This window comes from Cupriavidus gilardii (genome assembly GCF_013347325.1).
GTDB classification, from domain to species: domain Bacteria; phylum Pseudomonadota; class Gammaproteobacteria; order Burkholderiales; family Burkholderiaceae; genus Cupriavidus; species Cupriavidus gilardii.
The window spans coordinates 2071010-2128680 of sequence record NZ_CP054626.1 but is presented as its reverse complement, the minus strand read 5'-3'; the positions used below and the strand labels follow the sequence as shown (position 1 = coordinate 2128680).

Annotated in this window: 43 protein-coding genes and 5 tRNA genes; 25 read left to right on the top strand and 23 right to left on the bottom strand. The window is 66.5% G+C overall.

The genetic code is table 11. The annotated features are described in order from the left end of the window. Positions 1 to 80: 80 nt before the first annotated feature. Genes lepB through nagZ form a run of 7 tightly spaced genes read left to right on the top strand, consistent with a single transcriptional unit; the run spans position 81 to position 5932 of the window. A complete protein-coding gene (lepB, locus tag FOB47_RS19780) occupies positions 81 to 980 on the top strand; it encodes a signal peptidase I (RefSeq protein ID WP_053822159.1) in 900 nt (299 codons plus the stop codon). Between the two features lie 59 nt (positions 981 to 1039). Next, complete coding sequence (gene rnc / locus FOB47_RS19775; RefSeq protein ID WP_006578554.1) at positions 1040 to 1810, top strand: ribonuclease III; 771 nt, start codon at positions 1040 to 1042, stop codon at positions 1808 to 1810. Further along, positions 1807 to 2757, top strand: coding sequence for a GTPase Era (era, locus tag FOB47_RS19770; RefSeq protein ID WP_053822158.1), 951 nt, complete (start codon positions 1807 to 1809; stop codon positions 2755 to 2757). The genes rnc and era overlap by 4 nt, the downstream gene beginning before the upstream one ends. After that, on the top strand, positions 2750 to 3637 hold the full coding sequence (gene recO, locus FOB47_RS19765) for a DNA repair protein RecO (RefSeq protein ID WP_053822157.1): 888 nt from the start codon (positions 2750 to 2752) through the stop codon (positions 3635 to 3637). The genes era and recO overlap by 8 nt, the downstream gene beginning before the upstream one ends. 7 nt (positions 3638 to 3644) lie before the next feature. After that, positions 3645 to 4439 (top strand): pyridoxine 5'-phosphate synthase, encoded by a 795-nt coding sequence (gene pdxJ, locus FOB47_RS19760; RefSeq protein WP_174781904.1) that lies wholly within the window; start codon positions 3645 to 3647, stop codon positions 4437 to 4439. Beyond that, positions 4436 to 4864, top strand: a complete 429-nt coding sequence (acpS, locus tag FOB47_RS19755) for a holo-ACP synthase (protein ID WP_053822155.1) — start codon at positions 4436 to 4438, stop codon at positions 4862 to 4864. Before pdxJ ends, acpS begins: the two co-directional genes overlap by 4 nt. A gap of 18 nt (positions 4865 to 4882) precedes the next feature. Then, positions 4883 to 5932 (top strand): beta-N-acetylhexosaminidase, encoded by a 1050-nt coding sequence (gene nagZ / locus FOB47_RS19750; RefSeq protein ID WP_174781903.1) that lies wholly within the window; start codon positions 4883 to 4885, stop codon positions 5930 to 5932. A 114-nt stretch (positions 5933 to 6046) separates the two neighbouring features. Here the strand turns inward: nagZ and efp are convergent, their stop codons facing one another. Both efp and earP read right to left on the bottom strand, forming a co-directional pair. Next, a complete protein-coding gene (efp, locus tag FOB47_RS19745; protein WP_006578548.1) occupies positions 6047 to 6607 on the bottom strand; it encodes an elongation factor P in 561 nt (186 codons plus the stop codon). A 177-nt stretch (positions 6608 to 6784) separates the two neighbouring features. Then, entirely contained in the window at positions 6785 to 7969 is a 1185-nt protein-coding gene (earP, locus tag FOB47_RS19740) for an elongation factor P maturation arginine rhamnosyltransferase EarP (protein WP_174781902.1), read from the bottom strand. Positions 7970 to 8082: 113 nt separating this feature from the next. Here earP and uvrC point away from each other — a divergent pair, with 113 nt between their 5' ends. From uvrC to FOB47_RS19710, 6 genes are all read left to right on the top strand, one after another. After that, the gene (gene uvrC / locus FOB47_RS19735; RefSeq protein WP_174781901.1) at positions 8083 to 10212 is read left to right on the top strand and encodes an excinuclease ABC subunit UvrC; all 2130 of its coding nucleotides are present in this window, start codon (positions 8083 to 8085) and stop codon (positions 10210 to 10212) included. Between the two features lie 169 nt (positions 10213 to 10381). Continuing rightward, positions 10382 to 10981, top strand: a complete 600-nt coding sequence (gene pgsA / locus FOB47_RS19730) for a CDP-diacylglycerol--glycerol-3-phosphate 3-phosphatidyltransferase (protein ID WP_053822153.1) — start codon at positions 10382 to 10384, stop codon at positions 10979 to 10981. 159 nt (positions 10982 to 11140) lie between these two features. Further along, positions 11141 to 11216: transfer RNA gene (locus FOB47_RS19725), tRNA-Gly, on the top strand. 57 nt (positions 11217 to 11273) lie between these two features. After that, positions 11274 to 11349, top strand: a tRNA-Gly gene (locus FOB47_RS19720). 106 nt (positions 11350 to 11455) lie between these two features. Further along, positions 11456 to 11529 (top strand) — tRNA-Cys (locus tag FOB47_RS19715). 352 nt (positions 11530 to 11881) lie between these two features. Then, positions 11882 to 13114, top strand: coding sequence for a cation:proton antiporter domain-containing protein (locus tag FOB47_RS19710; protein ID WP_082371504.1), 1233 nt, complete (start codon positions 11882 to 11884; stop codon positions 13112 to 13114). 36 nt (positions 13115 to 13150) lie between these two features. On the opposite strand, the gene FOB47_RS19705 is transcribed toward FOB47_RS19710, so the two are convergent. Then, positions 13151 to 14080 (bottom strand): LysR family transcriptional regulator, encoded by a 930-nt coding sequence (locus FOB47_RS19705; protein WP_053822152.1) that lies wholly within the window; start codon positions 14078 to 14080, stop codon positions 13151 to 13153. 102 nt (positions 14081 to 14182) lie between these two features. Here FOB47_RS19705 and FOB47_RS19700 point away from each other — a divergent pair, with 102 nt between their 5' ends. After that, positions 14183 to 15283: a YeiH family protein gene (locus FOB47_RS19700; protein WP_174781900.1), complete on the top strand. Its 1101-nt coding sequence runs from the start codon at positions 14183 to 14185 to the stop codon at positions 15281 to 15283. A gap of 40 nt (positions 15284 to 15323) precedes the next feature. Here the strand turns inward: FOB47_RS19700 and FOB47_RS19695 are convergent. Further along, positions 15324 to 15410 (bottom strand) — tRNA-Leu (locus FOB47_RS19695). 180 nt (positions 15411 to 15590) lie between these two features. Here FOB47_RS19695 and FOB47_RS19690 point away from each other — a divergent pair. Next, on the top strand, positions 15591 to 15947 hold the full coding sequence (locus tag FOB47_RS19690; protein ID WP_151022871.1) for a hypothetical protein: 357 nt from the start codon (positions 15591 to 15593) through the stop codon (positions 15945 to 15947). A 159-nt stretch (positions 15948 to 16106) separates the two neighbouring features. Next, complete coding sequence (locus FOB47_RS19685; RefSeq protein WP_053822150.1) at positions 16107 to 16514, top strand: heme-binding protein; 408 nt, start codon at positions 16107 to 16109, stop codon at positions 16512 to 16514. Positions 16515 to 16640: 126 nt separating this feature from the next. Here FOB47_RS19685 and FOB47_RS19680 read toward each other — a convergent pair whose 3' ends face one another. The 4 genes from FOB47_RS19680 to FOB47_RS19665 form a co-directional block, all read right to left on the bottom strand. After that, complete coding sequence (locus FOB47_RS19680) at positions 16641 to 16985, bottom strand: hemin uptake protein HemP (RefSeq protein ID WP_174781899.1); 345 nt, start codon at positions 16983 to 16985, stop codon at positions 16641 to 16643. 239 nt (positions 16986 to 17224) lie between these two features. Then, positions 17225 to 17638 (bottom strand): ExbD/TolR family protein, encoded by a 414-nt coding sequence (locus FOB47_RS19675; RefSeq protein WP_006579474.1) that lies wholly within the window; start codon positions 17636 to 17638, stop codon positions 17225 to 17227. 38 nt (positions 17639 to 17676) lie between these two features. Then, a complete protein-coding gene (locus FOB47_RS19670) occupies positions 17677 to 18405 on the bottom strand; it encodes a MotA/TolQ/ExbB proton channel family protein (protein ID WP_023263789.1) in 729 nt (242 codons plus the stop codon). Between the two features lie 46 nt (positions 18406 to 18451). Continuing rightward, positions 18452 to 19117 (bottom strand): energy transducer TonB, encoded by a 666-nt coding sequence (locus FOB47_RS19665; protein ID WP_174781898.1) that lies wholly within the window; start codon positions 19115 to 19117, stop codon positions 18452 to 18454. A 589-nt stretch (positions 19118 to 19706) separates the two neighbouring features. On the opposite strand from FOB47_RS19665, the gene FOB47_RS19660 reads away from it, so the two are divergent. After that, positions 19707 to 22007, top strand: coding sequence for an AAA family ATPase (locus tag FOB47_RS19660; RefSeq protein WP_174781897.1), 2301 nt, complete (start codon positions 19707 to 19709; stop codon positions 22005 to 22007). A 100-nt stretch (positions 22008 to 22107) separates the two neighbouring features. Here FOB47_RS19660 and murI read toward each other — a convergent pair whose 3' ends face one another. The 4 genes from murI to FOB47_RS19640 all read right to left on the bottom strand — a co-directional run bounded on the left by murI (position 22108) and on the right by FOB47_RS19640 (position 26541). After that, positions 22108 to 22944, bottom strand: coding sequence for a glutamate racemase (murI, locus tag FOB47_RS19655; protein WP_053822146.1), 837 nt, complete (start codon positions 22942 to 22944; stop codon positions 22108 to 22110). 271 nt (positions 22945 to 23215) lie between these two features. After that, complete coding sequence (locus tag FOB47_RS19650; protein WP_174781896.1) at positions 23216 to 24739, bottom strand: fumarate hydratase; 1524 nt, start codon at positions 24737 to 24739, stop codon at positions 23216 to 23218. Between the two features lie 217 nt (positions 24740 to 24956). Then, the gene (locus FOB47_RS19645; protein WP_043441654.1) at positions 24957 to 25505 is read right to left on the bottom strand and encodes a TIGR00645 family protein; all 549 of its coding nucleotides are present in this window, start codon (positions 25503 to 25505) and stop codon (positions 24957 to 24959) included. A 10-nt stretch (positions 25506 to 25515) separates the two neighbouring features. Continuing rightward, positions 25516 to 26541 (bottom strand): DMT family transporter, encoded by a 1026-nt coding sequence (locus FOB47_RS19640; RefSeq protein WP_174782505.1) that lies wholly within the window; start codon positions 26539 to 26541, stop codon positions 25516 to 25518. A gap of 434 nt (positions 26542 to 26975) precedes the next feature. On the opposite strand from FOB47_RS19640, the gene acs reads away from it, so the two are divergent. Both acs and FOB47_RS19630 read left to right on the top strand, forming a co-directional pair. Beyond that, positions 26976 to 28958, top strand: a complete 1983-nt coding sequence (gene acs, locus FOB47_RS19635; protein ID WP_174781895.1) for an acetate--CoA ligase — start codon at positions 26976 to 26978, stop codon at positions 28956 to 28958. Between the two features lie 92 nt (positions 28959 to 29050). Further along, on the top strand, positions 29051 to 31102 hold the full coding sequence (locus FOB47_RS19630) for a sodium:solute symporter family protein (RefSeq protein ID WP_174781894.1): 2052 nt from the start codon (positions 29051 to 29053) through the stop codon (positions 31100 to 31102). On the opposite strand, the gene FOB47_RS19625 is transcribed toward FOB47_RS19630, so the two are convergent. The 9 genes from FOB47_RS19625 to FOB47_RS19585 form a co-directional block, all read right to left on the bottom strand. Next, the gene (locus tag FOB47_RS19625; protein ID WP_053822142.1) at positions 31099 to 32271 is read right to left on the bottom strand and encodes a beta-barrel domain-containing protein; all 1173 of its coding nucleotides are present in this window, start codon (positions 32269 to 32271) and stop codon (positions 31099 to 31101) included. The two genes, FOB47_RS19630 and FOB47_RS19625, sit on opposite strands and share 4 nt — an antisense overlap. 4 nt (positions 32272 to 32275) lie before the next feature. Then, a complete protein-coding gene (locus tag FOB47_RS19620) occupies positions 32276 to 34459 on the bottom strand; it encodes a type I secretion system permease/ATPase (RefSeq protein ID WP_390884861.1) in 2184 nt (727 codons plus the stop codon). A gap of 154 nt (positions 34460 to 34613) precedes the next feature. Beyond that, a complete protein-coding gene (locus FOB47_RS19615) occupies positions 34614 to 36098 on the bottom strand; it encodes a TolC family protein (protein WP_174781892.1) in 1485 nt (494 codons plus the stop codon). Between the two features lie 254 nt (positions 36099 to 36352). Beyond that, complete coding sequence (locus FOB47_RS19610; RefSeq protein ID WP_174781891.1) at positions 36353 to 42229, bottom strand: Ig-like domain-containing protein; 5877 nt, start codon at positions 42227 to 42229, stop codon at positions 36353 to 36355. 294 nt (positions 42230 to 42523) lie between these two features. Further along, the gene (locus FOB47_RS19605) at positions 42524 to 43489 is read right to left on the bottom strand and encodes a helix-turn-helix transcriptional regulator (protein WP_174781890.1); all 966 of its coding nucleotides are present in this window, start codon (positions 43487 to 43489) and stop codon (positions 42524 to 42526) included. A gap of 473 nt (positions 43490 to 43962) precedes the next feature. Then, the gene (locus FOB47_RS19600) at positions 43963 to 44292 is read right to left on the bottom strand and encodes a DMT family transporter (RefSeq protein ID WP_053822137.1); all 330 of its coding nucleotides are present in this window, start codon (positions 44290 to 44292) and stop codon (positions 43963 to 43965) included. A 121-nt stretch (positions 44293 to 44413) separates the two neighbouring features. Then, the gene (locus FOB47_RS19595; protein WP_053822136.1) at positions 44414 to 44902 is read right to left on the bottom strand and encodes a GFA family protein; all 489 of its coding nucleotides are present in this window, start codon (positions 44900 to 44902) and stop codon (positions 44414 to 44416) included. Positions 44903 to 45061: 159 nt separating this feature from the next. Continuing rightward, a complete protein-coding gene (locus tag FOB47_RS19590; protein ID WP_174781889.1) occupies positions 45062 to 46300 on the bottom strand; it encodes an NAD(P)/FAD-dependent oxidoreductase in 1239 nt (412 codons plus the stop codon). 122 nt (positions 46301 to 46422) lie between these two features. Beyond that, positions 46423 to 47343, bottom strand: coding sequence for a LysR family transcriptional regulator (locus tag FOB47_RS19585; protein WP_053822134.1), 921 nt, complete (start codon positions 47341 to 47343; stop codon positions 46423 to 46425). Positions 47344 to 47532: 189 nt separating this feature from the next. Between FOB47_RS19585 and FOB47_RS19580 the strand changes: the two genes are divergently transcribed. The 6 genes from FOB47_RS19580 to FOB47_RS19555 all read left to right on the top strand — a co-directional run bounded on the left by FOB47_RS19580 (position 47533) and on the right by FOB47_RS19555 (position 55812). After that, positions 47533 to 48525: a Bug family tripartite tricarboxylate transporter substrate binding protein gene (locus FOB47_RS19580; RefSeq protein ID WP_174781888.1), complete on the top strand. Its 993-nt coding sequence runs from the start codon at positions 47533 to 47535 to the stop codon at positions 48523 to 48525. A gap of 6 nt (positions 48526 to 48531) precedes the next feature. Further along, positions 48532 to 50055, top strand: a complete 1524-nt coding sequence (locus FOB47_RS19575) for an amidase (protein WP_174781887.1) — start codon at positions 48532 to 48534, stop codon at positions 50053 to 50055. A gap of 132 nt (positions 50056 to 50187) precedes the next feature. Further along, on the top strand, positions 50188 to 51408 hold the full coding sequence (locus FOB47_RS19570) for an ISL3 family transposase (protein WP_174781032.1): 1221 nt from the start codon (positions 50188 to 50190) through the stop codon (positions 51406 to 51408). A 400-nt stretch (positions 51409 to 51808) separates the two neighbouring features. Beyond that, positions 51809 to 53227, top strand: coding sequence for a protein kinase domain-containing protein (locus tag FOB47_RS19565; RefSeq protein ID WP_174781886.1), 1419 nt, complete (start codon positions 51809 to 51811; stop codon positions 53225 to 53227). Positions 53228 to 53245: 18 nt separating this feature from the next. Further along, positions 53246 to 54403, top strand: a complete 1158-nt coding sequence (locus tag FOB47_RS19560; protein ID WP_174781885.1) for an ATP-binding domain-containing protein — start codon at positions 53246 to 53248, stop codon at positions 54401 to 54403. Positions 54404 to 54405: 2 nt separating this feature from the next. Then, positions 54406 to 55812, top strand: coding sequence for a hypothetical protein (locus FOB47_RS19555; RefSeq protein ID WP_174781884.1), 1407 nt, complete (start codon positions 54406 to 54408; stop codon positions 55810 to 55812). A gap of 1151 nt (positions 55813 to 56963) precedes the next feature. On the opposite strand, the gene FOB47_RS19550 is transcribed toward FOB47_RS19555, so the two are convergent. Together FOB47_RS19550 and FOB47_RS19545 are read right to left on the bottom strand one after the other, a co-directional pair. Next, positions 56964 to 57054, bottom strand: a tRNA-Ser gene (locus tag FOB47_RS19550). Positions 57055 to 57145: 91 nt separating this feature from the next. Further along, complete coding sequence (locus FOB47_RS19545; protein WP_174781883.1) at positions 57146 to 57493, bottom strand: hypothetical protein; 348 nt, start codon at positions 57491 to 57493, stop codon at positions 57146 to 57148. Positions 57494 to 57671: the final 178 nt, after the last annotated feature.

Genomic DNA, 57671 nt, shown 5'->3' with positions numbered 1-57671 from the left:
TGGCGAACCGGCGCAACGCCGGCGCAGCCCCGATGCCCTCCGGTCCGCACCAATAAGACTTCGCCAACGATCTAGCCGTCATGAATTTTGCACTGATCCTTTTTGTGCTGGTGGTCATCACCGGTATTGCCTGGGTGGCCGACAAGCTGGTGTTCCAGAAGCAGCGCCGCGTATCGGCGCAGGCCGCCCTGGCCGAGTTCGATGCGCGCCGCGCCGCGATGCCGGGGCATGGCTCCGGCACCGAGTTCGAATCCTCGCGCAGCAGGCTGGCCGAGGAGAAGCTGCGCCAGCCGTGGTGGCTCGAATACTCGGCCAGCTTCTTTCCGGTGATCCTGGCGGTGTTCGTGCTGCGTTCGTTCGTGGTCGAGCCGTTCAAGATCCCGTCCGGCTCGATGATCCCGACGCTGCTGATCGGCGATTTCATCCTGGTCAACAAGTACGAATACGGCCTGCGTCTGCCGGTGGTCAACAAGAAGATTGTCTCGCTGGGCGAGCCGCAGCGCGGCGACGTGATGGTGTTCCGCTATCCGAAGGATCCGTCGCTCGATTACATCAAGCGCGTGATCGGCGTGCCCGGCGATGTGGTGACCTATGAAAACAAGCGGCTGACCGTCAATGGCAAGCCCGCGCAATACGACGCGCTGCCCGACTATCTGGACGAGGAGCGGCTGTCGTATTCCAAGCATTACAAGGAAACCCTGCCGGGCGGCGCGCCGCATGGCATCCTGAACGACGCCGACCGCCCGGCCTTCGTGGCGGGCGCCGACCCAGATTTTCCCTTCCGCGAAAACTGCACTTACAATCAGCAGGGCGTGACCTGCAAGGTGCCTTCGGGCCACTATTTCGTCATGGGGGATAACCGGGACAACAGCCTGGATTCGCGCTATTGGGGCTTCGTGCCGGACGAGAACATCGTCGGCAAGGCATTCCTGATCTGGATGAATCTCGGCAACCTGGGCCGGGTGGGGTCGTTCCAATAAACGGCGGCCACCGGCCGGAGCGCGCCATTCGACTACCTCTTCGGGAACGCAGTACTGACATGAACCTCGACGCCTTGCAGCAACGACTCGGCTACCGTTTCAGCAAGCCCGAATTGCTGCAGCAGGCGCTGACGCACCGCAGCCATAGCGCGCAGCACAACGAGCGGCTGGAATTCCTGGGCGACTCGGTGCTGAACTGCGCCGTCGCCGACATGCTGTACGGCATGTTCGGCAAGCTCGACGAAGGCGATCTGTCGCGCGTGCGGGCCAATCTGGTCAAGCAGCAGGCGCTGTACGAGATCGCGCAGATGCTGCAGCTGTCGGAGTCCCTGCGGCTGGGCGAAGGCGAGCTGAAAAGCGGCGGCTTCCGCCGTCCCTCGATCCTGGCGGACGCCCTCGAAGCCATCGTCGGTGCAGTCTTTCTCGACGCCGGTTTCGAGGCCGCCCGCAGCCTGATCCGCAAGCTCTATATTCCGATCCTCGAACAGGTCGACCCGCGCACGCTCGGCAAGGACGCCAAGACGCTGCTGCAGGAATACCTGCAGGGCCACAAGATCGCGCTGCCCCAGTACAACGTGATCGCGACCCACGGCGCCGCCCATAATCAGCAGTTTGAAGTCGAATGCATCGTGCCTAAACTGGAAGTGCAGGTATTCGGCACCGGGGCCTCGCGCCGTGCCGCCGAACAGGCGGCCGCCAAGCTGGCGCTGGAAGAGGTGCAGCGGCTGGTGCCCCAGCTGCTCAAGCGCAGCCGCGCCGAACGCACCGGCAAGACCCGCAAGCAGCCCGTTCCCCCGGATCCGCAGTTGTCTCTCAGGTTGAAGGAATGACCGAATCGAATCGCCCGCAACCGGAGTCCACGGACTCCGCCGCGGCAAACCCGCCCGCGGCATTCCGGTGCGGCACCGTGGCCATCGTCGGGCGGCCCAACGTCGGCAAGTCGACCCTGGTCAATGCGCTGGTTGGCCAGAAGATCAGCATCACGTCCCGCAAGGCACAGACCACGCGCCACCGGCTGGTCGGCATCCAGACCACCGACGACACGCAATACGTGTTCGTCGATACGCCTGGCTTTCAGACCCGGCATGCCAGCGCGCTCAATCGCTCGCTCAATCGCGCCGTGACCTCGACGCTGTCGTCGGTCGATCTGGTGCTGTTCGTGGTCGAGGCCGGCCAGTACGGCGCCGACGACGAGAAGGTGCTGACGCTGCTGCCGCGCAATACGCCGGTGCTGCTGATCGTCAACAAGATCGACCGGCTGCCGGGCGAGCGGCGCTCGGAAATCATGTTCCCGTTCCTCGAGAAGATGGGGCAGCAGTTTCCGTTCCGCGAGGTGGTGCCGATGTCGGCCAAGACGCGCGACCATATCGAGCGCCTGCTCGGCATCATCCGGCCCTATCTGCCGGAAGGCGAGCCGATGTACGACACCGATGCGCTGACCGACCGCAGCGAGCGCTTCCTCGCCTCCGAGATCATCCGCGAGAAGGTGTTCCGCTGGACCGGCGACGAGCTGCCATACACCAGCACCGTCGTCATCGACAAGTTCGAGACCGAAGGCCGGCTGCGGCGCGTGTTTGCCACGATCCTGGTCGAGCGCGATGCGCACAAGGCGATGGTGATCGGCGCCAAGGGCAGCAAGCTCAAGCAGATCTCGACCGAGGCGCGCCTGGACATGGAGAAGCTGTTCGACGGCAAGGTCTACCTGGAGCTGTGGATCAAGGTCAAGAGCGGCTGGGCCGACAACGAAGCCGGACTGCGTGCCTACGGATATGAGTGACCGCCCGGCGGTCCCGGCGCCTGCGCGGCGCGGGACCGCCTCCGCGCGCCGCGCGGACCCGGTGGCAGAGGAAGCCGCCGAAGTACTCGACAGCGTCGGCGCCGAGCTGGCCGGCGCGCGCGCGATGATGGATCGGGCGATGCGGATCGTGCCGGCGCGCACCGAGCTGCGCGTGGTCAATCAGCCGGGCTTCGTGCTGCATGCGTGGCCGTATCGCGAAACCAGCCTGATCGTCGATGTCTTCACGCGCGACCACGGCCGCATGGCGCTGGTTGCCAAGGGCGCCAAGCGTCCGCATTCGGCGCTGCGCGCGGTGCTGCAGCATTTCCTGCCGATCTCGCTGTCCTGGAGCGGGCGCGGCGAGGTCAAGACGCTGACGAAGGCCGAATGGATCGGCGGCATGCCGCCGCTGGCCGGCGAGGCGCTGCTGTCCGGCTTCTACCTGAACGAACTGCTGCTGCGTTTCTGTCCGCGCGAGGATGCGCACGAGGCGCTGTTCCGCCATTACATGACGACGCTGACGCGGCTGGGGCAGGGCGAGCCGGCCGCCCTGGTGCTGCGCGGCTTCGAGCGCGTGCTGCTGCAGGAAACCGGCTTCGCGGTCGCCTTCGATCGCTGCACGTCGACCGGCGAGGCGGTGCAGCCGGACCTGGATTACGTCTACCAGCCCGAGCGCGGCGTGCGGCGCGCGCATGCCAGCGATCCGTCGTCGTGGCCGGTCGTGTCCGGGCAGACGCTGCTCGACATGTCCCGCGACGACTACAGCCGCGCGCAGACCGTGACGCAGAGCCGCGCGCTGATGCGCTTTCTTCTGCATTATCATCTGCAAGGCGTGCCACTGAAGACGCGCCAGATCCTGATCGACCTGCAAGCCCTGTGATTCCCCTATGATTTTCCACGCTCATCCCGGTGCGAACTCGAGCTTCATCGCGCTCGGCGTCAACATCGACCATGTGGCGACGCTGCGCAACGCGCGCGGCACCGTCTATCCGGATCCGATCCAGGCCGCCTTGCAGGCCGAGGAGGCCGGCGCCGACCTGATCACGCTGCATCTGCGCGAGGACCGCCGCCATATCCGCGACGCCGATGTGCGTGCGCTGCGGCCGCAGCTGGCCACGCGGATGAACCTCGAATGCGCGCTGACGCAGGAGATGCTGGACATCGCCTGCGAGATCCGCCCGCAGGACGTCTGCCTGGTGCCGGAGCGCCGCGAGGAAGTGACCACCGAAGGCGGGCTCGACGTGGCCGGCCGTTTCGAGCAGGTCAAGGCGGCGTGCCGCCAGCTGGCCGACGCGGGCATCCGCGTGTCGCTGTTCATCGATGCGCAGGCCGACCAGATCGAGGCCGCCGCCGCCAGCGGCGCGCCCGTGATCGAACTGCATACCGGCCGCTATGCCGATGCGCAGACGAGCGAGGACCAGGCGCTCGAATTCCGCCGCATCGCCGACGGCGTCGACACCGGTCTGAAGCATGGCCTCGTCGTCAACGCCGGCCACGGCCTGCACTACACCAATGTGCAGCCGATCGCCGCGCTGCCGGGCATCGCCGAACTCAATATCGGCCACGCGATCGTCGCGCACGCGGTATTCGCCGGCTGGCAGAACGCGGTGCGCGAGATGAAGGCGATCATGGTCGCCGCCCGGCTCGGCACGCGTTATCCCGTGCCGAAGGCTCCGGCGTGATCTACGGCGTCGGCACCGACATCATCCAGATCGAGCGCGTGCGCGGCGTGATGGCCCGCACCGGCGGACGCTTCGCCGAGAAGGTGCTGGGCCCGCAGGAGCTGGCGGTCTATCATCGGCGCCGCGCGCGCGTCGACAAGCGCGGACTGGCCTTCCTGGCGACGCGCTTCGCCGCCAAGGAGGCCTTCTCCAAGGCGATCGGCCTGGGCATGCACTGGCCGATGACCTGGCGCGCGATGGAGCTGCTGAACCTGCCGTCGGGCGAGCCGTACGCGCATTGCCACGGCGAGCTGGCGCAGTGGCTGAACGAACGCGGGCTGACGGTGCGCGTCAGCGTCAGCGACGAACACGACTATGCGGTCGCCTTCGCGATCGCGGAACGGACGGGGCCGGCGGAAGCATCGGGCGTGCCCCTACCCAGATAACTCCTTCTCCTTTCACCGATGACCAAGAAGAATGCAGGCAAGCGACCGGGCCCGGTCGTGCTCGATGTCAAGGGCAAGCAGCTGGACGCCGACGATGCGCGCCGCATCTCGCATCCGTTAACCGGCGGGGTGATCCTGTTTGCGCGCAACTTCGAGTCGCGCGCGCAGCTGGTCTCGCTGACGCGCGAGATTCGCGCGCTGCGCGACGACGTGCTGATCTGCATCGACCATGAAGGCGGCCGCGTGCAGCGCTGCAAGACCGATGGCTTCACCCATCTGCCGGCGATGGCGAAACTGGGCGAGCTGTGGGATCGCGACGTGCTGGCCGCGACCCGTGCCGCGGTGGCCTGCGGCTATGTGCTGGCGGCCGAGCTGCGCGCCTGCGATATCGACCTGTCGTTCACGCCGGTGCTCGACCTGGACTATGGGCGCAGCGGCGTGATCGGCGATCGCGCCTTCCATGCCGACCCGCGCGTGGTGGCGATGCTGGCCAACCATCTGACCCATGGCCTGCTGCTGGCCGGCATGGCCAACTGCGGCAAGCATTTCCCCGGGCACGGCCACGTCGAAGCCGATTCGCACGTCGCGGTGCCGGTCGACGAACGCACGCTGGACGAGATCCTCGAGCAGGACGTGCGGCCGTACCAGTGGATGGGCATGACGCTGGCCTCGGTGATGCCGGCCCACGTGATCTACCCGAAGGTCGACCCGAATCCGGCCGGCTTCTCGCGCTACTGGCTGCAGGACATCCTGCGCGGCCAGCTCGGCTTCGAAGGGGTGATCTTCAGCGATGACCTCAGCATGGAAGGCGCCAGCGTCGCCGGCACCGTCACGCAGGGCGCGCGCGCCGCGCTCGATGCCGGCTGCGACATGGTACTGATCTGCAATCATCCCGAGCGCGCCGACCAGCTGCTGGCCGAGCTCGACGTGTCGATCGACAAGGCCTCGCAGCGGCGCGTGCGCCGGCTGTTCGCACGCGGCAAGGCGATGGACTGGAACAAGCTCGAGCAGGACGCGGGCTATCGCGGCGCGCTGCGGCAGCTGCGCGATGAGGGACTGATCGGCTGAAGCTGCAGCGCGTAGCGCTCGCCGCCATGAGCGCCGCGCAATGAAAAAGGGCAGCCGGTCGGGCTGCCCTTTCTTTCGTCTCGGCACGGACCGCGTGGGTCCGTCCGCGTCGCCTTAGTTGGCGCGGCTGCGGTATTCGCCGGTGCGGGTGTCGATCTCGATCTTGTCGCCGATGTTGCAGAACAGCGGCACCTGCAGCTCGAAACCGGTATTGATCTTGGCGTTCTTCAGCACCTTGCCCGACGAGGTGTCGCCCTTGACGGCCGGCTCGGTGTAGACGATCTCGCGCACCAGCGTGGTCGGCATTTCGACCGAGATGGCCTTGTCGTTGTAGAACACCACTTCGACGTTCATGCCGTCTTCGAGGTAGTGCAGGGCGTCGCCCATGTTGTCGCTTTCGACTTCGTACTGGTTGTAGTCGGCGTCCATGAACACGTACATCGGGTCGGCGAAGTACGAGTAGGTGCATTCCTTGCGATCCAGCACGACCACTTCGAACTTGTCGTCGGCCTTGAACACGGCTTCGCCCGGTGCGTCGGTCAGCAGGTTCTTGTACTTCATCTTGACGACCGCGGCGTTGCGGCCCGACTTGTTGTACTCGGCCTTCTGCACGACCATCGGATCGGCACCGATCATGAACACGTTACCGACGCGGAGTTCCTGTGCGGTTTTCATCTGAACTAATCTTCCTGAATTAAAAATGTCTGGGAGTTCGGCGTGGCGAGAGCGCGCCGGCTCGGCGCGCGTTCGCGATCCGTGCTCAGTTCCGCGCGGGGCCCGCGGGATCGGACGCCGCAAGGCGCCGCGCGGGCAACCCAGGATGTCCAGCCCGGTCGCCATCAAATCAACCCGCTATTTTACCCGACTTTCGCAAAAGGCTACGAGGTTCGCTGCGAGATCGCCCAGCGCGGCCAGGCTATGCTGCCAGCGCTGTGCGGTACGCGCCAGTCCGGGCAGTGCGGCGCGCAGGCCATCCCACGCGGCCGCGACATCCGCGGGCGGGGCCGCGCCGTTCCAGGCATGCCAGAAGCGCGTGATCGCCGCGGCGTCGGCCGGCTCGCCGATCTGCTGGCGGTAGAGCGTCAGAAACGCGTCCAGCTTGACGCGGTGGGCGTCGTCGGCCTGCGGATAGATGTGCCAGACGAAGGGGCGCGCGGCCCATTGGGCACGAACGAACGAATCCTCGCCGCGCACGAAATTGATATCGCAGGCCCACAGCAGTTCGTCGAACTGTTCCTGCGGCAGGAAGGGCACCCGATGCAGGTGCAGCCGTCCCAGCGTGCGCGCGGTTTCCGGCGCCGCCCCCGTGGCGTCCGGGCCGGCCCAGGCAAAGGCCTGCTGCGCCGCCGGACCAGCCGGCATCAGGCACTGCACGGGCTCGTCGCCGTCGCGCCAGTGGGCCAGCAGCGCCGGCAGCGCGGGATTCGGATAGGCGAACAGGCTGACCCGGCGCGCGCCGTCGATCGGCGTGACGCCGAGCCGATGCCATAGCCGCGCCTGCGCCGCCGGAGAGCCGGTGAAGCTGCGCCGGTGCATGCCGAGCAGCGATTCGCGCAGCACGCCGCCAGTGCCCGGCTCGAAGCCGGGGAAGAAGAAGTACTTGACCAGGGGCAGGCGCGGATGCGGCGAGGCCATGCCGTGATGCTTACGCACCCAGGGCTCGGCGCTCAGATATTCGAGATTGATCCATGCCGGCTTGCGCGCGGCCTGTGCCATGCGCGCGACGAAGGCCGGCGGCAGTTCGCAGGCAAAGGCCTCGATCACGGCGTCGTGCGGGACGACCGCTTCGCCCGGCTCATCGAGCCCGGCGTCGCTGCCTGCGATCCAGCGGCGCACCTCGACGCCGGCCAGCCGCTGCCGGCCGGCCGCGGGATCGAGCGCCGGCGCCAGGCGGGCAAAGCTGCCCAGATCGTCGACCCACAGCCGCACCGCATGGCCATGCTCCTGGGCCAGTTGGCGCGCCAGCCGCCAGCAGACACCGATGTCGCCGAAGTTGTCGATCACGGTGCAGAAGATGTCCCAGGAGCGGATGGTCATGGCCGGAATTGCTCTAAACTTGCGATTTTAGAGCCCCGCGAGCCTTCGCGCCTCCGCGCGTCAGGCGTTCGACGTTCGCGGCGGCCGATCGCATGTCCCTGCCGCCTTCCCCGATGTCACGTCCGGATCCGCAACCCGCTGGCACGCCCGCCGAGGCCGAGCCGCGCATCGACACGCCCCAGCCGGCGCTGCCCGAAGCCGGTGCAGCGTCCACCGACGTTTTGGCTGTGCCTGCCCAGGCCGGCGCGCCGTCGCAGGAGCCGCGGCCGGAGCCGGAGCCCGAACTGGAAACCAGCTTCGATCCCCGCCCGGTGATCGCCGCGCTGCCCGGCCTTCCCGGCGTCTACCGCTATTACGACGCGGCCGGCGGCGTGCTCTATGTCGGCAAGGCGCGCGACCTGAAGAAGCGCGTGTCGAGCTATTTCAACAAGACCCAGCTGTCGCCGCGCATCGCGATGATGGTGTCGCGCATCGCCCGCATCGATACCACGGTGGTCCGCAGCGAGGCCGAGGCGCTGCTGCTCGAGAACAATCTGATCAAGGCGCTGACGCCGCGCTACAACATCCTGTTCCGCGACGACAAGTCGTATCCGCTGCTGAAGCTGTCGGCGCATCGCTATCCGCGCATGGCGTACTACCGGGGCGCGACCGACAAGCGCCACCAGTATTTCGGTCCGTTCCCGAGCGCGCACGCGGTGCGCGAGAGCATGCAGATCCTGCAGAAGGTGTTCCAGCTGCGCACCTGCGAGGACACCGTCTTCAACAACCGCACGCGGCCGTGCCTGCTGCACCAGATCCACCGCTGCACGGCGCCGTGCGTCGGCGCGATCAGCGAAGACGATTACGCGCGCGACGTCGGCAACGCCGCGCGCTTCCTGCAGGGCCGGCAGAAGGAGGTGCTCGAGGGCCTGCAGCAGAAGATGGAGCAGCACGCCGAGCGGCTCGAGTTCGAGCAGGCCGCCGCGGTGCGCGACCAGATCGGCGCGCTGTCGACGGTGCTCAAGCGCCAGGCGGTCGAGGAGGTCGGGCAGAGCAGCGATATCGACATCCTCGCCGTGGCGGTGCAGGGCGGACGCGCCTGCGTCAACCTGGCAATGGTCCGCGGCGGCCGCCATCTGGGCGACAAGGCGTATTTCCCCGCGCATGTCGACGAGGCCGCGATGATCGTCGACGAGGAGGCCGAGGAGATCGTCGCCACGCCGGTCGGCGGCGAAAGCGCCGAGTCGGCCCAGGCCGCGCAAGAGGCCGAAGTTGCCGAGTCGGGCGCCGCGGTGGCCGAGCGCGTCGCCGCCAACGTGCTGGCCGCCTTCATGGCGCAGCACTACCTCGATCAGCCGGTGCCGCCGATCCTGGTAGTCAGCCACGCCCCCGCCGACGGCGCGCTGATGGAGGCGCTGACGATGCAGGCGGGGCGCCGCATCACGCTGGTGCGCCAGCCGCAGGGCCAGCGGCGCGCCTGGCTGGAGATGGCGCAGCAGGGCGCCGCGCTGGCGCTGGCGCGGCGTCTGGCCGAGCAGGGCAGCCAGGAGGCCCGCACGCGGGCGCTGGCCGATACCATCGGCATCGAGCTCGACGATCTGGGCGCGCTGCGGGTCGAATGCTTCGACATCAGCCATACCGCCGGCGAGGCGACACAGGCCTCGTGCGTGGTGTTCCATCACCATGCGATGCAGAACAGCGAATACCGCCGCTACAACATCGACGGCATCACGCCGGGCGACGACTATGCGGCGATGCGGCAGGTGCTGACGCGCCGCTATCAGAAGCTGGTCGAGCGCAGCCAGGAGGACAGCGCCGCGATGCCGCATATCGTGCTGATCGACGGCGGCAAGGGCCAGGTCGAGGTCGCGCGCCAGGTCTTCGAGGAACTGGGGCTCGATATCGGGCTGCTGGTCGGCGTGGCAAAGGGCGAGGGCCGCAAGGTCGGCCTCGAGACGCTGGTGTTTGCCGACGGACGTCCCGCGCTCGAACTGGGGCAGGGCAGCGCGGCGCTGATGCTGGTGGCGCAGATCCGCGACGAGGCGCACCGTTTTGCGATCACCGGCATGCGCGCGCGCCGGGCGAAGACGCGCACCACCTCGCGGCTCGAAGAGATCGAAGGGATTGGCGCCCGCCGGCGGCAGAAGCTGCTGACCCGCTTTGGCGGCATCCGCGGCGTGATGGCGGCCAGCGTCGACGAACTCGCCAGTGTCGATGGCATTTCGCGCGCCCTGGCCGAGGAAATCTACCGGCAGCTGCATTGAGGCGGCGCGCCGGCCGCCCGGCGCGATCGGCGTGGCCGCCGGCACAGCAGGCACATCCGACGCCGGCGCGGAATGCAATCGGCCGGGCTCGCTTCGGGAAATGCTCAATTGATGTCGGAATCGGCGACAATCGCGGGATTGTCCCGTCTTCGACCTGCCGATTCCGCCTATGCCGCTGAATATTCCGATCCTGCTGACCTGGCTGCGCGTTGCCATGATCCCGCTCGTGGTCGGCGTCTTCTATCTGCCCGACGCCTGGCTGTCGATGCCGACGAAGAACCTGACGGCGGCGGTGTTCTTCATCGTGGCGGCGGCGACGGACTGGCTCGACGGCTTCCTTGCGCGGCGCTGGAACCAGACCTCGTCGTTCGGCGCCTTCCTTGACCCGGTCGCGGACAAGCTGATGGTCGCCGCGGCGCTGCTGTCGCTGCTGGCGCTGGATCGCGTCAGCGATCTGATCGCGCTGGTCATCATCGGCCGCGAGATCACCATTTCGGCGCTGCGCGAATGGATGGCGCAGATCGGTGCGTCCAGGAGCGTCGCCGTCAACTTCCTGGGCAAGCTCAAGACCACGTTCCAGATGATCGCGATCCCGCTGCTGCTGTTCGATGCGCCGCTGTTTGGCATCGACGCCGGCATGCTGGGCGGCTGGCTGATCTATGTCGCCGCGGTGCTGACGCTGTGGTCGATGTTCTATTACATGAAGCTGGCGTGGCCCCAGATCCGGGAGCGCAGCGCGGCCGCCGCCCGGGCCGCGGCGCAAAAGTGAGGATCAGTGCAAAAATATGCTTGACTTCATTGCCGGATGTTTGCATAATTTCGTTCTCGCTTCTGACGAAACAAAACGAACGAAGCGAGATGCAGCAAGAAGCGAGCGATATGCAGTGATTTAGCGCCGTTTTGCTGCATGTGCAGTACGCAGGACACTGCGGGAGTAGCTCAGTTGGTAGAGCGCAACCTTGCCAAGGTTGAGGTCGCGAGTTCGAGACTCGTCTCCCGCTCCAGAATTTTCTGGTTGATCCGGAAGCAGCATGTTCCGGGTTTGCCGCAGCAGGTGTCATGCGGGAGTAGCTCAGTTGGTAGAGCGCAACCTTGCCAAGGTTGAGGTCGCGAGTTCGAGACTCGTCTCCCGCTCCAGTCCGAAAGGGAAGCAGCGCTTCCCTTTTTAGTTTGCGATGCTGCCGCATCGGTCTCTCCGGCACCCGGAAGCGACAGCGGCTACAATCCAGCATCCAGGTCACCCGGCGGGGTGGCAGAGTGGTTATGCAGCGGCCTGCAAAGCCGTGTACGCCGGTTCGATTCCGACCCCCGCCTCCATCGATTCCTCCCTGCTGTCGCCACCGAGCGCCGTTCCAGGCTCCGGTTTGTTCCTGCACGATGTATTTCTTGCGCCTTTTCGCGGCTTTAACGCGTGGCGCGCGTGATACATTACGTCTATCGCACTCGTCGTCGCCGCTGCTGGACCATGCCGGCAACGTGCCTGGGCCTCGCGCCCCGGGCGCCGCTGCCGGTGGCGACGATTCCCATTCGGTTTCATTTCCGCAGACTGTCCGCCCGGGCGGTGCCGGCATCAGGCTCCGTCGATGGCGGCGTGTCCGCGTCGGATCGGGACCGGATCGCCGTTCGACTTCCCGGCGCTACGTCGGCCATCAGAAGGAAACCACCACGCATGCATCACGCTACTCCGCTCATCAGCACCATCGTCGGCGGCATTGTCCTGGCCTTTGTCCTCGGTGCGTTGGCGGGGCGATTGCGGTTGCCGCCGTTGATCGGCTACCTGTGCGCGGGCGTGGTGGTCGGACCGCATACGCCGGGCTACACCGCCGACCAGGCGCTGGCGCCGGAACTGGCCGAGCTGGGCGTGATCCTGCTGATGTTCGGCGTCGGCCTGCATTTCTCGATCCGCGACCTGATGGCGGTGCGCAAGATCGCGATTCCCGGCGCGGTCGCGCAGATCGGCATCGCGACGCTGCTCGGCATGGGCGTCGCCTGGGGCTTCGGCTGGAGCTGGGGGCAGGGTCTGGTCTACGGACTGGCGCTGTCGGTGGCCAGTACCGTGGTGCTGCTGAAGGCCTTGCAGGATCGCGACCTGGTCGACAGCGAGCAGGGCCGCATTGCGGTCGGCTGGCTGGTGGTCGAGGATCTGGCGATGGTGCTGGCGCTGGTGCTGCTGCCGGCGCTGTCGGGCCTGCTGGTGCCGGCCGGCAGCGGCGGGGAAGCGCCGGACGCCAGCGTCACCGACATCCTGCTGACGGTATCGCTGACGCTGGGCAAGGTCGCGGCCTTCGTCGCCGTGATGCTCGTGATCGGGCGCCGTTTCATTCCGTGGATGCTCGAGCGGATCGTGTGGACCGGCAGCCGCGAACTGTTCCGCCTCGGCGTGCTGGCGACGGCGCTGGGCGTGGCCTTCGGCGCCTATTCGCTGTTCGGCGTCTCGTTCGCGCTCGGCGCCTTCTTCGCCGGCATGGTGCTGGCCGAGTCCGAGTTCAGCCATCGCGCCGCCGAGGAATCGCTGCCGCTGCGGGACGCCTTCGCGGTGCTGTTCTTCGTCTCGGTCGGCATGCTGTTCGACCCGATGGTGCTGGTGCGCGACCCCTGGGGCGTGCTGGCGACAGTATCGATCATCGTCGTCGGCAAGTCGCTGGCGGCGCTCGGCATCGTGCGGATGTTCGGCTATTCGAACCGGACCGGCATGACGATTGCCGCCAGCCTGGCGCAGATCGGCGAGTTCTCGTTCATTCTGGCGAGCCTCGGCGTCTTCCTGCAGATCCTGCCGGAGCGCGCGCAGAGCCTGATCCTCGCCGGCGCCTTGCTGTCGATCGTGCTCAATCCGCTGCTGTTCCGCTGGCTGGACCGCTACGTGGCGCGCCAGAGCGAGGCCGGCGAGGCGCAGGCGGCCTGACCGTCCAATCCGGGGCCGCGGCCCCGGATTGCGCTCTCATCCTTCCTGCTGTTCCAGTTCTTCCAGTTCCAGCTGCGGTGCGGTCTGGCGCAGGTATTCGGTAAAGGCCAGCAGGCCCTGGGTCGGATACTTGTCCTGGTGGACGACCAGGTGCCAGGGCCGCACCAGCCGCGGCAGGCCACGGCGCAGGGCCACCAGCGTGCCGCGTTCCAGCTCGTCGCGCACCACATGCAGCGACAGGCAGCTGACGCCAAAGCCGCTCATCACCGCGCGCTTGATCGCTTCGGCGTTGCCCAGTTCGAGCGCGAAGCGCAGCGGTCCGAGCAGCGGGGCGAGCCGCTGCTCGACAATCTCGCGCGTCCCCGAGCCGCGCTCCCGTACCAGCCAGTCCGCCTCCCGCAACGCGTCCAGATCGCCGTCGGCCCGCGCCAGCGGATGCCCGGCACCCACGACCACCACCATCTCGTCGTCGCACCAGTGCACGCTGCTCAGCTCGGGCTCGTGGCAGGTCCCTTCGATCAGGCCGATATCGGCATCGAGCCGCAACAGGTCCTGCAGCACGTCGTGGGTGTTGCCGATGCGCAGGTCCAGCGCGCAGGGCTGTTGCTGGGCCTGACGGAAGCCGGTCAGCAGCGCGGGCAGCAGATAGCTGCCGATGGTGTTGCTGGCGGCAATCCGCAACTGCACGCCGGCGTCGGCGGCGAAGCGTTCCAGTTCGTGCGCCTGGTCCAGCAGCGACAGCGCGCGCGGGAAGAACTGGCGGCCGGTCTCGTTGATCGTCAACCGCTTGGCGACGCGGTCGAACAGGCGCCGGTCCAGCGCGCGCTCCAGGTCGGCCAGCGCGGCGCTGACCGCGGACTGCGACATCGCCACGGCCTCGGCGGCGGCGGTCGTGCTGCCGTGCTGCACGACGGCGACGAAGACGGCGAGCTGACGCAGCGTCAGCCGCAAGGGGCGATGTTGCATATCTATAAACCAGGTAATAAATAACGATATTACCTGTTTTACAGATGAAGATGCGGTAGTTACGCTGGCGTCATTCCTACACGCCCGTGTCGTCCCTGCGCCATGCCGACCACTTCGATTCCAGCCGCTGCCCCCGCCGCCGCCCCAGCCCCGTCCATTCCCTGGCGCTACCGACTGCTGACGCTGGCGCCGCTGGGTGCGATTGCGTGGCTCGCGCTGATCCTGTCCGGACTGCCGGCGCTGTCGCAACTCGGTGTCAGCCCGCTGATGCTGGCGATGTGCGCCGGCATGGTCGCCTGCAATACCTTGCCGCGGCACTGGCTGGCGCCGCTGGCGCCCGGCATGCAGCTGGCCAGGCAGACGCTGCTGCGGCTGGGTGTGGCGCTGTACGGCCTGCGGCTGACCTTCGGCTCGATCGAGGCGCTGGGCGTGGGCGGGGTCGTGGCGCCGCTGCTGATGCTGGCGGCGACGCTGTGCGTCGGCGTCTGGATCGGCACCCGCTGGCTGGGCCTGACGCGCCGGGAAGCCGTCGTGGTCAGCGCGGGCAGCGCCGTGTGCGGCGCGGCGGCGGCGATTGCGGTCGCCTCGATCGCGCGTACCGATGACCGGCAGACCGCGGTCGCGGTGGCGACCGTGGTGCTGTTCGGCACTGTCGGCATGCTGCTGTATCCCTATCTGTACGAGCTGGTGACCAACGTCTGGCACTGGCAGGTCGGCGAGCGCGCGTTCGGCATCTATACCGGTGCCACGCTGCACGAGGTCGCCCAGGTGATCGTCGCCGGCAAGGCGGTGGGCGAGACGGCCGGCGATGCCGCCGTGCTGGCCAAGATGGTTCGTGTGCTGGCGCTCGGTCCGCTGCTGCTGGTGCTGGCGCTGTGGCCGCGTGCCGACGACCGTGCGCAAGGCACGGATGCCGGCCGCCGCGGCATCGACTGGGCCCGGATCCGCGCCGCGGTGCCCTGGTTCGCGCTTGGCTTCGTCGCCGTGCTGGCGATGAACTCCTTCGGCCTGGTGCCGGGCGAATGGAAGCCGGCACTGGTCGCCTTCGACAACTGGCTGCTGGCCTGCGCGATGCTGGCGATCGGCCTGCATACCCGGATCGGCGACCTGCTGCGCGCGGGCCGCAAGCCGATGCTGCTGGCGGCGCTGCTGTTCGTATTCCTGGTTGGCGCCGGCGCGCTGCTGTGCGCTGTGCTTCTCTGAGGGGACGGGTAGAACGGAAGGAGGGGGCTGGCGGCGTGGGTGGTGCGGCCGACGGGACTCGAACCCGTAAGCCCGGAAAGGCGGCAGATTTTAAGTCTGCTGAGTCTACCAATTTCTCCACGGCCGCACGGCAAGCCCGGTATTGTGGGCGGTCGCCGCCCGGGACGCAAGCGCCGCATGATCGTTTCCGTACCCTTGCCGGCAAGGATGTTACTGGCGGTAACAATGTAGAACCCGCCGTTGCACCTGTGATCCGCCGTAGGCCTAGAATACGGGTATCAAGATCAACCTTGCGAGGAGCAAGATCATGAAACGTTGGTTGCTCGCAGGGCTCGGCGTGCTGGCTGCGATGGCCTCAGGCGCCGCGATGGCCCGTGTCGACGTCGGCGTGGTGATCGGCGTGCCGGGCGTCGTGGTCGGCGGTCCTGCCTACTACCCCCCGCCGCCCGTCGTGGTCGCGCCCGCACCGGTCTATTACGGTCCGCCGCCGGTGGTGGTGCGGCCGGGTTACGGCTACTACGGTCCGCCGCCGCGCTATTACGGCCCGCCGCCTGCACACTACTATGGTCCGCCGCGCTATTACGGCCATCCGGGCCGGCACTATCATGGCGGTCGGCATGGTCACTGGCACGGCGGCCATGGACATCGCCACTATCGCGACTAGTTCGGCCAACCGGACGATCCGATGTACAAGGGCCCCTGCGGGGCCCTTTGCTTTTTAGGCATGGCTGTTTTGCCCGACAACGGTGCCGCGCGTCATGGTCACGGAAGTGGTGCCGGCGCTATACTGCCGGCTCATTGTTTATCGATTCAGGAGAGTGGTATGCAGCAAAAGTCCGTGCTGACTGCGGAAGACGTGAAGAAGGTGATGGCCGCAGCCGAAGCCGAGGCAAAGGCCCATCACTGGGCCGTGTCGATCGCCATCGTCGATGACGGCGGCCACCTGCTGGCCCTGCAGCGGCTCGACGGCGCGGCGCCGATCTCCGCCTATATCGCGACCGAGAAGGCCCGTACCTCGGCGCTGGGCCGCCGCGAATCGAAGATCTACGAAGACATGATCAACAACGGCCGCAACTCGTTCATGACCGCGCCGGTGCTGCAAGGCATGCTGGAAGGCGGCGTGCCCATCATCGCCGGCGACCAGGTGGTCGGCGCGGTCGGCGTGTCGGGCGTCAAGTCCAGCGAGGATGCGCAGATCGGCCGTGCCGGCATCGCCGCGCTGGGCCTCTGATCGGGCGGCCTGCGCCTGATCGTTCTTCATCGGCCGCGGCGCTTGCGGCGGCCGGACCCGCTCCGTCCTGGAGCGGGCAGCCCGAAGCCGGGATGCCGCGACATGCGGCATGCCACGGCGGGCGGCTCACTTCGTCAGAATCAGCTTGCCGTAGCGCGTCTTGCGCAGCGTATAGACCTCGCCGTTATGCAGGATCGGCAGCGTGGTCGCGCCGCGCATCAAGGCTTCCAGCGGGACCGCCTCGGCGGTCTGCGCAGGCGCCGCCTGGGCCGCGGCATTGGCGCTGCGATTGTCGCGCACCGGCGCCTCGAGGCGGGCCACCGCCGACTTGACCGTCGCCATCGCCGACGGGGCCACGGCCTCGCGGCGCGCGTTCGGCGCCGGATCCTGGTTCACCACCACGCGGCGCAGCGACAGGCGGCGGCGGGTGACTTCGCGCGGTTGCGTCAGCGGCAAGGCTAGGGTGCTCATCGATGGGGCTCCTGTTCGGGGATGGTCGGTTTCACGGCACCAGCTTCGGTGGCTGCCGTCATTCCGTTCATATTAAATGAGAATCGTTATCATTACAACGACTCTCTGCATGATATCGAACCGCGCACGTCGGCGCCGCCAGGAATCGCAATTGGTTTCATTCGAAACACAAAAGAAAAAACCCCACCGCAGGGTGGGGCTTGGGGAAAGCGGCGCAGCACTGCGCGCCGCTGGGGGTCTTACTGCTTCGGCTCCGTGATGAAGCCGATCTTGCCGAGACCGCCGTGCTGGGCGGCGGCCATCACTTCGGCCACGCGCTCGTAGCGCACGTCGCGGTCGGCACGCAGATGCAGCTCGGGCTGCGGCTGTTGCTGGGCCGCCTGCGCGATATTGTTCTGCAGCGTCGCGTCGTCGATCTCCTGCTGGTTCCAGAACACCTTGCCGGCTGCGTCGATCGACAGATTGATGTTCTGCGGCTTGGGATCGTTGGGCTGATTGGTCGCACGCGGCAGGTCGATCTTGACCGCGTGATTGATCACCGGGATGGTGATGATGAAGATGATCAGCAGCACGAGCATGACGTCGACCAGCGGCGTCATGTTGATCTCGCTCATCACTGCGTCATCGTCATCGTCGAGGGTACCGAATGCCATGATGACTTCCTTTCGAGCGGGGGGCGGTCCGCGTCAGTTCAGTTCTTGACCGCGAGACGCACCGCATTGTCGTCGGCGGTGCGCGCACCGGTCGGGCGCACACGGGCGCCGGTGACGAAGTAGGCGTGCAGATCGTGGGCGAAGCGGTTCAGCTTCGAGATCACCGCCTTGTTGCCGCGCGTCAGCGCGTTGTAGCCGAGCACCGCGGGGATCGCCACCGCCAGGCCGAAGGCCGTCATGATCAGCGCTTCGCCGACGGGGCCGGCGACCTTGTCGATGGTCGGCACGCCGGAGGCGCCGATGCCGATCAGCGCGTGGTAGATGCCCCAGACGGTGCCGAACAGACCGACGAACGGCGCGGTGGAGCCCACCGAGGCCAGGATCGCCAGGCCCGACTGCATGCGCGACACGGCGTCGTCGATCGCGCTCTTCAGCGAACGGGTCAGCCAGTCGGAAATATCCATCACGTCATGCAGCTGCGGCTGGCTGGCGCGATGGTGCTGGGCCGCTTCCTTGCCGGTCAGCGCCAGCGTGCGGAACGGATTCGATTCGCTGCTGCCGAGCGTCTCGAGCGCGTGGTCGAAATCGTCCGAATGCCAGAAGCGCTTTTCCGCGCCCTGCGCCATTTTCTTCAGGCGGACCAGATCCCACGCCTTGGTGAGAATCACGATCCATGACGCCAGCGACATGACGAGCAGAATGATGGCGGTCGCACGCATGACGAAATCGCCTTGCGCCCACAGATGGCTGAGTCCGAGGTCCTGCATGATGGTTCCTGGTAAGTCGTAAATCGTATGGAGGGTTCAGTTCAAATCAGTTCAGTTCGAAAGCGATCGGCTGCTGCGCGGTGACCGCGATCGCACGACCGTTTTCGACATAAGGCTTGCAGCGCATCCGCTGGACCGCGTCGATCGCCGCCTGGTCCAGGCGTGACGAACCGCTGGAGCTGACCACCGCGGTCTTGACCACCTTGCCGGTATCGTCGGTGGTCAGGCGCACCACGGTCTTGCCGGTTTCGCCCATCCGCCGCGACTGCGACGGGTAGGTCGGCTGCGGCGGCGTGCACTGGATCTCGCCGATGCCGACCGCGCGTGGACCGGTGGCGACCGGTGCCGGCTCGGGCGGCGGCGGGGGAGCGGGCGGGGCCGGCGGTGCGGGCGGCGCTTCGACCGCGGTCTGCGTCGGCGGCAGCGCGGGCGTCGGCTCGATGCGCGGTTCGGGCTTCGGTTGCGGCTTGGGCTGCGGTGTCGGCTTGGTGACCTTGACCTGCTTGGGCGGCGTCTCCGGTTTCGGTTGCGGCTTGGGCGGCTCCGGTGCCGGCTGCCGCGGCGGTTCCAGCGGAATGATACGGGCGATGATTTCAGGCGGGATCACCGCTTCGGTCATCTTGCGCGCGAGCCCACTCTGGATCAGATACAGCAGGCCGGCGTGGAAAAGCAGAACGGCTAGCGTGATCTTCAGGAAACGTTGATCGAACATGTGAGACAACAAATTTCGGCTAACCGGCGTTGCAGGCGCGGCCTCCCGCCCGAAGGCGGCATCGGTGTGTCGGGCGCGAGCGGCGCGGCGATCGGGCTGTTCGGCGGCTGTTCCGCAGCCGTTACAGCAATCTATTTACGGCGAAACAGCACCAGCGAAATACCGCAACCAAACAGCAGGCTAATCAGCAGTTCCATGATAAACGCTCCTTCAAAGTCAAAGCCTGGGGGAGCGCCACTCTCTGGCAGCGTGTCAGCGCGTGAGTATAAACGATAATGATTCCTATTTGTCGGCCTTCTCGCCACTTGACCCTGCTGGAAGCCGGGTCGTCGCCGGCCATGCCTGCGGGGACGCCCCGACTAACCGCACCCGGCAAAGCGAGCTAGCATACGAAAAAAGGGCCCGGTGAACTGGCAGGCGGCCGGCGGGACAAAGGCTGGAAGCAGGCGGAACAGCAGGCGATCGCGGTCGACAACAGAGCACGCGGCAGGAACAGCGGCAAAGCAGGCCGAGAACCAAGCGAAAAAAACGGCGAAGGAAGCGGCGGCGACGGTCCTCCGTCGCTCGTCCGGGACGAGGAGCCTTGCCCATGGATTTCACCCGCAGCATCGACGAGGACCGGCCGGCGCTGTTGCGCGCGGCCCCCGGGGCTGGCGCCACCACGGCGCTCGACTGGATGTGCGCCCAGTTCGCATTGCGCGTGGTCTGCGCGCTGGGACCGCGTTTCAACCTGCGCAGCAATATCAACGACGTGCTGACGGTCAGCGCCCAGGAGCTGGTCTGGCCCTATGGCGTCGTGATGCGCGTGCAGCGTTTCCTCGCCGCGCGCTGCGCCGACATGCCGGCCTGGCGTGGCGCGGGCCGGCTGACTCCCGAGGAATTTCTCGAGCGGCACGGCCAGTGGAACAGCGCCTTCGACGAGGGGGCGCTGTTCTATTACCTGGACGAGTACGTCAAGCACCATGCCAAGGACATGTTCACCGTGTTCGAGGTATCGGCCGCCGCGCTGGCGGCCAGGCTCGACGGCGAGCGCGTGCTGCTGGTCCGCAATATCGACATGCTCAGCCATGTGCTGGACTTGCCCGACCACGAGCGCAAGCTGCTGCTGTTTGCCGCGCTGGCCAAGTACAAGCGCGACCTGCGCGCGGTGATGGTCGACTGCAAGGTCGCGCACAGCCAGGAGGCCTTCCAGATCCTGGCCGGGCTGACAGGCGCCACCGCGGCCCAGGTTGCCGCCTCGTTGCGGCCGGGCTCGCGGCTGGAGACGCTGAACCTGATCGAGCAGCCGCTGCCCGAGAACAGCGTGACCGATCTGGGCGACCTGATGCGGCTGTCCGACCGGCTGCTGCACGTGCTGCTCGGCAACTACGCCGACGAGGCCGAGATGATGGCGGTGTTCACGCGCCCGGCCGCGCCGCCGACGCTGTCGAGCACCGACTATCCCCATGTCGAGAGCGATGCCCGCTACCTGACCGCGCTGCTGGCGAACGCCACGCGCCAGCATGCCGAGGGCGTCAACGTGCTGATCTACGGGCCGCCCGGCACCGGCAAGACCGAATTTGCACGGCTGCTCGCGCGCGAGGCCGGCTGCGAGCTGTACGAGGTCGATTGCCTGGACCGCGACGGCAACAGCCTGTCGGGCAAGGATCGTTATCGCTCGCTGCAGGTGTCGCAGGCCTTTCTGCGCGGCCGCGCCAATACCGCGCTGCTGTTCGACGAGGTCGAAGACGTATTCCCGGGCTCGGCGCGCGAGCTGATGAGCCTGTTCGGCCAGGAGGACACGCGCGGTTCGGTCAACGGCAAGGCCTGGGTCAACCAGACGCTGGAGCGCAATCCGGTGCCGGTGATCTGGATCTCCAATTCGATCCGGCAGATCGATCCCGCCTATCTGCGCCGCTTCCAGTTCCATCTGGAGCTGCGCATTCCGCCGCCGCAGGTACGCGAGAACATCATCCGCAAGCATCTGGGCGGACTGGCGGTCAGCGATGCCTTTATCGCGTCGCTGGCGGCGCGCCGCACGCTGACGCCGGCGCAGGTGCAATCGGCCGCGCGTTTCGTGCAGCTGGCCCAGCCCGGCATCGGCGAGCCGGTCGAGACGCTGATCCTGCGCCAGCTCGAGCACGCCGACCGCGCGATGGGCCTGCGGCCCGAAGCGGAGACGCGGCCGGTGGTCACGCATTACCGGCTCGACCGGCTGAACCTGGAGACCCGCTATCGCGTCGAGCGCATCATCCAGGCGCTGCAGGCGCGGCGCCGCGGCACGCTGTGCTTCTACGGCCCGCCGGGCACCGGCAAGACGGCGCTGGCCGAACATATCGCCGCCGCGCTGGAGCTGCCGCTGATGATGCGGCGGGCCTCGGACCTGATGAGCAAGTACGTCGGCGAGACCGAGCAGCAGATCGCCGCGATGTTCGCGCGCGCCGAGGAAGACGGCGCCGTGCTGCTGCTCGACGAGGCCGACAGCTTCATGCAGAGCCGGCAGCAGGCGGTGCGCAATTACGAGGTCTCCGAGGTCAACGAGATGCTGCAGGGTATGGAGCGGTTCAACGGCATCTTCGTCTGCACGACCAATCTGTTCGACCGGCTCGACGAGGCCGCCTTGCGCCGCTTCTCGTTCAAGATCCGCTTCATGCCGCTGCTGCCGGCGCAGCGCGAATCGATGTTCGTCGACGAGGCGCTCGACGGCGACGCATCCGCGCTCGACGATGCGATGCGGCGCGAACTGGCCGGGCTCGACGGCCTGACGCCGGGCGACTTTGCCACCGTCAAGCGGCAATGCGCGCTGCTGGGCGAGGCGCTGACGCCCGACGAATTCCTCGCGCAGCTGCGCCAGGAGCATGCGGTCAAGCCGGAGGTCAGGGAGCGCCGTCAGGTGGGCTTCGTCCGCTGAGGCAACAAGGCCGAGCGGCGCCGCGCAAGGAGGCGCGAAAGGAGGTGCGCAAGGAGGCGCGAAAGGAGGCGCGAAAGGAGGCGCGCAACGAGGCGCGAGATCAGGGCGTGATCGGCGCCGGCTCGATCACCACCGTTTCCGCCGCGGCATCGACATGCAGCAGCGCGCGCGCCATCCGGCGCAGGTGTTCGGCGTCGCTGGTGGTGCAGTAGCGCGCCACCGCGATCGGACTCGCGCCAGCGTCCACGCCGCTGCCCGCGTCGGCCGCCAAGCCGTGCTCGGCCAGCTTGCGCTGCAATTGCCGCGCGACCGCGACGCCGGTATCGATCAATGTCATCCGCTCGCCGATCAGCTCGCGCACGGTTTCGCTGAGGAACGGATAGTGGGTGCAGCCGAGCACCAGGGTATCGGCGCCCGCTTCGAGCATCGGCGCCAGGCAGGTCTGCAGACGTTCCCGAACCAGCGGCCCGTCGATATCGCCCTGTTCGATGCGCGCGACCAGCCCGCCCCCGGGCTGGCAGACGAAGCGGCACTGGTCCTGCAGCGAATGCAGCAGCCGCGCGAACTTGTCGCTGGCCAGCGTATTGGCGGTGGCGAGCACACCGACCACCTTGCTGCGGCTGGCCGCTACCGCCGGCTTCAGTCCCGGCTCGACACCGACGATCGGCAACGGCAGGCGCTCGCGCAGCGCCTGGATGCCATGCGCGGTGGCCGTATTGCAGGCCACCACCAGCGCCTTGCAGCCCTGCGCCGCCAGCCATTCGCAGGCCTGCAGCGTGCGCGCCTGCACGAACCCCTGCGGCTTCTCGCCATAGGGCGCATAGCGCGAGTCGGCCAGGTAGAGCAGGGTTTCGTGCGGCAGCAGCGCTCGCACCTCGCGCAGCACGGACAGGCCGCCGAGGCCGGAATCGAAGATGCCGATGGGGGAGGGGGACACGGGGGAGAGCTGGCTTAGGGGAATAGGGGGCGGTTGCCCTCTCCCCCGGCCCCTCTCCCGCAAGCGGGAGGGGGAGCAGACCAATCGCGTTGGAGACTGCCCGGTGTGTGCCCCCTCTCCCGCAAGCGGGCGAGGGCAGCAAACCGATCGCGTTGGCAACTGCCCGGTGTGTGCTCCCTCTCCCGCTTGCGGGAGAGGGTTGGGGAGAGGGCAAGGGCGGTTGATGGTCGCGGGCGATGGCTGTCGCCCGCGACTCACCAATCTTGAACCCTTAAAGCGCCGCGACCGGAATCTTGCCGATCCTGGCCTGCCATTCGGCGGGGCCGGTCTTGTGCACCGACGTACCGCTGCTGTCGACCGCGACCGTGACCGGCATGTCCTTGACGTCGAACTCGTAGATCGCTTCCATGCCGAGGTCTTCGAACGCCAGCACCTTGGCGCCGCGGATCGCCTTCGACACCAGGTAGGCCGCGCCGCCGACCGCCATCAGGTAGGCCGACTTGTGCTTCTGGATCGATTCGATCGCCACCGGGCCGCGCTCGGCCTTGCCGATCATCGCGATCAGGCCGGTCTGCGACAGCATCGTCTCGGTGAACTTGTCCATCCGCGTGGCGGTGGTGGGGCCGGCCGGGCCGACCACTTCGTCGCGCACCGGATCGACCGGACCGACGTAGTAGATCACGCGGTTGGTGAAGTCGATCGGCAGCTTCTCGCCCTTGGCCAGCATGTCGGCGATGCGCTTGTGCGCGGCGTCGCGGCCGGTCAGCATCTTGCCGTTCAGCAGCAGCGTCTGGCCCGGCTTCCACGAGGCCACTTCCTCGGGCGTCAGCGTGTTCAGGTCCACGCGCTTCGACGTCTCGGTGTTCGGTGCCCACTCGACCTTCGGCCACTGCGACAGGTCCGGCGCTTCCAGCCTGGCCGGGCCGCTGCCGTCCAGCGTGAAGTGCACGTGGCGGGTGGCGGCGCAGTTCGGGATCATCGCCACCGGCTTGGACGCGGCGTGCGTCGGCGCGGCCATGATCTTGACGTCCAGCACGGTGGCGAGGCCACCCAGGCCCTGCGCGCCGATGCCCAGCGCATTGACCTTCTCGTACAGCTCGACGCGCAGTTCCTCGATCCAGTCCTTCGGACCGCGGGCGATGATGTCCTGGATGTCGATCGATTCCATCAACGATTCCTTGGCCATCACCATCGCCTTCTCGGCGGTGCCGCCGATGCCGATGCCCAGCATGCCGGGCGGGCACCAGCCCGCGCCCATGGTCGGCACGGTCTTGAGCACCCAGTCGACGATCGAGTCGGACGGGTTCAGCATCACGAACTTGGACTTGTTCTCCGAGCCGCCGCCCTTGGCCGCGACCTGGATGTCGACCTTGTCGCCCGGCACGATCTCGTAGTGGATCACGGCAGGCGTGTTGTCCTTGGTATTCTTGCGGCCGCCTTCGGGCGGATTGACGATCGAGGCGCGCAGCACGTTGTCGGGGTGGGTGTAGCCCCGGCGCACGCCCTCGTTGATCATGTCGGTCAGGCCCATGGTGGCGCCGTCCCAGCGCACGTCCATGCCGACCTTGACGAAGACGGTCACGATGCCGGTGTCCTGGCAGATCGGGCGCTTGCCTTCGGCGCACATGCGGCTGTTGGTCAGAATCTGCGCGATCGCGTCCTTGGCCGCCGGACTCTGTTCCAGCTCGTAGGCACGGCCCAGGCTGGTGATGTAGTCCATCGGGTGGTAGTAGCTGATGTACTGCAGGGAGTCGGCGACGCTCTGGATCAGGTCTTCTTGCTTGATGACGGTCATGTCTTGTGGGGGAGGGCAGTCGGACAAAAGCGGACGAAAATTCCGCCCGAATCATACACCCCCTCGCCAGACGCGTCCCGGACGGAGGGCGGCTGCCTGCCGCTAAAAGTGGCGTTAATTTCACATCGTGCGCGAATATCGGACAAACGGCCGACGAGCACGGCGCAATAAAAAACCGCGGCGCCGGGCCGCGGTTCTTGCTCCAGCGCACGTCGGGTTACAGCCCCCGATCCTGCAGCGCCGGATGCGAGTGCGTGATCATCTTGTCGACCCACGCCATCGCGATCGCCGAGAACAGGAAGGCGACGTGGATCACCACTTGCCACATGATCGTATGGGTGTCGCGCTGTCCCGCGTCGATGAAGGTCTTGAGCAGATGGATCGACGAGATGCCGATCAGCGCCATCGACAGCTTGACCTTGAGCACGCCGGCATTGACGTGGTCCAGCCACTCCGGCTCGTCCGGATGATTGTCGATGCCCAGCCGCGACACGAAGGTCTCGTAGCCGCCGACGATCACCATGATCAGCAGGTTCGAAATCATCACGACGTCGATCAGGCCCAGCACCACCAGCATGATCTTGTTCTCGTCGTACTCGGTGACGTGGGCCAGCAGATGCCAGACCTCCATCAGGAAGTGATAGACGTAGACGCCCTGCGCGACGATCAGGCCCAGGTACAGCGGCAGCTGCAGCCAGCGCGAGGCGAAGATCAGACGGGGAATCGGGCGCATCCGATGCGGCTCAGGCGACAAGTTCGATGCCATGGTGGTTGCGTTAGCTTTGCGTAAGGGATTGTGTTGCTCGGTACGGAGGACGGGCGCCGGCCGGCGGCCGATCGTGCGGCGCGCCGGTCAGCGGCCGCGGGATTGTACCGTGGCGCCGGGTTCGGGCTCGATGCCGGCGGACGCAATGCCGCGAGCCTGGCCGCTGCCATCGCCGCGTGCGGCCGCCGCGCGCCAGCTTGCCGGGCCAGCTCGCCAGCGCAATGCCCGCCAGCACGCAGACCAGCGCGACACCGTGCGCCCAGCCCGGCGTTTCGCCGAGGAACACGATGCCGTACAGCGCGGCGGCGATCGGCAGCACCGAGGTGAACACGCCGGCCAGCTGCGCCGGCACATGGCGGATTCCCTTCATCCACAGCCAGAACGAGAACACGCTGGCCGACAGCGCGTACCACAGCACCATGGCCCATACATGCAGCGGCACGGCGCCCGCATCGAAGTCGAGCAGCGGCACCAGCCCCAGCGGCAGCATCAACAGGCCGCCGATCAGATGCGTGTAGGCGCAGATCTCGATCGCCGCCAGCGTCTGCGCCAGACGCCTGGACAGGATCACGTAGATCGACTCGCAGACCACCGCGCCCATCACCATCAGGTTGCCGAGCAGCGCATCGGCGCCCGCGCCGCCTGGCTGGCCGCCGCGGGCGATATTGAGCACCGCGATGCCGGCCACCGCCAGCAGCACCGCCAGCACGGTGCGGCGCGACAGCCGTTCGCGCAGCACCAGCCAGGACAGGATCGCCACGGTCGCCGGAATGGTGCTGGTGATGACGCCGGCGGACATCGCGCTGGTCAGGCGCACGCCGCCGAGCATCAGCAGCGTGAACAGGAAGGTCCCGAAGAACGCCTGCAGGAACAGGTTGAACCATTCGCGGCGGGACACGAGGCGCATCCGCGCGGGCCGGTACCACGGCGACAGGCAGACGATGGCGATCACGAAGCGCAGCAGCGCAAACAGCAGGATCGGCACATGGGCGACGATGGCCTTGCCGAGGCCGACGTTGCTGCCGACCAGCGCCATCGACGCGGCCAGCAGCAGGGCATTCAGGGGAACGGAAGGGGGCACGGGTTCGGTAGTCGGTGGCACGTCGCGCGCGCGGCGCGATGGCCGAGATCGCGCCGCATATTGACCGCAACCGGGCCGCGAGCGGACTTCAAACAGGCCGCAAGCGAGCCTCGATCGGCGCGGCAGCGCGCGCCATCGCACGCGCCGGGCGATTATAGCTATGCTAGCCTTAAGGCTTAGGCTTCACATGCGGACGCCGCGGGCATCGCCGCGGCGCGCCCGCGCAGCCGGCATCATTGCTGCGTCGCAATGCGCCTTTGCCCTGAAAGAGGGAGGGGCGCGAAGGACGGAAAGGACAGGCAAGGACAGCGTCAGGTTGCAGTAAGCCGCGCAGCGTAGCGTTGCGGCAAAAGTATCGAAGCCATATCCGGCCTTTCAGGAGACGAGCTATGTCCGCCATCGAATCGGTGATGCAAGAGCATCGCGTATTCCCCCCACCCGAATCGTTCGCCAAGAGCGCCGCCATTTCCGGCATGGACGCCTACCGCGCGCTGTGCGAAGAGGCCGAGCGCGACTACGAAGGCTTCTGGGCGCGCCACGCCCGCGAGCAGCTGGTCTGGGCCAAGCCCTTCACCAAGGTGCTGAACGAGAGCAACGCACCGTTCTACAAATGGTTCGAGGACGGCCAGCTGAACGCCTCGTACAACTGCCTGGAGCGCAATCTCGAGAACGGCAACGCCGACAAGGTCGCGATCGTGTTCGAGGCGGACGACGGCACGGTGACCAGGGTCACCTATCGCGAGCTGCATGCGCGCGTGTGCCAGCTCGCCAATGGCCTGAAGGCGCTGGGCATCAAGAAGGGCGACCGCGTCGTCATCTACATGCCGATGTCGATCGAGGGCGTTTGCGCGATGCAGGCCTGCGCCCGCATCGGCGCCACGCATTCGGTGGTGTTCGGCGGCTTTTCCGCCAAGTCGCTGCAGGAGCGGCTGGTCGACGTCGGCGCGGTCGCGCTGCTGACCGCCGACGAACAGATGCGCGGCGGCAAGGCGCTGCCGCTGAAGGCGATCGCCGACGAGGCGCTGGCGCTGGGCGGCTGCGAGGCGGTCAAGCACGTGGTGGTCTATCGCCGCACCGGCGGCAAGGTCAACTGGGTCGAAGGGCGCGACCGCTGGCTCGACGAGGTCTGCGCGGGCCAGCCCGAGACCTGCGAGGCCGAGCCCGTCGATGCCGAGCATCCGCTGTTCGTGCTCTATACCTCGGGCTCGACCGGCAAGCCCAAGGGCGTGCAGCACAGCACCGGCGGCTATCTGCTGTGGGCCTTGATGACGATGAAATGGACCTTCGACATCAAGCCCGACGACCTGTACTGGTGTACCGCCGATATCGGCTGGGTCACCGGCCACACCTACATTGCCTACGGCCCGCTGGCGGCCGGCGCCACGCAGCTGATGTTCGAGGGCATCCCGACCTATCCGAACGCCGGCCGCTTCTGGGACATGATCGCGCGCCACAAGGTCAGCGTGTTCTACACCGCGCCGACCGCGATCCGGTCGCTGATCAAGGCGGCCGAGGCCGACCAGGCCGTGCATCCGAAGCAGTACGACCTGTCGAGCCTGCGCCTGCTGGGCACCGTCGGCGAGCCGATCAATCCGGAAGCGTGGATGTGGTACCACGAGAACATCGGCCGCGGCCGCTGTCCGATCGTCGATACCTTCTGGCAGACCGAGACCGGCGGCCACATGATCACGCCGCTGCCGGGCGCGACGCCGCTGGTGCCGGGCTCGTGCACGCTGCCGCTGCCGGGCATCATGGCCGCGGTGGTCGACGAGACCGGGCAGGACGTGCCCAACGGCAGCGGCGGCATCCTGGTGGTCAAGCGCCCATGGCCGGCGATGATCCGCACCATCTGGGGCGATCCGGAGCGCTTCAAGAAGAGCTACTTCCCGGCCGAACTGGGCGGCAAGCTCTATCTGGCCGGCGACGGCGCGGTGCGCGACAAGGAAACCGGCTACTTCACGATCATGGGCCGCATCGACGACGTGCTGAACGTGTCGGGCCACCGCATGGGCACGATGGAGATCGAGTCGGCGCTGGTCGCCAATCCGATCGTCGCCGAGGCCGCCGTGGTCGGGCGTCCGGACGACACCACCGGCGAGGCCATCTGCGCGTTCGTGGTGCTCAAGCGCGCGCGTCCGACCGACGACGAGGCCGCGCAGATCGCCAACGAGCTGCGCAACTGGGTCGCCAAGGAGATCGGGCCGATCGCCAAGCCGAAGGACATCCGCTTCGGCGACAACCTGCCGAAGACGCGCTCGGGCAAGATCATGCGCCGCCTGCTGCGATCGCTGGCCAAGAACGAGGAGATCACGCAGGACACCTCCACGCTGGAGAATCCCGCCATCCTCGAACAGCTGCGGCAGGCCAAGTAAGACCGGCCGCGCGAAGCGGGCGCCGCAACCACGGCGCCCGCTTCGCGTTTGCCCGCCACCGCCTCTTTCGGCTTTCCCTTCCGCCCACGCCCATGGCCCAGGCCCAGTCGCGCTTTCGCCGCCGGCTGCTGCTGTACTACGGCCTGTTCACGCTCGGACTGTTCGGCTTCATCGGCATGATGGGGCTGCTCGAGCGGTCCAACGCCGACGCGCTGTGGCTCGGCTACGTCTTCCTGTTCATCACCATTGCGATCTATGCCTGCATCGGGCTGATCTGCCGCACCGCCGACCTGCACGAGTACTACGTCGCGGGCCGGCGCGTGCCCGCGATGTTCAACGGCATGGCGATCGCCGCCGACTGGATGAGCGCGGCGTCCTTCATCGGCCTGGCCGGCATCCTGTTCGCCTCGGGCTACGAGGGGCTGGCCTATGTGATGGGCTGGACCGGCGGCTACTGCCTGGTGGCCTTCCTGCTCGCGCCGTATCTGCGCAAGTACGGCGGCTACACGATTCCCGATTTTCTCGCCGCGCGCTACGGCAACGGCAAGCCGGGCGGCAACCTGCCGGTGCGCGGCATCGCGGTGCTGGCCGCCTCGCTGTGTTCCTTCGTCTATCTGGTCGCGCAGATCCAGGGCGTCGGCCTGGTGGTCACGCGTTTCATCGGCGTCGACTTTGCCGTCGGCGTGTTCTTCGGCCTGGCCGGCATCCTCGTCTGTTCGTTCCTCGGCGGCATGCGCGCGGTGACGTGGACCCAGGTCGCGCAGTACATCGTGATGATCGTCGCGTTCCTGACCACGGTGTCGATGATCGCGTGGAAGCATCATGGCGAGGCGGTGCCGCAGCTGGGCTACGGCACGGTGCTGACCGATGTCGCGCAGCGCGAGCGCGAGCTGCTGCGCGATCCGGGCGAGCTTGCGGTGCGCGAACACTACCGTCAGCAGGCAATCGAGCTGCAGGAGCGCATCGCACGGCTGCCGCAGTCGTTCGACGAGGTGCGCGACGGGCTCAATGCGCGGCTGCTGGAGCTGCGCGCCCGCAATGCGCCGCTGCGCGAGATCAAGGCGGTCGAGCGCGAGCGGGCCGACTATCCGCAGGACCCCGCCGCGGCCCTGCAGCAATGGACCCAGCAGCGCGAGGAGGCGCTGGCGCGCAGCCAGCCGCCGGTGCCCGCCACCGAGCCCTATCCGTCGCCGTCGGAGGCCGAGCGCAAGACCGAGCGGCTGAACTTCGTGCTGCTGACCTTCTGCCTGATGCTCGGCACCGCGAGCCTGCCGCATATCCTGACGCGGCTCTACACCACGCCGTCGGTCAAGGAGAGCCGCAATTCGGTGGCCTGGGCGGTGTTTTTCATCGCGCTGCTGTACGTCAGCGCGCCCACGCTGGCGGCGCTGGTCAAGTACCAGTTCCTGCATCATCTGGTGGGCACGCCCTATGCCGATCTGCCGGCCTGGGTCATGCAATGGCGGCGCATCGATCCGCCGGTGTTCGGCATCCGCGATGTCAATGGCGACGGCATCGTGCAGTGGGCCGAGGTGATGATCCAGCCCGACATGATCGTGCTGGCGGCGCCGGAGATCGCGGGGCTGCCGTACGTGATCTCGGGGCTGGTCGCCGCCGGTGCGCTGGCGGCGGCGTTGTCGACGGCCGACGGGCTGCTGCTGACGATCGCCAACGCGCTGTCGCACGACGTCTTCTATCACATGGTCGATCGCGGCGCGAGCCAGCAGCGGCGCGTGACCACCGCCAAGATCCTGCTGCTCGGCGTCGCCCTGTTCGCGGCCTACGTGACCTCGCTGCGGCCGGGCAACATCCTGTTCCTGGTCGGCGCCGCGTTCTCGCTGGCGGCGTCGAGCTTCTTCCCGGTGCTGGTGCTGGCGATCTTCTGGAAGCGCACCACCGCGGCCGGCGCGTTCGCCGGCATGCTGGCCGGGCTTTCGGTGTCGATCTACTACATCTTCGTCAACTACCCGTTCTTCACGCGGATGACCGGGATCTTCGGCGACCGCTGGTTCGGCGTCGATCCGATCGCGTCGGGCGCATTCGGCGTGCCGGCCGGGTTTGCGGTCGCGATCGCGGTCAGCCTGCTGACGCGGCGCAATGCGCCGGTGATCGACTGGCTGGTCACCTACCTGCGCAAGGGCTAGCGTTCGCGCAGCGCCTCCGCCGCGCGGTTCAGCGGCTTGACCAGATAGTCCATCACGGTGCGGCGGCCGGTGCGGATCTCGGCGGTCGCCACCATGCCCGGCAGGATCGGATGGCGCTTGCCGTCCTTCGTCTCCAGGAAGGCATGCTGGGTCAGCACGTAGACGCGGTAGTAGTAGATGCGCCGGTCGACCTGGTCCTCGATCGTGTCCGGCGAGATGCGGTCCACCCTGGCTGGCAGCGTGCCGTAGATCGACGGCTCGAACGCGGTGATCTTGACCGTGGCCTCCTGGTTCGGATGGATGAAGGCGATGTCGCGCGGCGACAGGCGCGCCTCGATCAGCAGCTGGTCACCGAGCGGCACGATTTCCATCAGCACGCCGCCCGGCGTGATCACGCCGCCGATCGTCGAGACGCGGATGTCCTTGACGATGCCGCGCGCCGGCGACGTGATCGCGGTGCGGCGCAGCTGGTCCGCGCGTCCCTCGCGCACCTTCAGCAGCGGGCCCAGGTCCGCCATCGTCTTGGCGTAATCGGCCTTGAGCGCGACGTAGTACTCGCTCTGCGTCGAGTCCAGCTTGGTGGCGAACTCGGCCACCTTCTGCCGCAGCCGCAGGATCTCGACCTCGTTGGTGGCGCCGGTGCGCAGCAGCGGCAGCGCGATCTGCAGCTCCTGCTCGGCCAGGCGCAGCTGCTGGCGCAGATTGGCGAGATTTTCGCGGAAGGCCCGGCGGTTGGCGACGAACAGCTGCCGCTCGCGCTCGACCACCGCGGTGTCGCGCGCCAGCTCGGCGGGGAAGTTGACCGACTCGGCGTCGTTCATCTCGGCGTGCAGCCGCGCGGCGCGCGCCTGCAGCGCGGCGATCCGCTCCAGCGTCTCCTCCATCGACGAGCGGGCCTGCACCGGGTCGAGCGTGGCCAGCTGCTGGCCGGCCTCGACCACATCGCCCTCGCGCACCGCCAGTTCGGCCAGGATGCCGCCCTCCAGGCTCTGGATGATCTGGCCCTTGGAGGCGGGCGTGACCTTGCCTTCGCCGACCGCCACTTCGTCCAGGCTGGCGAAGGCCGACCACAGCAGGAAGGCGGCGATCGCGCCGATGCCCAGCCACAGCAGCAGGCGCGCGCCGCCGGCGCCGTCTTCGAATCGTGCACGCATCGGGATCTTGTCCATGGGGCTACTCCGCGGCCGGGGCCGTCTGGGCGGGCGCCGGCGACGATGGTTGCGCGGATGGTTGCGTCGGCGGTTGTGCCGATGCCGCCGGCCGTGGCGGCGCCGTGCGCTTGAGCTGGGCCAGCACCTCGTCCTTCGGCCCGTCGCGCACGATGCGCCCGCGCTCGACCACGATGATCCGGTCGACCAGCGACAGCACCGGATAGCGATGCGTCGCCACGATCAGCGTGCGCCGGCCCATCCATTGCCGCATCCGTTCGATCACCGCGAGCTCGGTGCCCTCGTCCAGCGAAGCGGTCGGCTCGTCCAGCAGCAGCACCTGCGGGTCGCGCAGGAAGGTGCGGGCCAGCACCAGCACCTGCTTCTGGCCGCCGGACAGGCCGATGCCGTTCTCGCGGATGCGCAGGTCCAGCCCATGCGGCTGGTTCAGCAGCAGCTGGTCGGCGCAGGCGAGCCGCAGCGCGCGCAGCAGCTGCTCGTCGCTCGCCAGCGGATTGGCGATCAGCAGGTTCTCGCGCAGCGTGCCGTAGAAGGGGCTCGATTCCTGCAGCACGCAGCCGATGTCGCGGCGGATGTCGGCGACGTCGATCAATGCCATCGGCGTGTCGTCGAGCACGATGCGTCCGTGCGTCGGCGCGGCCAGGCCGCCGGCGAGCCGCAGCAGCGTCGACTTGCCGGCGCCGACGCGCCCGAGGATCGCGATGCGCTCGCCCGGCACGATGCGCAGCTGCGGAATCGTCAGCACCGGCTTTTCCTGCGGGTCGAAGCCGAAGGCCACGTTCTCGAAGCGATAGCCGCCCCGCACCAGCGGCTTGTGATAGGCGTCCTTGTCGGGATCGTGGTCCACCGGCAGCCGCAGCAGCTCGTCCAGCGCCTTCTTGCCGACGCGCGCGTTCTGGATGCGGCCCAGCACCGCGGGGATCTGCGCCAGCGGCGCGATGGTGCGGCTGGTCAGGATCGAGCAGGCCAGCACCGCGCCGAACGACAGGTTGCCGTCCAGGATGCCGTAGACGCCGGCGATCACCACGCCGACATAGGCGACCTGCTGCACCGTCTGCGACACGTTGACCAGCAGCCCGGCGATAAAGCGCTGCTTCAATCCGATCTCGCCGTTGACGTGGTTGGCGTGGTCCCACAGCCCGCGGAAGCGCGGCTCGGCCTGCAGCGACTTGATGTCCTCGGCCCGGTAGATCGACTCCATCAGGATCGCGTTGCGCAGCGCGGCCTCGGCCATCCCTTCGCGCGACAGCCGGGCCAGCGGAATCTGCGCCAGCAGCCCCGGCAGGATCAGCAGCGGAATCGCGGCCAGCGGAATCGCCACCAGCCAGCCGCCCAGCACCCAGATGATGAACAGGAAGGCGGCGACGAAGGGCAGGTCGATCAGCACGCCCAGCGTGCTCGAGGTCAGCAGTTCGCGCAGCTGTTCGAGGTCGCGCAGCTGCGCGATCAGCGTGCCGGGCGAGCGCGGCCGCGCATCGTTGCGGATATCGAGCACGCGGGCGAAGAACATCGCCGACAGCTTGATGTCGACGCGCTTGCCGAAATGGTCGGTGATCGAGACGCGCGCGGTGCGGATCAGCAGCTCCAGCGCCAGCGCGAGCGCCACGCCCGAGGCCAGCACCCACAGCGTATGCAGCGAGCGCGCCGGCACCACGCGGTCCCACACCTGCATCGCGAACAGCGAGGTGCCGACCGCCAGCAGGTTGCCGAACAGCGAGCCCAGGCCGAGGTCGAGCATCGTGCGCCAGTGCGCGGTGAAGATGCCGGTCAGCCACGAGTCCGGCGCCGCGCGCAGATAGGCGTCGAGCCGGTCGCCGCGGCGCGCGGCGCGCGCCTGCACCAGCAGCGGGCGGCCGCTCGCTTCCCGGGCCAGCGCGTCCAGCGTCAGGCTGCGCTCGACCGGTTTGCCGTCCATCGGCAGCAGCAGGGTCGCCACGCCATTGACCACGGCGATCACCATGCCGACCGTCTGGGTGGTGCCCTGGCCCAGCGGCACCAGCACTGGCAGCATCACCGGCGACAGCGATGCCGGCGGCAGGTCGACGAATTGCGCCGACAGGCCAGCCGAGGCGGCCAGCTCGACGACGGCGGCCTCGCGCTGCGGTTGGCCGCGCGCGGCCCACGCCGCGGCATTGCGCAGCTGCTCGGGCGAGGCCGGCGCGTTCAGTTGCCGCGCGGCGAGCAGCATCGCGTCGATCCACGGTTGCAGCGAGGCCTCTGCCTCGGCGTCGGCCTGCCGGGGCGATGGCGTCGGGGATGGCGGGGATGGCGGGGATGTGGGAGATGAGGGGGACGAAGGGGACGTCTGCGCCGCCTGAGCCAGCGCGCTCAACGGGGTGGGGTCATTCATCGCGTGCGCCTTCCTGCTGCCGCAGCAGCTCCACGAACTTGCCGACCGCGGCATACGCCTTGATGCGGGCGCGGATGCCGTCGGCCATGGCGTTGATCCATTCTTCCTCGGCGAGGAAGATCTCGCGGTCGCGCGTGATCACCTCGGTCAGCGAGCGCTTGTTCAGCATGTATTCCTGCCAGTACAGATTGCGCGACGAGCGCGACAGCTCGATCACGTTGCGGTAGCTGGCCAGCCGCGCGGCCGCGCCCTCCGCCTCGGTCTGCGCTGCATACAGCGCCGTGCGCGTGCGCAGCCGCTGGTTCTCCAGTGCATCGGCGGCGGCGCGCTCCTGCGCCTGCGCGGCGGCGATGCGGTGCTGGGCGAGCCGGCCCAGCGAAAAGTCGCCGCGGATCGACAGGCCGACCCAGGTATCGTCGTTGGCATTGGCGCGTCCGGTCGACAGCGACCGGCTGACGCCGACGCTGACCGACGGATAGCGCTCCGCCTTCGCCAGGTCGACGTTGGCCGCCGCGGCATCGACCGCGGCGCGCGCGGCCAGCACCGACGGCGTGTCGTCGATCTGGTCGTCGCGTCCGCCGCCGCCATCGCGCGTGATCCGCTCGATCACGCCGCCGGTATTGGCCAGGTCGGCCACCTGCCGCGGACGCGCGCCGATCAGCTCGGCCAGCCTGGTGGCGGCGACGTCGAAGCGGTTGCGCGCCTTCAGCACCTCGGCGCTGGCGCGCAGCGTGGCCACCTCCGCCAGGTCCCGGTCCGACGACACCGACAGCCCCGCACGCACGCGCTCGCCGATGCGCGCGCGCGTCTCGTTCATCGATTCGACCTGGCGCTGCGCGGCCGCGATCACGGCCTGGCTGGCGGCCAGTTCGACGAAGGTGTCGGCGGTATTGGCCGCCACGGTCTCGACGGTATCGGCGAGCTGATGCTGGCTCTTGCCGAGGTTGGCGTCGGCGGCCGAGATCTTGCTGCGCGTGCGGCCGAAGTCGTAGAGCAACTGGCTCGCGCCGACCGAGGCGCGCGAGCCGAGGTCGTTGCCGCCGCTGCCGAAGCTGCCGCCATAGCCGGGCTGCACGCCGTATTCGATCTTCGGGTACCAGGCGGCCTTGGCGACCGAGATTTCGGACAGGTTCTGCGTGACCACCGCGTTCGCACGGCTGATGTCGGGATGGCGCGCAATCGCGATGCCGACCGCGTTGCGCAGTGTCAGGCCGTCGAGGGCAATGCGTTGCGGTGTCGAGGGGCCTGGCATGCGGTCCGGGCTCGCCGGGGCCGTCGCGGCGGAAGCGGAGGCGGCAGCGGCAACGGTATAGGGCGCGGCCGATGCCGGTCCGGGGCAGGGCATCGCCAGCACGGCCAGCGCGGCAAGCACGGACAGCGTCGCCGGCGGGGGCGCGGTTCGCAGCGTGTACCCGGCGGGAAGCCGGGAAAGGAGCGGGCGCTGCCGGGTCCGCGCTCCGTTGGCAAGGAGGGCCACGATGGATCTCAACGATGTCGGTTTCACGAAATCACCACGGTCCGCGGTGAAGGCTTTTGACATGTGGCCACGCATCGGTCGCGAGGCAGCGTCGCGGCCGACGGGGTATTGCAGGGTGGATCGATGCGGTGGGGGCGGGTCTCCTCGTCGACGTGGAACAGGGCGCGAGAACGGGGTGGGGACGTGGTGAGCACCTGGTGAGAAAGCGTCTGGCGAAGCGGGCGGCGGAACGGGGAAACCGCCGCCCGCCTCGCTCAGACCAGAACCTGACGATTGGCCAGCAGCGTCTCCAGATCGGTGTTGACGTTGTTCAGCGTGATCAGCGTCTCGGAGCTGAAGGCGGTGCCGCCGCCGTCGCGGTCGATGCTGATGACCGTATTGGCGCCGTCGTTGGTCACGCTGAGGAAGTCGCCGATGTTGTCGCCTGCGTCGATGGTCGCCGCGCCGTTGACGTAGTGCGCCGGGCCATCGCCGTCCGCGGTGTAGCCGACCAGCAGGCTCGACAGGTCGATCACGTCGGAGCCGGCCTGTCCCGGCGCCGTCCCTACCGTGAAGTCGGTGATGACGTCGCTGCCGTTGCCGCCGGTGCCGTCGTTGGCGGTGACCTCGTACAGGAACACGTCCCCGCCGGCGCCGCCCGTCATCGTGTCGTTGCCGGCGCCGCCGATCAGCAGGTCGTTGCCGTTGCCGCCGTTGAGCGTGTCGTTGCCCGCGCCGCCGCGCAGCAGGTCGTTGCCGTCGCCGCCGTTCAGCGTGTCGTCGCCGGCGTAGCCGTACAGGCGATCGCTGCCGCTGGTGCCATCGACGGTGTCCGCGGAGGCGGTGCCTTCGATGATCGCGCTCGACTGGCTCGAGCCCAGCAGGCCGGCGAGTACCTCGGCGCTGGCGAGCTGGGTCGCGTTGGCCGTATCGGTCAGCCCGGTGGTGTCGGTCGCGGTGATCGTGAAGTTCGACAGCACGTCCAGGCTGACGCCCAGCAGGCCGCCTTCGATCGTCACCGAGCCGAGCAGCTCGTTGAGCCGCAGCGTATCGATCGGTCCGCCGCCGACCGACGTGATCGTCAGCGTCGACGATGCCGCGATCACGCCGAGAATGCCCGGGTCGTGCAGCGGGACCACGTTGATGCCCAGCTCCGCGGCAAGGTCGGCGTTGTATCCGAGGCGCTGCAGCGGCAGGCCGAGCAGGCCGCCGTAGCGCAGCACCACCTGCTGGATGTTGTTGTTGTAGTCGCTCGCGCCGAACACCTGCTGGGAACTCAGGTCGATCAGCCCCAGCACGTTGGCGTCGACGATGCCCAGCAGCCCGCCCGATTCCTGCGCCGACACTTCCGGCGCGACGTTCGTCGAGATCGTGAAGGCCTGGGTGTCGGTGGTGCCGAGGTTGCCGGCGGCGTCGATCACGCGCACCGTCACCGAGTGGTTGCCGTCGGCGAACTGGTGATTGGCCGCGGCCCACGACCAGCTGGTGCCGTTGACGGTCGCCTGCGTCCAGGTATTGCCGCCGTCGTAGCTGACCTCGACCCGGTCGCCGGCGGCCAGCGGGGCGCTGAGCGTGCCGGAGAATGTCGGCGTGGTATCGCCGGTGATCCAGTCCCCCGCCGTGCCGGTGTCGTCGGTGACGCCGGTGATCGCCACCGTGGCGGCGGGCGCCGCGGTATCGACGGTCAGGTTGAAGGCCGCGCTGGCGGGGCTGGCATTGCCGGCCGCATCGGTCGCGGTCACGGTCAGCGCGTACGCGCCGTCGGCCAGCGGCGCGGTCGGCGTGAACGACCAGTTGCCGGTGCCGTCGGCGGTTGTCGTGCCGATCAGCGTGGTGCCGTTGAAGATGCGCACCGTGCTGTTCGCCTCGGCCGTGCCTGCGATGGTCGGCGTGCCGTCGTTGGTGGTGTCCCCCGACGTCAGCGCGCCGCTGACCGGATCGACGTCGTCGGTGACGCTGGCGATCGCCGGGACGGCCGGCACCACGGCGTCGACGGTCGCGCTGCCCGGGGCACCGGTGTTGCCCGCGGCATCGGTGGCAGTGGCGCTGACCACGGTGCCATCGGGCAGCGGCGTGGCCGGGGTATAGCTCCAGTTGCCGGCGCCGTCGGCGGTGACGGTCGCCTCGGGCGTGCCATCGCCATTGGTGTCGATCTCGATCGTGCTGTTCGCTTCCGCGGTGCCTGCGATCACCGTGCCGTTGGTGGGCGCAATGACGGGCGCGGCCGGCGGCAGCGCATCGACGGTCGCCGTGGCCGGCGCGCTGGTATTGCCAGTGGCATCGGTCGCGGTGACGCTGACGACGGTGCCGTCGGGCAGCGGCGTGGCGGGGGTGTGGCTCCAGTTGCCGGCGCCGTCGGCGGTGACCGTGGCGTCCGGCGTGCCGTCGCCATTGGTGTCGATCTCGACCGTGCTATTGGCTTCGGCCGTCCCCGCGAGCACCGTGCCGTTGGTCGGCTCGATGGTCGGTGCGGCCGGCGGCAGCGCGTCGACCGTGGCGGTGGCCGGTGCACTGACGTTGCCGGCCGCGTCGCGGGCGGTGACGTTGACGACCGTACCATCGGCCAGCGGCGTGGCCGGCGTGTAGGTCCAGTTGCCGGTGCCGTCGGCGGTGACCGTGGCGTCCGGCGTGCCGTCGCCATTGGTGTCGATATCGACCGTGCTGTTCGCGTCCGCGGTGCCCTGCAGCAGCGTGCCATCGGTCGGCTGGATCGTCGGCGTGCCCGGCGCCACCGCGTCGACGGTGGCGCTGGCCGGCGGGCTGATGTTGCCGGCGGCGTCGGTCGCCGTGACATTGACGACCGTGCCATCGGCCAGCGGCGTGGCCGGCGAATAGGTCCAGTTGCCGGCGCCGTCGGCGGTCACCGTGGCGTCCGGCGTGCCGTCGCCGTCGGTGTCGATATTGACCGTGCCGTTGGCCTCGGCCGTGCCTTGCAGCAGTGTGCCGTTGGTCGGCGCGATCGTCGGCGCGGCCGGTGCCACGGAATCGATCGCGATCGTGGCGGGCGCGCTGACGTTGCCGGCGGCGTCGGCTGCCGTCACGCTGATCGTCGTGCCGTCGGCGATCGGCGTCGTCGGCGCATGGGTCCAGTTGCCGCTGGCATCGGCCGTCACGGTGACATCCGGCGTGCCGTCGCCATTGGTGTCGATGGCGACGGTGCTGTTGGCCTCGGCGGTGCCGGCAATCGTGCCGCTATTGGCCTGGGTGATGACGGGCGTGCTCGGCGGGGCCGTGTCGACGGTGAAGTCGAACGCGGCGCTGGCAGGACTGGTGTTGCCGGCGGCGTCGGTCGCCGTGACGGTCAGCGAGTAGGGCCCGTCGGCCAGCGGCGTGGTCGGCGAGAAGGTCCAGTTGCCGCTGCCATCGGCGCTCGCCGTGCCAAGCAACGTGCTGCCGCTGAAGATCTGCACCGTGCTGTTCGCCTCGGCGGTGCCGGAAATCGTCGGCGTGGTGTCGTTGGTGCTGTCGCCGGAGGTCAGCGGCGCCGACACCGGATCGGCGTCATCGACGACCGTGGCGATGGCCGGTGCGGCCGGCGCGGCTGCATCGACCGTCGCGGTGGCCGGCGGGCTGACGTTGCCGGCGGCATCGGTCGCCGTGACGCTGACGACCGTGCCGTCGGGCAGCGGCGTGCTCGGCGTATAGGTCCAATTGCCGGCGCCGTCGGCGGTCACCGTGGTGTCGGCGGTGCCGTCGCCGTTGGTGTCGATATTGACGGTGCTGTCGGCCTCGGCGGTGCCCTGGAGCACCGTGCCGTTGGTCGGCGCGATCGTCGGCGCGGCGGGAGCGGCGGCGTCGACCGTAGCGGTGGCCGGCGCGCTGGCATTGCCGGCGGGATCGGTCGCGGTGACGGTGACCGTCGCGCCGTCGGCCAGCGGGGTGGCCGGCGTATAGGTCCAGTTGCCGGCGCCGTCGGCGGTGACCGTGGCGTCCGGCGTGCCGTCACCGTTGGTATCGATCGCGATCGTGCTGTTCGCGTCCGCGGTGCCCGCGATCGTGTTGCCGTTGGCCTGGACGATGACCGGGACTGCCGGCGGCGCGGTATCGATCGTCAGGTCGAAGGCAGTACTGGCCGGGCTGGTGTTGCCGGCGGCATCGGTGGCGGTGGCCGTCAGCGAATAGCTGCCGTCGGCCAGCGGCGTGGTCGGCGTAAAGGTCCAGTTGCCGCTGCCGTCGGCGACGACGGTACCCAGCAGCGTGGTGCCGTTGAAGATCTGCACGGTGCTGTTCGCTTCCGCGGTACCGGCGATCGTCGGCGTCGCGTCGTTGGTGCTGCCCTCCGAGGTCACCGGGCCGCTGACCGGGTCCATGTCGTCGGTGACGCCGGCGATGGCCGGTGCGGTCGGCGCCATGGAATCGATGGTCGCGGTAACCGGCCCGCTGCTGTTGCCGGCGGCGTCGGCCGCGGTGACGCTGACCGTGGTGCCGTCGGCCAGCGGCGTGGCAGGCGTGTAGGTCCAGTTGCCGCCGCCGTCGGCGGTGACGGTGGCGTCCGGTGCGCCGTCGCCGTTCAGATCGATCGCGATGATGCTGCCGGCTTCGGCCGTGCCGGCCAGCGTGGTGCCGGTGGCCTGGGTGATGGCCGGGGCGGCAGGGGCGGCGGTATCGACGGTGATGACGAAGGCGGTGCCGGGGCCGCTGACATTGCCCACCGCGTCGGTGGCGGTCGCCGTCAGCGAATAGGTGCCGTCGGCCAGCGGCGTGGTCGGCGAGAAGGTCCAGTTGCCGCTGCCGTCGGCAACGACGGTGCCCAGCAGCGTGGTGCCGTTGAAGATCTGCACGGTGCTGTTCGCTTCCGCGGTACCGGCGATCGTCGGCGTGGTGTCGTTGGTGCTGCCGCCCGAGGTCAGCGGGCCGCTGACCGGATCGGTGTCGTCGGTGACGCCGGAAATCGCCGGCGCGGCGGGAGCGGCGGCGTCGACGGTCGTCGTCGCGGGGCCGCTGGTATTGCCTGCGGGGTCGGTCGCGGTGACGGTGACCGTGGTGCCGTCGGGCAGCGGCGAGGTCGGCGTGTATGTCCAGTTGCCGCCGCCGTCGGCGGTGACGGTGGCGTCCGGTGCGCCGTCGCCGTTCAGGTCGATGCCGACGGTGCTGCCTGCTTCCGCGGTACCGCTCAGCGTGGTGCCGTTGGTCGGATTGACGGTCGGGGTGGCCGGCGGCTGGCCGTCGACCGTCGTCGTCGCCGGCTCGCTGGTATTGCCTGCCGGGTCGGTCGCGACCACGGTCACGGTGGTGCCGTCCGGCAGCGGCGAGGTCGGGGTATAGGTCCAGTTGCCGTTGCCGTCGGCGATGACCGTGGCATCGGGCGCGCCGTCGCCGTTCAGGTCGATGCCGACCGTGCTGCCGGCCTCGGCGGTACCGCTCAGGGTCGCGCCATTGCTGGGATTGAGCGTCGGCGTGGCGGGCGCCGTGGTGTCGATCGCCACGTCGATCACCGTGGGCTCGCTGGTCTTGCCATCGCTGCCGCTCTGCGTGACGACGATCCGATGCTGGCCGGAGGGCAGCGCGGGCGGCGTGTAGCTCCAGTTGCCGCTGGCGTCGGCGTTGACGGTCACCGGCGGCTGGCCGTCGATCGAGATCTGGATGCGGCCGTTCGGTACGGCGCCGGTGCCCTGCAGCGTCGGCGTGGCGTCGTTGGTGGCGCTGCCGTTGGCGATCGTTCCCGTGCCCGGGGCCTGATCGTCCAACAGGCTGACCGTCGGCCTTGCGGGCGCCGCGCGACTGTCACCGCCGCCACCACCACCGCCGCCGCCCGCCGCTGCGGCGATGACGCCGGCACCGGCCGCCAGGCCCAGGATGCCGAGCAGCGCCGCGCTGCCGTCCGCAATCGGCTCGTAGACCACCGCCGATTCGAGGACGTTGTCGCCGCTCGCCATCAGCGCCTGGTCGAAGGTGGCGAGCCAGCGCGAATCGCCCTCGACGAACACCAGGTTGTTGAAGTTGACGCCATTGGCGAAGAAGCCCTGGATGCGCAACGTCTGCCCATCCTTGAACTCGATCAGCAGGTCGTTGCCCTCGCGCGCATAGTTGGCGACGTTGTCCTTGTTGCCGGCGACCAGGAAATTGGCGGCGCCCTCCGGTGCCGCGACGGTGCTGGTCCCCGCGGGCACCGCGACATCGATGTGGTTTTGCAGAACAGCTGACGAAGCCATGCCTGTCTCCTTGGGTCGATCGAAACGACTGCGCACTATTGGAAGTGGAGCGTATAAGTGATTCCCAAGTGGCGGTATGTCTTCGTCTGTGCGGCAAGCGATATAGTGCGTGCGATTGATATGGCCTGCGTTTTTTTGATAATGAAGCGCGGAAGAGGCATTAACCGTGGCGGGGTATTTGCGAGAAAAAATACCCCTACGCCGGTAGGCGCAGGGGTATTAAATTCCCGATTCAATTAAATCTGATTTAAGCGATATTTATCTGGTTGCCGACAATTTCCGCCGGCGGTGCCGTCAATCGCCCCGGCGTGTCTGGGAAGGGGTTTCGCCGAAGGCCATGCGGTAATCCCGCGCGAATTGCCCCAGGTGGCTGAAGCCCCAGCGCCGGGCGATCTCGGCGATCGACTGTTCCGCGCCGGCGGTACGCAGGTCCGCATGGACACCCTCCAGCCGCACCCGCTTGACATAGCCCATCGGCGTGAAGCCCTTGAACCTGGCAAAGCCGGCCTGCAGCGTACGGATGCTGACGCGGGCCGCCAGCGCGATGTCCGCCAGCCCGAGCGCCGCCCTGGCGTTGGCGTGGATGTACTCGATCGCCCGGCGCACATGCCGCGGGGACGGGCCGGCATGGCGGCGCGCCAGGTACACCGAATAGTTGTGCGGGATCTCCTTGAGCATCGCGAAGATCACGGCGTCCTGCAGGCTTTGCACGATGTCCGGGGCGATCGCCTGCGGGCCGCCGTCCGCCTTCGAATAGCGCCCCGCCGCGCGCACCAGTTCACCGGCGAAACGCACGCCGGACGGCACGCTACCCTCCGGCGGGGCGAATTTGACGCGGTGCATCACCGGCCGTTCGATCGACTGCGACAGCCGGCCGTGCACGCTGGCCGCATCGATCAGGATGGCTTCGTAGCGGCCCGGGCCGAAGCCCCATGCAGTGACCCGCCTGGCGTCGGCAACGGCGGTGCCGGCCGGCAAGGGCCGCAGCCCGTCCTGCTCGGTGGCAAGGGAGAGCTGGCCATCGGCCTGCGTGTACAGCAGATAGCCGTCGTGCTGGCAAGGCAGCCGCAGGCACAGCGGGGTGTCCGTGGCCAGCGTATGCACGGCCATGCCGTCGAGATAGTCGATCTGGATTTCCAGCCTGGGCTCGCCGCCATCGGCCTCGATCGTGATGCCGGGATAGTGGCGGCCGAGCCAATCCTGCGCCTGCGCGACGCTGGACGCGACGATCGCGTCCGTTCCAATGCGGGTTTGAGCCATACGCCAGTTCTGTCCTGCGAAAAAAACGAGCGCACGCCGGGCTGGCGAACGCTACAGGCGATCCCACAGAGGGCCGCGGCAAAACACCGCGGCAAATCGGGTAGGCTGAACCGGCGATGACGACAGACCGCGACAATGACCCTAGATATTCCATGGCAATGGAATATCCATCAATTGGCATGGGCTGTGCCCGGATGCCCCCCCGGAATTCTTCGGTCAATATTGGCGCCGGAATTCGACCGTGTGCCGCCGCAATGGAATGCGCGGCGTCGCCGAATTACCGATTGCCAGTTGTCTGACTTTAGTTTTGTTTATATCGATATTGCGTAATGTCTTAATCGATTGTTATTAGCGTACTGCATTTCTTACAAATGGTGGAAGCTTCCGGTGCACTTTTCAAGGCGCTTACATTTGTTTGCAGTTGGTAGGGTGTCGGTAGGGTGCCGGGAGGGGGAGGGTGCGGCGTCGCCGATTCAATGCGTGACCGACTTCGACCACAGGTTGATCACCAGCACGCCGGCCATGATCAGCGCGATGCCGAGCAGGGCCGGCAGATCGAGCCGCTGGCCGAACAGCAGCCACGCCGCCACCGACACCAGCACGATGCCGACGCCCGACCAGATCGCATAGGCGATGCCGATGGGCACGTGGCGCAGCGTCAGCGACAGGCAGAAGAAGGCAATCGCATAGCCGGTGACGACGACCAGTGACGGCAGCGGACGGGTAAAGCCGGCGGCGGCCTTCAGTGCGGTGGTGGCGATGACTTCGGCGACGATGGCGATGGCCAGGTAGATCCAGTGCATGGGATGGCGCGGTGGCGGATAGTGTCCGGATAGTGTCGGGTATTGACGGAGCGCCAAGAATAGCAGCGGTGCGCAAGCCGTCCCGCTGCGGATCCCACTCCCGGACCGGTCCCGGGCCCGCTCAGCGCTGCTCCAGGCCGTGCCGCCGATGCCATTGCGCCAGTGTTTCCTCGGGCCACTGCGCGCAGTGCACGTGTCCCTTGCCGCTTGGGACGTCGACCCACGACGCCGCGGAGTCGAGCTCCGCGTCGACAATTTCCGGCGGACGCGGCAGCGGCGTGTCGATGGCGGCAGCATGGGGATAGACCCGCTCGGGCTCGTCGGGGCTGCGTATCCACAATGCCGTGCCGCATTTCGTGCAGAAATGACGCTCCATCGGCGAACGCCTGGCGCGCTTGCCGGGCTCGCGCATCACGGCGTGATAGATGCCGATGTGCCGACGGCCCCGTACGCGCAGGGTGTCGCCCAGTGCGCCGATATTGGCCGCATAGCCGCCGGCGCCAGCGGTCTTGCGGCAAATCGAGCAGTAGCAATGCAGATAGGGGTAGGGCCAGGGCGATTCCACGCTGAAGCGGACCGCGCCACAGTGGCAGGAGCCTTCGAGATGCATGCGACCTCCGACAGGTTGGGGCGAGCGTCGCCGACGCGTCGCTCGCCGTGGCTGCCATCGGATTTTGCATGACATCGGGCCGCCGGGGGCTGGCCCGGGCATCCCAACATCGCGCCTTTGCAGGCGTGGCTCGAACCTTGTTCGAGCCTTCCCTGGGCGCTATTCGAATCGCACCGGATCGTAGGGCCGCGGGTCGACGTACGGTGTCTCGCCGTCGATCAGTTCGGCAAGCAGCCGCGCGGTGGCAGGGCCGAGCGTGAAGCCCTGATGCGCATGGCCGAAATGGAACCACAGCCCGCGGTGGCGCGGCGCGCGTCCTATCACGGGCCGCATATCGGCGACGCAGGGCCGCGCGCCCATCCACGGCTGCGCTTCGACGGGCGCGCCGAGATCGACCAGCTCGCGCGCGTAGCGCTCGGCCGCCGCCAATTGCACCGGCGTCGGCGGTGCATCGTGGTGAGCGAATTCGGCGCCCGTGGTCACGCGAAGACCGCGCCGCATCGGCGCCAGCACGAAGCCGCGCTCCGCATCGAGCAGCGGCAGCGACGGCATGCGCTCGCTCGCGTAGTGGCGGTGGTAGCCCCGCTTGATGAACAGCGGCAGGCGATACCCGAGCGGCCGCGTCAGCGTCGACGCCCACGGACCCAACGCAATGACGGCGTGAGCGGCCGACAGCGGGCCGGCTTCAGTGATCACGCGCCAGCCGCTGCCATCGGGCTGCAGCGTCGTGGCGTCGCCGCGGCGGACGATGCCGCCCTGCCGTTCGAACAGCGCGGCATAGCGCTGCACCAGTTCGCCCGGATCGCTGACGGTCCACGGGTCGCGCCAATGGATCGCGCCCGCCAGGCCGCCATGCAGCGCCGGCTCGGCGGCCCGCAGCGCGGCACCATCGAGGACCGCGCAATCGAGTCCGTGCTCGCGCGCCACCGTCGTCGCGGCCCGCACCGTGTCATCGAAGGCGCGCGGGCTGCGGTAGGCCTCGAGCCAACCCGCCTTGCTGACCAGGTCCTCCGCACCCGCGGCCGCGATCAGCTTTTCGTGTTCGCTGACGCAATGCCTGACCAGCGCCGCATAGGCGGCGATCGTGCCGGTGTAGCGGTCCGGGGCCGATTCGCGCCAGTAACGGGCCAGCACCGGCAGCAGGCGCAGCATCGCGCCGGGGTGGTAGTGCACGTCGTTGCCCTGGCGGGCGATCACGCGAACGATCGTCTTCCAGTCGCGCGGGAACGCATACGGCTGCACCGCCTCGCGCTGGATGAAGCCTGCGTTGCCATAGGAGGTCTCGGTGCCCGGCGCGGCGCGATCGACAAGAACGACCTGGTGCCCGCGATGGCGCAGGGCCAGTGCGGTGCTGACACCGACCATGCCGGCGCCGAGAACGAAGATTTCCTGTGACATGAAGGCAGCAACTCGTGCGGAACGTGGAAGGGTGGATCAAGTCGGGATTTTCGCCGCGCCCCGCCTCGGTAAGGTCATGCGATGCACGCAATATTGCGAATGGCCGATTGCGTTTTCGGCAATCACGATTGCGGAAGCTCGATCAGGCCCTGCCGCAGATGCTCGACGAAGGCGCGCGCCGCGGGCGGCAGCTTGCGGTTGGCCAGCGTCTGCACCTCGATCTGCCGCTCGTTCATCTCGCGATCGCGCAGCGGGACCGCGGCGATGGTGCCCGCCTTCAGCCTGCCGCGGATCGACACCTCGCCGTAGAAGCAGATCGCTCCGCCCCCGGCCGCCGCGAAGCTGACCAGCGAATCGAGCTGGTTGCTCGAGAACACCGTCTGGTAGCGCAGACCCTGCCGGCTGCAGCCGGCGTCGAGCAATTGCCGCACCGAGCTGTCCTTGGGCGGCAGCGCCAGCGGGTAGGTCGCGACCTGCGCCAGCGACAGTTGGCGATGGCGCGCGAGCGGATGGTCGGGCGCCATCACCGCCAGCACCGGTGCCGGGTGCCGCAGCTCCACGTGGATCTCCGGCTCGGGCAGCCACGCCAGCGTAATGCCGATATCCGCTTCCCCGTCGCGAATCCGCCGTGCGATTTCGCCCTGCGGGCAGACCTCGAGCTCGAAGTGAATGCCCGCATGGGTCTCGCGAAAGCTGGCGGCAAGGTTCGGCAGGAATTCATGGGCGATGCCCTCGACCGCCGCGAGCCGCACGCGCCCGACACGCAGCCCACGCAGCGCCTGGATATCGCCGGCCACGCGTTCGATGTCCTGCTGCGAACGCTTGGCGAACGCGGCCAGCAATTCGCCTGCCGCATTGGGCACGAGGCCGCGCGGGCGCCGGTCGAACAGCAGCGTGTCGAGCTCGCTTTCCAGCTTGGCGATCTGCCGGCTGACGGCCGACGGCGCGACGTTCAGCTTGATCGCCGCATCCTTGACCGATCCGGTGCGAACCACTTCGAGGAAGTAGCGCACCGCGGTCTCCTGCAGGGCTCGATAGGACATGGGATATCGATGAGAACGTGGCCGGGCGCCCTCGGGAAAACCCGCTCGGGGATTGCACGAACGATTGCCTTTTCGGCAATCGAGTGTTCGAAACATTGCGACGATTCTATGCGAAGTTTGACATTAGGATGACATCGAGCCGACGCACTGGCGCCGGCATCGCCTTGGATTCTTACGAGAGAGCATCCCATGCGTCCTTCCGCCTCACCCGTCCGTTTCCTGTTTGCCGCCACCGGCCTGGCGCTCGTCGCGATGGCGCCGTCGGCAGCCTCGGCACAGGACAGCTTCCCGACCAAGCCGATCCAGCTGGTGCTGCCATTCCCGCCCGGCGGCGCGACCGATGTGGTGGGGCGCATCGTCGCGCAGAAGCTCGGCGAACGGCTCGGCAAGACCGTCGTGGTCGAGAACCGGGCTGGCGCCGGTACCGTCGTCGGCGCCAGCTACGTCGCCAAGGCTGCGCCGGACGGCTACACGCTGCTGGCCAGTTCCGGCACGACGTTCACGGTCAATCCCGCGGTCTATCCGAAGCTGCCGTACGACCCGCAGAAGAACTTCGAGCCGATCGGCCTGATCGGCGTGACCGGCCTGATCCTGCTGGCCAATCGCGATGTGCCGGTGAACAACCTGAAGGAGTTTGTGGCCGCGGCGAAGAACGATCCCGGCAAGTACTCGTACGGTTCGTTCGGTGCCGGCACCACCGCGCATTTCGCCGGCGAGCAATTGCTCAATCTGACCGGCGCCAGGCTGCTGCACGTGCCCTACAAGGGCAGCGCGCCTGCGATGACCGACCTGATCGGCGGCCAGATTCCGTTCAGCATCGACACCGTGGCCGCGGCGCTGCCGCAGGTGCGCGCCGGCAAGGTCAAGGCCATCGCGGTGACGACGGCGAAACGCTCGACGCTGCTGCCCAATGTGCCGACCGTCGCGGAGGGCGGCTATCCCGGCATGGACGCCAGCACGTGGATCGCGCTGGTCGCGCCGCGCGGCTTGCCGCCGGAGGTCCACGCCAAGCTCGAGAAGGCGTTGGCCGATACGATCGCCGATCCCGACACGCGCAAGAAGCTGGCCGACAACGGCATCGAGCCGTCGTTCGCGTCGGGCAAGCAGGTCAGCGCGATGATCGAGAAGGAAATTCCGCAGATGCGGGCCATCGCGCAGCGCGCCAATATCAAGCTCGACTGATACGCCATGTCCGACCACAACGCACTGACTTCGCTGTCCGCCGTCGAACTGCGCCGCCTGATCGGCGCCCGCCAGATTTCGCCGGTGGAGTTGCTTGACGCCTGCATCGCGCGGATCGAGCGCTACAACCCGTTGATCAACGCGATCACCGCGACCTGCTACGAACGCGCGCGCGAAGAGGCGAGGGCGGCCGAACAGGCGGTGATCCGCGGCGAGTCGCTGGGCCTGCTGCATGGCCTGCCGCTCGGCGTCAAGGACCTGGAGGCGACCGCCGGCGTGCTGACGACCTACGGCTCGCCGCTGTACCGCGGCAATGTGCCCGCGCAGGACAACATGCTGGTCGCGCGGCTTCGGGCGGCCGGGGCCGTGGTGGTCGGCAAGACCAATATTCCGGAGATGGGCGCCGGCGCGAATTCGCGCAACGCCGTCTGGGGGGCCACCGGCAATCCGTTCAATCCGAACCTGAACGCGGGCGGCTCGTCGGGCGGCTCGGCTGCCGCGCTGGCGGCGGACTTTCTGCCCGTCTGCACCGGCTCCGATACCGGCGGCTCGCTGCGGATTCCCGCCGCCAAATGCGGCGTGGTGGGATTCCGCCCATCGCCGGGGCTGGTGCCTAACTCGCGCAAGCTGCTCGGATGGACGCCGATCTCGGTGGTCGGCCCGATGGGCCGCACGGTCGCCGATGCCTGCCTGCAGCTTGCCGCATCGGCCGGCCAGTCGGCAGGCGATCCACTGAGCCATGCGGTCGATCCGCTGGCGTTGCTGACGCCGGCGCGCGTCGACTTGTCGGGACTGCGGGTCGGCTGGACCGAGGACTTCGGCAGCTGCGCCGTCGACCCCGACATCCGCCGCGTGTTCCGTGCACGGATCGCCGCGATGCGGCACCTGTTCAAGTCCTGCGACGAGGTCGCGTTCGACCTGGGCGATGTGCATCGCTGCTTCGACGTGCTGCGCGCCGAGAGCTTCGTTGCCTCGCTGCGCGACACCTACGAACGCGATCCCGACAGCCTCGGTCCCAATACGCGCGCCAACTACGAGATCGGCGCGCGCATGTCGCTGGTCGACAGCGCATGGGCGCAGGCCGAGCAGACCCGCATCCTGCAGCGCTTCCAGCAGGCATTCCGCGACTACGACGTGATCCTGTCGCCGACCACGCCGGTCTCGCCATTCCCGTGGACCCAGCTCTACGCGGACGTCGTCGACGGCCAGAAGCAGGAGAACTACTACCGCTGGCTGGCGCTGACCTATGTCGTGACGCTGACCACCCATCCGTGCATCGCCTTGCCGTGCGGCACCGACGAGGCCGGCATGCCGTTCGGCCTGCAGATTACCGGCCCCTTCCGCGGCGACGCGCTGACGCTCGGCGTCGCGCAGGCGATGGAATCGGCGTTTGCTTCGATGCCCGGCTTGTCGCGCCCGAAGCCGGATCTCGACCGGCTCAAGCCGGCCGAGCCTGACTTGCGCTCGATCGTTACGGCGCCGCCGGAGGTGGTGGGTGAGGCGGCCTCGGCACAGGTCTCGGCGGTGTAGGAGAACCGAGCGCCGACGGAACCGAGGGCGGCATGCTCCGGGGTGCAAAAAAAAGGTTCTTCGCAGAATTCCGTGAAGGGTTCCGGTTTTTCGTATGCTTGATGCCTGTTATTTCAGGGGTCAGGAGCGGGAATGCTGGATCGGAAGACGTTGCAGGCGCTGGGTTGCTGGACCGGATACCGTCTTGAGCGGGTAGTCTGGCCCGAAGGCGACAGTCGGACGCTATTGCTTTATCTGAAGCCGACCAGCAAGGTCATGCACTGCCAGGAATGCGGCGCGCGCTGCAAGCAGGTACACGAGACCACCGTTCGGCGGGTACGAGACCTGCCGATTTTCGACTATCGCGTCGTTCTACACGTGCCGCGCCGGCGTGTCTGGTGTGATCAATGTGGCGGCCCGCGGCTGGAGCGCCTGGATTGGCTCGGGCGCTATCAGCGCGTGACAGCGCGCCTGGCCGAGGCTTGTGGTCGACTGTTGCGCGACTGCTCGGTGCGCGCTGTCGCCGCGTTCTATGAGCTTGGGTGGCACACGATCAAGTCCATCGACAAGGCGCGCTTGCGCGAGGCGGTGACGGAGCCGGACTGGGCCAACATCCGCTATCTGGCGATGGACGAATTTGCGCTGCATAAGGGCCACCGCTACGCCACGGTCGTCGTGGACCCGATCGGCCGGCAGGTGCTGTGGATTGGCAAGGGCCGTTCACGCGAGACGGCGCGCGCCTTCTTCGAGCAACTGCCAGCGGGCGCGGCAGAGCGGATTGAAGCGGTTGCCATCGACATGACGACGGCATATGAACTCGAGATCCGCGAGCATTGCCCGCAGGCCGAAGTCGTCTATGACTTGTTCCATATCGTGGCCAAATATGGACGCGAGGTCATTGATCGGGTTCGGGTCGATCAAGCCAATCGGCTACGCCACGACAGGCCGGCCCGACGCGTTCTGAAGTCGACGCGTTGGCTGCTGCTGCGCAATCGGGCCAATCTGAGCGAGGGTCAGGCCATTCATCTGAACGAGGTGTTGGCTGCGAACCGACCGTTGATGACGGTCTACATCCTGCGCGACGAACTCAAGCGGCTGTGGTTCTACCGCCGCCCGGGATGGGCGCAGCGGGCATGGCACAACTGGTTTGAGCAAGCGCAGCAAAGCGGTATTGGTCCGTTACAGCAGTTCGCCCATCGCTTGAGCGGCTACTGGCATGGCATTGTGGCCCGGTGCCGGCACCCGCTGAACACCAGCGTCGTCGAAGGCATCAATAACACCATCAAGGTCATCAAGCGGCGCGCTTACGGCTATCGCGATGAGGAGTACTTCTTCCTCAAAATCCGCGCTGCCTTCCCCGGTATTCCTCGATGAACCAAAAAAAAGCGGACCGCGATGCGGTCCGCTTTTTGGTATGGGGTAAGCCGAGTGGAACAATCGTCCAACGCACCGATGACTCAGCGCTCCCGACTCAAAAAAATCTTTGGTGGAGAGAGGGTGGGCCAGAAAATTAAACATTAAAAAACAAAGAGTTACACCTTGTTGCGGTACTTCGTTTGTAGTTGCGCAAATGTGGAAATTTGTACCATGTAACCCCGCGAATGAAAGCAAGGCTGCCGAGCCGATGAGGCGCCATTCCGCTTGCGGTCCACCTTGCCGTGGGAAGTGCCCGATTCCCACAATTGAGCATGACTATAATCATGCGCGGGGGCGCTTCCTGCTGCTGCAGCTCATCAAACGAAAAACTGAAAGACATCTTTACGGGGGACCAGCCATGCCGGCGCTGGACGAAAGCACCATTGCAAACGTGACGGAACGGCTCAATCGATACCTTGCGACCAAGGCCGGATACGGCGAAGCGAAGTACTTGACTGCGGGAGGTTCCGCTGCGGTGTTTTCGGTCTCCTCGCCCGCAGGGTTGCGAGTTTTCAAGGGCTTCAACCCGAAGTTTTTTGACGAAGCCACTGGTGCCGCCGAGCGTAAGCGTTTAGATGTGCAACGCAAGCTGATTGGGCATTCTTGCCCCTCGCTAATCCAGACGTTTGAGGTCGTCGAAGCGGAAGGTACGGCTTTTGTCGAAATGGAATACGTGGACTACCCCCCGCTTACGACGGTGCTCAGTACGGTACCTGATGAAGCAGTCGTCCCCTTATTCAGTCAGCTTGTCGATGCGGTGAAGTTTTTAGACGGGCTCGGGATTGTGCACCGTGACATCAAGCCTGAAAATATCCACGTATCAGCGGATTTCACCAGCCTCAAGCTTCTCGACCTCGGAGTAGCGCGAGAAGTGGAGCAGAGTGACGCACCGGATGGCGCTATAACGGACCACGGGAGTACTCGACCGTTTCTTGCCACAGCGCAATACAGCTCGCCGGAATACCTTTTTCGGCTGGATGCGCCGTCGCCGAGGCTATGGAAGGGCTTGAACTTCTACCAGCTTGGCGCCGTCCTCCATGACCTCATAGCCAAACAGCCTCTATTCCAGTACGAAATGACCCTGGAAAATAGATGGCTTGTCGCGCGAGCAGTGCTTACCAAGGTGCCCGTATTTGCTGACGGAAATCCCGCCCGATTGGCAAATCTCAAATCGCTCGCGTCTCGCTGCCTCGTGAAGGATTTGGAATCCCGGCTGCAGTTGGTGGGCTGGGAGGACTTTAACTTGGGCGATACTAAGGATCCCCTTGCCAAATTACGCGCTAGGCTTGCGAAGGGCAAGGTGAATGTCGGCGGGCAGATGAGTGCGGCAAACGCTTCCCGGCTTGCGTTCGATAGAGGCGAATTCTTTCGCCGCTATTGCGAAATGGTGCGGACAGAGCTCTTGCAGGTGTGTGGAACAGATATGCCCCTCACGCTCCGACCGTCGGCTCCTGGAGAAGCGCAGGTTGCTCTGTTACTTTCGACCGTAAACGCGGAATGGACAGTTGAGTGCGAGCTGCATTTTGACTGGCAGCAGCAGCTGTATGAAAGGACTGTAAACGTGTCGGTCCGGGCAAAGCTGGTCCGAGCGGCTCAGGCTGCGGGTGATGCTCATGCTAGTTCGCGGTTGGTTGCCGTAGTGACTATCGGGATAAATGAAGCAGAAGGCGGCGCATCGGCAGCTGGTGCTGTCGCGCAAGCGGTTGCCACCGCTCTTGACCGACTAGAGGGCGCAGGCGATACAAACACGCTCCACGACGCAGACCTGATTGCTTGACCTCCAAGGAGAAAAAAAATGAACAAAGGTTGGTTTAGGTCAGTAAAAGAGCTTGACGACGACCAGAAGGCGTTCATCAAGCTTCCTCCATATGGCAGACATTCACTAGTTGGGCCGCCCGGCTCGGGCAAGACGAATCTCTTGTTGCTTCGCGCAGAGTTTCTCGCGGGCACTGGTGAGAAGAATGTCCTTATTGTTACTTATACTCGGGCGTTGGCCGATTTTATTCGAACGGGCATTGGGGACGCTGGCCTAATATCACCCGACCAAATAAAGACTTACCACTCTTGGGCTATGGACCATATTTTCCAGCACTTGGGCCGGCCGGCATTAAAAAAGAATATTGACTTTGACGACCAAGCGCGCGCCGAAGTGTTAGACCTCGTGAGAGAGGCGAACGGTAAACTGCCGGCCCCCAAGCTTTTTAGTGCCATATTTGTGGATGAAGCGCAAGATTTGACATCCGACGAACTCGAGGCTCTCTTGGGTCTAAGTGATAACGTGTGCATTTGTGGCGACGGCCGGCAAGGAATTTACAATCGGGATGGTCTTGCAGTTGCTGAAAAGCTGGGCTTGCAACAACATACTCTGAAGCGCCATTTTCGTATTGGTCAGCGTATCGCCCGTGTCGCCGACCGCTTGATGCCACCGGAGTCCGGTGCCAACAACCTTGAGGCGACATCGAACTACAACCCTAAAGTGCAGGGTGAATCGAGCGCAAAGATGCACGTCCTAAAAAGCAGGGATGAGCAGTTCGACAAGATGCTAGAAATTATACGTGTTCAGCTTGATGCTTTTGCTGGCGATACCATCGGAATATTTTGTGGAAAAAAGGAGACTCGGGTCGAGTTGCGTGAGAAATTCAATGCAACTGACCTTGCGGACAAGGTTGCAGTTCACGGGGTGGATGCTGATTCAACTTTTATGGGTGGGCGGCCCATCCATGTTCTAACCATTCATGGGGCAAAGGGAACCGAATTTAGGGCGGTGCATATGTATGCCACCGAAGAACTCGCCGACTATCCATTAAATCGTCGGAGGTTAGGGTTCACAGCAATAACGCGGGCAAAAACTGCACTAAATGCATATCGCACTGGCGAGACAAACAAGCCACTCGAAAACGCGTTTTCTGAGCCCGCACACTTTGACCTTGAAGATTTACTGCCAGGTGATTAAACATGAGTGAACGCACCATTCGTTGGCAAATATTTCCACGGGACATTATTCCTGAGGTTCTATTCGGTGGGCAGCAGCCTTTAAGCAGCGTGGGGCAATTTTCAATTGAGCCCTATAATATAAAGGACTCTCACGTCGCAGTCGGATATGCTGATTCAAGGATAACAGCCGGTTACAATCCGCCCGTTCTGTTGGTGTTGAAGGATGAGTCAGCTGTCGAAACGCTTTCGTGGCTGAGAACATATGCCCCCGAGACGTCGCCGTTGAGTCAGTACGCACGGGTAGTATCGAGTCGCGATTGGGAGATATTCGCGAGGGCGCAAGACAACGTTCGGGATTCGCGCGAGGATATTTGGTCGTCTGTCATTCTGGGTGAAGCCTTGGCTCAGGGTGAAACCGACGTCGAATTGGCGTCTCTCCCTCTATCGCGTGCTAGTGCATGCTTCTCAATGGCAATCGCGCGGGCTGCCTGCATACACGGAACGGACGAGGCGACCAAGACTTGTGCTGACCGGCTGCGGCAAGTCGAAGCGGACCGACGCTTCGTGCGGCGCTCGGTTACTGTAAGCGATTTGACGCCTATTTGGGCGATGGCGGGGGGGCAATTTGGAACGCCTGTCTCCGCTGAGGAGACCGCTTACTTGGTCCTCGACGCTGCATTATCGTTTATGCACAAATCCGCGCGTGCGCCTCTCTTCCCGTCCCCCTTACGACTGCGGGACGTTCCGGGTCTCTCAAGCGACTCCATCGAGGAACGCGTTCTTGCTTTCCAACGTCTTTCGACGGAATTGACAAATGCGGAACCGCGCGGTGCAGACAACGGATTACCTTCGGTCCTGCTCGCGGCTGCCGCATTTTTAGTTGGTCGGAGCACAACCCATGAATTCCTGCTGCACCGCGTGAGCAAGCGATTTCCTGCTGCTCTCGCGTGGTATGGGTTAATTGCCGGGCTGGCAGGGCCGTCGTTGTGGGACGCAGGGTGGTTCAGAGCCGCCAAGGGTATAGAACGTCAAGTGAGGCCACGCTTTGACTGGACGGAGTCCACCGGATTCGACCTGAGTTGGCTGGAGTATTCATGGATGGCCAGCACCTTCGAGGGGCCGGATGCCTTCAATTTGCTCCCGAAGCTCCTGCCACGGGTCATCTCAATCGAATCCATCCCCGGCGCGACTTGTCAATTTCGGCTGGCGGCCGGCTCTTCGCCGGATTCGGATGTGAAGCTACACAACGACGGTGCTCGCGGCAAAGAGCTACAGTCGGCGCTGGCGCAGTTTGTGGCGCTAGCAAACAAGGCTCGCTACCTGCTCGAAGGTGGTCACGTAACGGGGCAGCAGAGCTTGAACCTTGATAGCAACGACATCGCACCCGCACGTTCGCCTAAGGGTAGGAAAGGAAAAGCATCGAACTGAACGACTAGGCTGGCGATTGACGGTGCCGTCGTCTAGCCTAGTCGTCACAATCCGTAGCGTGCCGGGCGTCAACGAGGGCGACTATTTTCAGCGCGGGCGCGGAGTATTTCTATCCGTTTAATAAAAGCTATGTATCCGTGAGGGGCATCGGAGGGACGCGGTAGCTTACGCGAGTAAACGAGATGACATGCGTCCAAAATGGAGGCCTCAAGTCCTGATATGGGACGTTTGTTGTCAGCGTAGTAGGGAACCCATATCTTGCCAATCAGTTACCGCGCTCTCAATGAATGTCCGAAGCGAAGCACGATAAGCCCGTCATATGTCTTAACGGACAACATTTCTTCCCATTGTTGATTCGCCAGCTCTCTAATACTCTTATTCTCTTTTCGGCGAACCCCCGACTACCGTGGCGGAAGTTTTTGGACCGTAAGAGGAGCGCCTGTACAGCGCCGATACCCGCCAAGTGCGCGCGCACGAAAGCAAGGAGGAGCTTTCCTTCATCCACGGTGCCGATGAGTTTATCCGCGAGCCGGTAAGCGTTCAGGTACAGCGTTGATGGACGACCTGCGGGAATGCGCTGCAATCGTCTGTAGCCAGCCCTTGCCTCAAGCGCCGCTCAGACTAACTATGAGCCTCCTGTGCCCCGCCCAGTCCAGTCTAGGTTGTTGACCCACTGCGACGGCTTCACGCCGCTGAATGTCGCGATTTTGGTCGTGGCAAACACGGTAGCTTAGAACGGCTGCGCGACATCAGGCGCGACCTCATTGGTGACTTCATGGCCGTCCCAAACATGGAAGCCGTTTTGGCGGAGCCGTTGCAGGCCTTTGCGGGCTGAAGCAATGCGCTCTGCTGACTCGTGCGCTAAGCGGCTTCGTTCCCGGCAAGCAGTTCGGTAGTCACTGCTGAGCTTTTTCCCTGAACTCTCACTTGCCGATGATGTGGTGCATATCGTTAGGGACGCCACGGCGGAAGAGGTACCCGGTACCGGTCCGGTTCTTGAACATGAACTGAGGCATACGGTCGTCTGCGGCCGTATCCCCTTGCTGCCTGTGGCCTTGTACCTGTTTTTGTACCGTCTTTTGCACCATACGAAAGACAAAACCCCTTGAGACACCGACGTATTCTGGCGATTCAAGGGGTTACAGGCAACTTGGCGGAGAGAGGGGGATTCGAACCCCCGATGGGCTATTAACCCATACACGCTTTCCAGGCGTGCGACTTAAACCACTCATCCATCTCTCCGGAAGCCCGCGATTATAACAGAGTCCCTTCCAGAAGCCACAGTTTCGTGAGGTCGAGCGTGAGCATCAGCCATCGTCGCAGAGGGGCGCCGTTACGCCGCTTTCCGCCGGGGCTTTGGCGCTGTCTCACGTTGTTCCTCTCGCAGTTGATCGCGCTGCTCGCTCACCTCGATGAGGATCCGTTTCATCTCCGACGTGGCGAACCGAGTCAGCGCTTCGCGCATCAGCGGCTGGTATCCCATCTTGCGGAATCGGGAGATCGCCTGGTATTGCTCTACGAGGTCCGTGGGCAGCCGAATGGAGATGGCCTGCATCTCGAGCGACTGATCTACGGAATCCCGCAAGTCTCTGGGCGCGACGGCTACGTAGTGTTCGTCTTCGCCCAGCGTACCGGAATGCCATGCCTCTCCTGTGCCTGGAATCTTGGGCGCTCGACTCATGCCTTCTCTTGGCCGTCAATGCTCGGGACCTGGTGGCCGGAATGTATATACAAAAATTTAGTTCTAAGGGAGTGCTGTATGCGGTACAAGCATCGATGCGCGAGCGTACGGCCTTGCATTGAGGCCCGAGCGATTGATTGGTGTAGCCGGCGCCACCGAACCGCGCATCGTGCGTATA

Bases quoted from the DNA above. Each gene is read 5' to 3' on its own strand.
- FOB47_RS19700 (WP_174781900.1), top strand. From the start codon at position 14,183: ATGCCGACCACTTCGATTCCAGCCGCTGCCCCCGCCGCCGCCCCAGCC.
- FOB47_RS19600 (WP_053822137.1), bottom strand. From the start codon at position 44,292: ATGCACTGGATCTACCTGGCCATCGCCATCGTCGCCGAAGTCATCGCC.
- FOB47_RS19565 (WP_174781886.1), top strand. From the start codon at position 51,809: ATGCCGGCGCTGGACGAAAGCACCATTGCAAACGTGACGGAACGGCTC.
- era (WP_053822158.1), top strand. From the start codon at position 1,807: ATGACCGAATCGAATCGCCCGCAACCGGAGTCCACGGACTCCGCCGCG.
- uvrC (WP_174781901.1), top strand. From the start codon at position 8,083: ATGTCACGTCCGGATCCGCAACCCGCTGGCACGCCCGCCGAGGCCGAG.
- FOB47_RS19585 (WP_053822134.1), bottom strand. From the start codon at position 47,343: ATGTCCTATCGAGCCCTGCAGGAGACCGCGGTGCGCTACTTCCTCGAA.
- recO (WP_053822157.1), top strand. From the start codon at position 2,750: ATGAGTGACCGCCCGGCGGTCCCGGCGCCTGCGCGGCGCGGGACCGCC.
- FOB47_RS19710 (WP_082371504.1), top strand. From the start codon at position 11,882: ATGCATCACGCTACTCCGCTCATCAGCACCATCGTCGGCGGCATTGTC.
- FOB47_RS19675 (WP_006579474.1), bottom strand. From the start codon at position 17,638: ATGGCATTCGGTACCCTCGACGATGACGATGACGCAGTGATGAGCGAG.
- FOB47_RS19545 (WP_174781883.1), bottom strand. From the start codon at position 57,493: ATGAGTCGAGCGCCCAAGATTCCAGGCACAGGAGAGGCATGGCATTCC.
- FOB47_RS19670 (WP_023263789.1), bottom strand. From the start codon at position 18,405: ATGCAGGACCTCGGACTCAGCCATCTGTGGGCGCAAGGCGATTTCGTC.
- lepB (WP_053822159.1), top strand. From the start codon at position 81: ATGAATTTTGCACTGATCCTTTTTGTGCTGGTGGTCATCACCGGTATT.
- FOB47_RS19690 (WP_151022871.1), top strand. From the start codon at position 15,591: ATGAAACGTTGGTTGCTCGCAGGGCTCGGCGTGCTGGCTGCGATGGCC.
- FOB47_RS19595 (WP_053822136.1), bottom strand. From the start codon at position 44,902: ATGCATCTCGAAGGCTCCTGCCACTGTGGCGCGGTCCGCTTCAGCGTG.
- FOB47_RS19705 (WP_053822152.1), bottom strand. From the start codon at position 14,080: ATGCAACATCGCCCCTTGCGGCTGACGCTGCGTCAGCTCGCCGTCTTC.
- FOB47_RS19610 (WP_174781891.1), bottom strand. From the start codon at position 42,229: ATGGCTTCGTCAGCTGTTCTGCAAAACCACATCGATGTCGCGGTGCCC.
- FOB47_RS19555 (WP_174781884.1), top strand. From the start codon at position 54,406: ATGAGTGAACGCACCATTCGTTGGCAAATATTTCCACGGGACATTATT.
- nagZ (WP_174781903.1), top strand. From the start codon at position 4,883: ATGACCAAGAAGAATGCAGGCAAGCGACCGGGCCCGGTCGTGCTCGAT.
- FOB47_RS19650 (WP_174781896.1), bottom strand. From the start codon at position 24,739: ATGACCGTCATCAAGCAAGAAGACCTGATCCAGAGCGTCGCCGACTCC.
- FOB47_RS19660 (WP_174781897.1), top strand. From the start codon at position 19,707: ATGGATTTCACCCGCAGCATCGACGAGGACCGGCCGGCGCTGTTGCGC.
- pdxJ (WP_174781904.1), top strand. From the start codon at position 3,645: ATGATTTTCCACGCTCATCCCGGTGCGAACTCGAGCTTCATCGCGCTC.
- FOB47_RS19625 (WP_053822142.1), bottom strand. From the start codon at position 32,271: ATGGACAAGATCCCGATGCGTGCACGATTCGAAGACGGCGCCGGCGGC.
- FOB47_RS19580 (WP_174781888.1), top strand. From the start codon at position 47,533: ATGCGTCCTTCCGCCTCACCCGTCCGTTTCCTGTTTGCCGCCACCGGC.
- FOB47_RS19605 (WP_174781890.1), bottom strand. From the start codon at position 43,489: ATGGCTCAAACCCGCATTGGAACGGACGCGATCGTCGCGTCCAGCGTC.
- FOB47_RS19560 (WP_174781885.1), top strand. From the start codon at position 53,246: ATGAACAAAGGTTGGTTTAGGTCAGTAAAAGAGCTTGACGACGACCAG.
- FOB47_RS19575 (WP_174781887.1), top strand. From the start codon at position 48,532: ATGTCCGACCACAACGCACTGACTTCGCTGTCCGCCGTCGAACTGCGC.
- FOB47_RS19665 (WP_174781898.1), bottom strand. From the start codon at position 19,117: ATGTTCGATCAACGTTTCCTGAAGATCACGCTAGCCGTTCTGCTTTTC.
- FOB47_RS19590 (WP_174781889.1), bottom strand. From the start codon at position 46,300: ATGTCACAGGAAATCTTCGTTCTCGGCGCCGGCATGGTCGGTGTCAGC.
- FOB47_RS19620 (WP_390884861.1), bottom strand. From the start codon at position 34,459: ATGCTGCTCGCCGCGCGGCAACTGAACGCGCCGGCCTCGCCCGAGCAG.
- pgsA (WP_053822153.1), top strand. From the start codon at position 10,382: ATGCCGCTGAATATTCCGATCCTGCTGACCTGGCTGCGCGTTGCCATG.
- earP (WP_174781902.1), bottom strand. From the start codon at position 7,969: ATGACCATCCGCTCCTGGGACATCTTCTGCACCGTGATCGACAACTTC.
- efp (WP_006578548.1), bottom strand. From the start codon at position 6,607: ATGAAAACCGCACAGGAACTCCGCGTCGGTAACGTGTTCATGATCGGT.
- FOB47_RS19640 (WP_174782505.1), bottom strand. From the start codon at position 26,541: ATGGCGCTGGTCGGCAGCAACGTCGGCCTCGGCAAGGCCATCGTCGCC.
- FOB47_RS19680 (WP_174781899.1), bottom strand. From the start codon at position 16,985: ATGAGCACCCTAGCCTTGCCGCTGACGCAACCGCGCGAAGTCACCCGC.
- acs (WP_174781895.1), top strand. From the start codon at position 26,976: ATGTCCGCCATCGAATCGGTGATGCAAGAGCATCGCGTATTCCCCCCA.
- FOB47_RS19630 (WP_174781894.1), top strand. From the start codon at position 29,051: ATGGCCCAGGCCCAGTCGCGCTTTCGCCGCCGGCTGCTGCTGTACTAC.
- rnc (WP_006578554.1), top strand. From the start codon at position 1,040: ATGAACCTCGACGCCTTGCAGCAACGACTCGGCTACCGTTTCAGCAAG.
- FOB47_RS19570 (WP_174781032.1), top strand. From the start codon at position 50,188: ATGCTGGATCGGAAGACGTTGCAGGCGCTGGGTTGCTGGACCGGATAC.
- FOB47_RS19645 (WP_043441654.1), bottom strand. From the start codon at position 25,505: ATGGCATCGAACTTGTCGCCTGAGCCGCATCGGATGCGCCCGATTCCC.
- FOB47_RS19685 (WP_053822150.1), top strand. From the start codon at position 16,107: ATGCAGCAAAAGTCCGTGCTGACTGCGGAAGACGTGAAGAAGGTGATG.